Source organism: Lentzea terrae (assembly GCF_003265345.1).
Classification (GTDB): Bacteria; Actinomycetota; Actinomycetes; order Mycobacteriales; family Pseudonocardiaceae; genus Lentzea; species Lentzea terrae.
Map to the genome: position 1 here is coordinate 1 of NZ_QFWW01000003.1, position 56606 is coordinate 56606.

Sequence of the window (56606 nt, forward strand, 5' to 3'; positions counted from 1 at the left end):
ACTCCTGCCCGGCAACCCACGAACAAGCGTGAGCGGGGCCCCGGCCCGCAACCACTCCACATCAAGCGGTCAGGTCATACCGTCTAGGGCTTGAGGTGGGCGAGCGCCGTGATCAGGCGCTCGGCCACGTCGGCCGGTCCCGGCATCTTGCGCACCACCGCACGTTGGTGCGCAAGGCCGTGCAGTCCCAGCCACAACGCGACCGCATCGCCGTAGGGATCGTCGCTGCCGTGCGCGATCCCTTGTGCCACACAGGCTTCGAGCACGTCGGCGAGCAGCGTGAGCGCCTCGGCGCCCAGTGACTCGAGGTCGGCGTCGCTGATCGAGGTGTCGTCCACCGACGGCGTCCACAGGCCGCCGAACATGATCCGGTAGCGCTGCGGGTGTTCCCTGGCGAGGTCCAGGTAGGCGTTGCAGACCGCGAACAGCCTGGTGCGCGCGTCCGTGCCCGCGTTCTGGTCGGCCTCGCGGAGGGCTGTTGCCAGCCGGTCCATCTCCTGCTGGACGACCGCCAGCATGATCGACGGCTGGTCCGCGAAGTGCGCGTAGATCGACGGCGCGGCGATGCCCGCCTTGCGCGCGACCGAGCGCAGCGTGACCGCGCGTTCGTCGCCGCCCTCGTCCAGCAGGGCCACGGCCGCGGCGATGATCTCTTCCCGCAGCTTGCCGCCTTCGCCTCGACGGTTGCGCTTGCGCGGTTCGGTGGTCGTCACGGCCGTAACCATACACCTGAAAGTTTATGGGCGTTAGGTCTTGCACTTGTTTGCTTACAGGCGTTAGCTTACGTCTGTCAGCACAACGATGAGGAGCTTCCGATGACCACCGCCACCGAGATCGTCCTGCCGGGCATCGTCGAGCCGAACGGCCTGCACGTGCAGGTCCGCGACCTGCCGGAGCCGGACACGGGCCAGGCCGTGCTGCGCATGGACGCGACCGGGGTCTCGTTCGCCGAGCAGCAGATGCGCCTGGGCAAGTACTTCGACCAGCCGCCGTTCCCGTTCGTGCCGGGTTACGACGTGGTGGGCACGGTCGTCGCGGTCGGTCCCGGCGTGGATCCGGCGCTGCGGCTGCGCCGGTTCGCCGCGGTCACCAAGGTCGGCGGGTGGGCGAGCCACCTGATCGTCGAGGCCGCCGACCTGGTGCCGGTGCCCGACGGGGTCGAGCCGGCCGCCGCGGAAACCGTGGTGGTCAACGGCGTCACGGCGTGGCAGATGATGTACCGCACCGCGAAGGTCAAACGCGGCGACACGATCGTGGTGCTGGGCGCGAACGGCGGCGTCGGCTCGACGTTGGTGCAGCTTGCTCGCCACGCAGGTATCAGGGTGATCGGCACGGCGTCCGCGCGCCACCACGACGCGGTGCGCGAGCTCGGTGCGATCCCCGTCGACTACCGCGATCCCCAGCTGTACCAACGGATCCGCGAACTCGCGCCCGACGGTGTCGACGCGGTGTTCGACCACGTCGGCGGTGCCGGCCTGCAGGAGTCGTGGCGGCTGCTGCGACGGGGCGGCGCGCTGGTCAACTACGGCTCGGCCGCGACGAAGGACGATCCGGGCAACGCGATGCTGCCGGTGCTGAAGCTGTTCGGGCGGTTGCTGTTGTGGAACTTCCTGCCGAACGGGAAGCGCGCGGGCTTCTACAACTTCTGGGCAGGCAAGCGATTCCGTCCCGCCGCGTTCCGCGCCCGGTTGGCAGAGGACCTCTCCGCAGTGCTGCGTCTGGTTGAGGCCGGTGTGCTCACGCCGCAGATCGCCGCGCGCATCCCGTTGTCCGAAGCCGCTGCCGCGCTGGCACTGGCCGAGTCGCGCACCGTGCTCGGCAAGGTCGTCATCGTCGCGGAGGTCTCGTCATGATCGCCGCCTACCTCGGTTTCGCGTTCGCCTACGTCTTCGGCCACGGCGCCGCGCTGCTGTCCAAGTCCGGCGCGGTGCTCATGCCGGGCTGGCTGCCGATCGGGCTTCTCGGCGGTGGGCTCGTCGTCGGCACGATCCTGGCCATGAACGTGTCACTGCGCATACAGCGCAACGCTTCTGCCGAGCGGCGCCGGGCCGAGAAGCTGGTCGGCACGGCCTGGGTCACCGGGTTCGTGGCGCTGGGGCTGGCGATCACCGGGCTGAGCACGGTGTTCGACAAACCCGAGCTGCAAACCGTGCTGTGGCCGGCGGGGTCGACGATCGTGGTCGGCCTGATCTACATCGCCGAGGGAGCCGTGCGCCACAACGCGTTGCACTACAACCTCGGCACCTGGCTGGCGTTGGTCGCTGCCGCCTCCCTGTTCGTGCCAGGTGCCGGCTTCTTCGGCGTGCTGGCGGTGCTGTGCGGCGGCGCCTACCTGGTGGCCGCGTTCCTGGAGCCCCGCCGCCTGGCTTCCGCTGACCGGTGAGTTCAGCCGGCGGTGGAACAGGTCACGGCCGGGCGGGCGGGTTCGGGACCGGCGGCGACGAACCCGAACGAGGTCGTCGCGCCGTTGGCGATCACGGCGTTGTGACCGGCGTTGGTGACGGTCACCGCGGTCGCGTTCTGGGTCAGGGTGCCGTTCCACAGGTTGCCGATGGTGTGGCCCGCAGCCGGCTGCCACGTCACGGTCCAGCCGGTGAGGCCTTGCGGGCTGGTGTTGCGCACGGTCACCTCGACCTGGTAGCCGCCCGGCCACGAGTTGGTCACCTCGTAACGGGCATCGCAGGCGGACGTGGGCGTGGTGGTTGTCGTGGTGGTGGTGGTGGTGGTGGTGGGGTTGGCCTGGGCACTGCCTGGCCGGTCGCCCTGCACGATGGTGCCGATCACAACGCCGGCGGCGACCAGGACGGCCGCACCGGCGACCATCGCGATCACCCGGCGTGGCACGTGCCGGCGCACGACGAGCAGCCGCGTCCCGCTCTTCGGGGGCGCAGCGGGCAGCGGCAGTCCCTCCGCGACCGCGGCGAGCAGCTTGTGGGCTTCGGCCATCGTCGGGCGTTGAGCCTCGTCCCGGTGCAGGAGGCGCAACAGCACCTCGCCGAGCGGACCACCCAACCGCGGCGGCTCGAACTCCGCGCGAACCACGCGTTGCAGCAGCGCGTAGGGGTTTTCGTCCACGCCGAACGGCGGCGTGCCCTCCAGCGCCGTGTAGAGGGTCGCGCCGAGGGAGAACACGTCCGAGGCGAACGTCGCCGTCTCACCCGCCGCCACCTCCGGTGCCAGGAAGGCCGGCGTGCCGACGATCAAGCGGGCATCGGTCACCGTGCCCTCGCCGACCGCGCGGGCGATGCCGAAGTCGGTGATCTTCGCGATGCCGTCCTCCGCGATCAGGACGTTGAACGTCGAGACGTCCCGGTGCACGATGCCCTCGGCGTGCGCCGCCGCCAGCGCGGCGGCGATCTGCCTGCCCACGTCCGCGACCTCGCCCGGCGGCAGCGCGCCCCGTTCGGCGATCAGCGCCGCGAGACTGCGCGAGGGCAGGTACTCGAGCACCAGACAGGGCTTGCCGTCGTGCTCGACGACCTCGTACACGCTGATCGCGTGCGGGTGACGCAGCCGACCGGCGACCCGGCCCTCGCGCAGCATCTGCGCGACCGCGTCCGGGGACCGGCGGTCCGCGTTGAGCAGCTTGACCGCGACCACGCGGCCGAGGCGCTCGTCGCGTGCCTGCCAGACCACCCCCATGGACCCGTGTCCGATCGACGACACCAGCCGGTACCGCTCGGCGATGATCTCTCCTTGCTCCGGCACCCCCGCGACGCTACTTGGCTGAGCCGACCATCGGCCACCTCCGACTTCGGCCCTGGTTCCTAGAGCCGCACTCGCACTGTCACGCGCCCCTTGTCGTCACGGTGCGATATCGCGTGTCCGGTCTGTTGCTTGCCATCGAGTTCCAAGGTGAGCGGGCCGCCTTCGCCGCTGAAGTTGCGCCACCAGGTCTTGGCGTCCGGGATCATCACCCGGATGTCGACGACGTCGCCTTTGCGCTGGTAGCCAACGGGTGTGGTGAACGTGCGGCCGGATCGCCGTCCCGTGTAGGACACGACGGTGATGCCCTTGCGCACGAACTTTCCGACGAGCGGGGCGTCGCGCAGTCCGACCACCCAGTTGTTGACGCGGCGGACGAACGGTCCCTTCAGGTTCATGTTCACCAACGTAGCCTTGTAAGTGGAGGCCCCCGTCCACTTGGCGTGAAGTGAGAAGAAGTGACCGCTGAACCGTCTCAGATGCGTGCCGACGCGCGGGAAAACCGCGCGCGGGTGCTGGCCGTCGCGCGGGAGTTGTTCGCCGAGCGCGGGCTGGACGTGCCGATGGCTGCGATCGCGCGGCGTGCGGGGGTTGGCGTCGCGACGTTGTACCGGCGCTTCCCCACCAAGGAGTCGCTGGTGCTGGAGGCTTTCACCGAGCAGTTCGCGGTGTGCCAGGCCGTGATCGAGGAGGCGCTGACGGATCCGGACCCGTGGCGCGGGTTCCGCACGGTGCTCGAGAAGGTGTGCCTGCTGCAGGCCACCGACCGCGGGTTCACCGCCGCGTTCGTCGCGTCGTTTCCCGACATGCACTCCGAGGTGCGGGAACGGACGTGGCACGGGTTCGCCGCGCTGGTGCAGCGGGCGAAGGACAGCGGGCAACTGCGGGCCGACTTCTCGCCGCACGACCTGACGCTGGTGCTCCTGGCCAACAGCGGTCTCGCGGGCGTGCCGGTGGAGGTGGCGGTGGCCGCGTCGCAGCGGCTGGTCGCCTACCTGCTGGAGGCGTTCCGGGCGGGCACGGACGCGCTGCCGCCGCCCGTGCCGCTCAGTTTGGACCTGGTGCTGAGGTAGGCCGCGAGCACGAGTACGCCGCCGAGCACGAACCACGGGTTCCAGAGCCAGAGACTCCACCGGGTCTGCCGCTCGCCCACCTGGTGCGGCAGGTCCGTCGTCAGCAACGCGATCTCGACCACGAGTCCGCGGCCGAGCAGGACAGCGCCGCCCAGCAGGGCGAGGAGGCGGCGCCACCGTTGCGTCAGGTCGAGGCAGATCCAGGCGCCGACGAGCAGTACCGCGGCCACGCCCCACAGTCCACCCAGCACGAACCAGGCAGGCCGGTGAGCGGCCAGGTCAGCGCCGGCCGACTCCGCGAGCCCCGCCGAGCCGCCCAGCGCCCAGTAGACGTGCAGTGCGGCGAACAGCGCGCACCACGCTGCCGCCGCGCTCCCCCAGGTCTTCACATCGCCAAGTTAGCCGGGATGGGCGCCGACGGTGTCGCGGATCTGCGCACCGAGGTCAGCCGACGCCGACCGAGCGCAGTGGGCGCAGCAGAAGAACCGGCCCTCCACCTCCACGCCGTGCCCGATCACGCGGCAGTCGCAGTGCTCGCAGCGCGGGGCGAGGCGTTGGATCGCGCACTCGAAGCTGTCGAACGTGTGCACGCCGCCGCCGACAGTGCGCACCTCGAAGGCCATCCAGTACTCGTTGCCACAGACGTCACAGGTCGCCATGGGCGCAAAGCCTGGGCCAGGTCAGTCGGGTCGGCAACTCGAGTGGTCGAGTTGCGCGACCAGGGTCGTCGGGGCAATCACCCGATAGGCGTCCTCGACCAGGTCCGCGATGACGTCCCAGTCGACCTCGACGTCCAGGTACACGCCGAGCCAGCCGCGGTGGCCGACGTAGGGCGGGCGGAAGTAGTTCTCGGGGGCCTGTGCCGTCAGCGTCTGCTGGACGTCCGGGCCCGCCGCGCACCAGAAGGCTCGGCGGTCGTCGTGGTGGTGATCGGCGAACGTCACGAACGTCTTCTTGCCGCGGACGAACCAGGTCGGCTCGCCGTGGCTCAAGCGTTCGGTCACCTCAGGCAGCGCCAGACAGAGGCGGCGCAGGTGTTCGAGTGCGTCCACCCGAACATCCTGCGCCTTTCACCGTGGTTCGTCAGCCGATCCCGGAACGGATCGCGCTGATCAGCTCGCCGTTGGCGGTGTCACCGGAGAGCTCCCAGAAGAACACGCCACCCATGTTCTGGCCGCTCGCCCACGAGATCTTGCTGCGGATCGTGGCCGGGGTGTCGTAGCTCCACCACTGGCTGCCGCACTTGGCGTACGCGGTGCCGGCGACGGTGCCGTTGGCAGGGCAACGGCCCTTGAGCACCTTGTAGTCCTCAATTCCTGCCTCGTAAGTGCCTGGCGCTGCTCCCGTTGCCGTGCCGCCGGGCGCGGACTGGGTGACGCCGGTCCAGCCGCGGCCGTAGAAACCGAGGCCCAGCAACATCTTGCCGGCCGGGATGCCCTTGCTCTTGAGCTTCTGGATCGCCGCGTCGGTGTTGAAGCCCTGCTGCGGGATGCCGGGGTAACTGGTCAGCGGGGAGTGCGGTGCGGTCGGGCCCTGCGCTGCCCAGGCGCCGAAGAAGTCGTACGTCATGGGGTTGTACCAGTTCACGTACTGCGCGGCGCCCGCGTAGTCCGCCTTGTCGATCTTGCCGCCGGTGGACGCGTCCGCGGTGATCGCGGCGGTCACGAGATTGCTGCTGCCGAAGCGGGCGCGCACGGCCTGCATCAGGGTCTTGAAGCTGTTGAAACCGCTGGTGTCACAGGTGAGTCCGCACGCGTTGGGGTACTCCCAGTCGATGTCGATGCCGTCGAACACGTCCGCCCAGCGCGGGTCCTCGACGAGCTTGTAGCAGGAGTCCGCGAACGCCGCCGCCGCGCTCGGGCTGCTCGCCGCCGCCGGGAAACCGCCAGACCAGGTCCAGCCGCCGAACGAGAACAGGATCTTGAGGTTCGGGTGCAGCTTCTTGAGCTTGCGCAGCTGGTTGAAGTTGCCGCGCAACGCACCCGCGTCCCACGTGTCCGACGTACCGTCCACAGAGGACGCAGCGTCGTAGAACTTGTCGTAGTCCGCGTAGGCGTCACCGAGCACGCACCGGCCGCCGCTCACGTTGCCGAACGCGTAGTTGATGTGCGTCAGCTTGCTGGACGAGCCGGACGTGCGGATGTTCTTGACGTGGTAGTTGCGCTGGTAGACGCCCCACTGCACGAAGTAGCCGACGACGCGGTTGGCGATCGCCTGGGCGCCGATCTCCTGGGACGCTTGGGATGCCGGGGCGGCGAGGGTGGCTGCCGTGAGCAGTGCTGTGGCGGCCGCGATGACTCTGCGCCTGAACATAGCGGTCTCCTCGATGGGTGACGGCGCGGCGGCGCTGCCCTCAAACTAAGTGGACTAGACCACTGCCGTCAATGGTGAACCGGGACCACGACCGGTCCGTACGAGGAGGAGGAAAGGCGATAGCTGGGCGGGTGTGCCTCGGGGTGTGGGGTGTCCCCACTGCGACGGCGAGCGACGCGGTTCGCGCTCTCCGCGAACAGGAATCTCCCGAGGGAGCGGGACCGGCCGGATTCGAACCGGCGTTCTCCCTCCGTGCCGGAGGGCGCGTCGACCACTGCGCTACAGGCCCCTTCGCACTGCGAAACCCCCACACTAGTCGGCGAAGTGCGGGCCGTATGCCCTGCGAAAGTGTTGGACCCAATAAGGTTCATGCACCAACCTCGGACTGGACGGTGTCGTGCCAGGGATCGACTACTACGAGTTGCTCGGTGTCAGCCGGGGCGCCAGCGCCTCGGAGATCAAGTCGGCCTACCGCTCTCTCGCCAAGGTCATGCACCCCGACGCGGGCGGGACGTCTGGCGGCTTCCGCCTGCTCCAGGAGGCCTACGAGACGCTGAAGGACCCCGTCCGACGCGCCGACTACGACCGACCAGCCGCTCCCCCGCCTCCCGTCGTGCGCCCGGCAACCCGCCCGCGACCTCGTCGAACGGGCCACACGGGCCGGTTGCGCGACTTCGGCGACGACCCGAACTACATGGCGCCGCGCCCCCGCGTGGACCTCGGCTCGATGGACTGGTGGCACCGCATCGACCTGGGTGCGCGAGTCCGCTACGTCCCCGCCACGGGCCTCGGCCACGCCCCGGCGGCCGCCGCGATCGGCGGTTGGTTCGTCCTGCTCATCCCCCTGACGATGACCCTGTCACCCCTGCTGCTGGCCGTCTGGCTACCTCTCGTGGCAGGCGCCGGTTACGGGGCGTTCCGACTGGTGCGGCGCTACCTGGCCGTCGCACGCGCCGAACGGGCGTTCGCCGGCGAGTACGACGGGAACACCATCTTCGGCCGTCCGGGTGAAAACAGACGCGAACGGCTGACCGCCGGACTGCTCACCGAGTACCTGACGCAGCTACCGGGCGTGCGCATCTTCCACGGCCTCGCCTGGCCCGGCTCCGTCTTCACCGACATCGACCACGCCCTGCTGTGCGGCCGCCGCCTGGTCCTGATCGAGTCGAAGTCGTGGCTGCCCGGCCACTACTACTGCGACGAGGACGGCGAACTCTGGCGCAACGGCCACCCGTTCCGCGGCGGCGGCTCACAACTGCTCGACGGCGTGGAGCGGTTCGCCGAACTCCTGCCGTGGCTGGAGATCCGCGGCGCCCTGATCGTCTACCCGAGCCGCGCCGGCGAGGTCACCTGCGACGACGACCTCGACTTCGACATCCCGCCGATGACCCCGGAGCAGTTCGTGCGCGAGATCGGCGACTGGCTGGCCGACGACCCTGCCACCGTCGACCGCGAGGCGCTGCGCGTGCTGGTGCGCCAGGTGGTCTCCGAAGTCCGGGTCGCCGGCGCCTAGTCGACGGCAGCGCGGCTGTCCAGTTTCCTTTGTTCCCTTTTCCGTAGAACCCTCATCTATTCCGCACCGCGTGGAATATGCAGTTACTCCGATGAGACCTATTGCCAAATCGCAGATTCCAACTAACCTTCTATCCCGAAGAGCACTTGCGAGCTGAGGGGGCTTTGCCGCAAGGCGCTTCGAAACAGGGGGGAAATCCACGCTGACCGCAGGGGGCGTCAGTTCGTGCTGCCATGCGGGCAGTAGTCGGTTCCTTCCTGAGCTCGGGATCAAACCTGAGAACCACTGAGGGAGAAATTCTGTGAAACGAGTGGTAAAGACCGCGATCGCCACCGCAATGATGTCGGTCGCCGTACTGGGGACCGTCGCCGCACCCGCGCAGGCCTGGGTCAACCCCGGCAAGCACACGCAGCACCCGTCCGAGGGTGGCACGTGGGAGTACGGCTTCTGGGACATCAAGCTGCGCTCCTACTACACGGTCAACAAGTGCCACGGCTCGACCGTGATCCGCTACATCGACGGGCGTGAGACCAGCCGTTCGCGCAGCGTCAACACCGCGGCCGGCCGCAAGTCGATCGCCGAGATCAGCACCGTCAACTCGCCCGGACTCGAGGCGAAGTACTACTACCGCACCTGCTGATCGCCCACCGTCAGGTCCTGATCAAACCTGACGGTGCGACGGAACATCGCTCACCCCAGGTGACACGTTGATCACCTGGGGTGAGTACCATCGGAGGTGGGGTCACTGCATCGGCTGGGGAGAGGGCTGTGCACAAACGTGTCGTAATGATTGTCGCAGGAGCGTTGTTCGGACTGCTCGCTCTGGTGGCAACCATTGTTACCGACATCCTCGACCGCGATTTTCCGCGAGCCCTCGGTGCGGAGACCAGAATTGGTGTGGACCTCAACAAGTCGCAGCTGTCCGACAACGAGGTCTTCCAGAAGCTCACCGAACTCGACGCCGGCCTGAATCTCGGCCTGGCCAAAATCGCGCCGGATCTCGCCGGCGACCGCGACCAACGGGTGTTCGCCACCCTCAACGACCGGAATCTGCCCGCCTCGTTCGGCTGGTTCAGCGGTGACGCCGCGGGCAAGGTGGTCGGCAGGGACCGCCTGGCCAACTCCCCACCCGACGGCACCTATCTCGTCACCGGCGACGACGGCCGGCTCGGCGAGCTCGAGGACGCGCTGGGGCAGGTGGGCGTGCGGGTGACCCGCACAGAGGCGTCGGTCGCCAGCAGCCTCGAGTTCGTCATGAAGGAAGGCAGCTTCGGCGCCGCGATCCTCGCCGCGTTCGCGCTGATCGCCGCGCTGGCGTTGTTCTGGCTGTCGATGAAGGCGCGCAGCCGGGCGCTGCGCGTGCTCGGCGGCTGCCCGACCACACGAATCCAGGCCCAGGACCTCGGCGGCTTCGCGGGCGGACTGCTGATCTCGGCGTCGGTGGTCACCGCGGTCGCGGCGGTCTACGTGGGCACCTCGCGCGGCTGGATGTACGTCAGCCCGTACCTCAAGTCGCTCATCGGTCTCGAGCTCGCGGTCATCGCCGTGTCGCTGCTCGCGGCGCTCGCGATGTCCGCCTCCGCGTGGCCCAGCGCGACCATGCTCGCCACCCGGCAGCCAGCGGTGAAGAGCCTGCGCACCGCAGCCGTCGTCGTGCAGGCGCTGACGTTCCTGCTGGTGGTGTCCGCGGCCGGACCCGCGTGGGCGGCGTACCAGAACTCGACTGCGGCGGCCGCCGAGACGGCGCAGTGGAAGCAGCTCGCGGACCAGGTCGCCATCACCTTCGGCATGAGCGACGAGGAGATGACCTCGGTCGAGCCGAAGATCGGCAAGATGGTCCAGGACGCCGAGTCGCGGGGCGAGGCCGCGTTCTCCTACACCTTCTCGGAGTCCACGTTCCAGTCGGACTTCGGCCAGTACTCCGCGGTGGCGTTCGTGAACCAGCGCTGGCTGGACCTGATGACCGGTTCCGCGCCGCCGCAGTCGCTCTCGCCCGTTCCGTCCGATCGCGTGCGGGACATGCTGCGCACCAGCGGTCTGGACGAACAGCTGGCGATCATGGCCCGCCCCGAGGAGTCCGGCGGGAAGCCGTCCTCGACGTTCAAGTACCTGCAGCCCGCCGAGGGGTTCAAGCTGCCGGTGTCCGAGGGCGGCAGCGGCCAGAGCCTCAAGTTCCTGGACGACGTGCTGGTCGCGGTCGTGCCGTCCGCGCACGACGCGTTCAACGACAGCAACCTGACCTCCATGATGTCGACCGCCAACGTCGTGTTCACCGGCACGGCGAAGACGCAGGAGCTGCTCGAGCGCGCAAGCCTTTCCACGCAGGCGTTGCGCGGCGCGGGGTTCAAGGGCGAGCTCGGTGTCGTCTACATCGCCGAGGAGGGAATCCTGCGCGCACAGTTCACCGCGTACGTGGTGTGGCTGATGAACCTCGCGCTGATCGCCCTGTTCGTCGCCTTCGCGGTCGCCGCCGTGGTCAGCGCGCTGATCACCTCGCTGTTGCAGGCGAAGCGCGACTTCCCGCTGCGGCTGTCCGGCCGTTCGTGGGCGGGGATCCTGCAAAGCCGGGTGTCGAGGGAGCTCGTCGCCGGCGTGGTGCTCGTAGCTGCTGTCCTGCTGTTCCAAGGGCTCGGCTCGACCGGCCCGGTGCTGGTGGCCGCGGTGTTCGGCTTCGTCGTCGTCCCGTTGAGCCACCTGAGTACCGCGCGCTGGTGTTTCGCCGGCGTCGGCAAGCGTCGAATCTGATCGGAGTTGGGGAGATGCTGATCGAGGCCGAAGGCCTTTCCGTGGAGATCGGCGGACGGCCGGTGCTCACCAAGGAGTCCGTGCGCTGCGAACCGGGCACGATGACCGCGCTGGTCGGTCCCAGCGGATCGGGCAAGACCACGCTGTTGCACAGCCTGGGCCTGCTGCTCCCGGTCGACCGGGGCCGCGTCCTGATCGACGGCGCCGACGCGACCGCGTACGGCTCGTCGGCCCGGCGGAAGTTCTGGCGCGACCACGCCGCGTTCGTCCTGCAGGACTACGGGATCATGGACGAGGAGTCCGTGGCCTTCAACGTCACGATGGAGTCGAGCGTCCTGCGCAAGCGCGCGACAGGCGACCACCAGCGCCTCGCCCAGGTGCTGGAACAGATGGGCCTGGCCGGGCGCCAGGACGAAGCCGCCAGCCACCTCAGCGGCGGCGAGAAGCAGCGCCTCGCACTGGCCAGGGCCGTGTACAAGCGAGCCACCGTCCTGTTCGTGGACGAGCCCACCGCCTCGCTCGACGCCACCAACCGGCAGATGGTCATCGACCTGCTCGCGGACTTCGCCGCGAAGGGCTGCACGGTCATCGTGTCCACGCACGACCCCGAGATGATCAACGCGTGCGGCCACCGGCACAAGATCGGCTCCAGCGCACCAGCCCCGCGACTCGTAGACCAACCATCGCACTAGAAGGATCACCATGAAGCTGGCTCCCAAGATCGCCATCGGCGTAGTAGTGCTGGCGCTGCTGAGCGTGGGCGCACTGTGGTTCACCGGCGTGCTCGGCGGCGGTGGCGACACACACCCGCCGTGCGACCAACTGCCGACCGAGGCGGAGGCCTCCTCAGGCCTCGCCAAGAACCAGGCACTGGCCGACGAGATCAAGAAGCTCGGCAAGAGCACCGCGGTCAAGGTGGGCAAACCGTGCCCGGCGGGCCAGGACCGCGCCCTGATCGAGGTGACCTACGACTCGAGCTCGGAACGCGACGCGATCAGCAACCTGCTCGGCAACCGCGACGGCTTCGGCGTCCCAGTGCACCTCGTGCAGAGCTGACCCGCTCCCGGCGAGCCCAGTCCGTTCGTGCCACCATTCCTGCCATGACTCGAACCGTGTGCCTGGCGCAGAACCCCGACGCGGACGCGCTGCTCGCCTCCGACCGGTTCGCACTGCTGCTCGGCATGCTGCTCGACCAGCAGATTCCGATGGAGAAGGCGTTCTCCGGCCCCAAGGTGCTCGCCGACCGCATGGGTGGCCTGGACGTGCACCGCATCGCGGAGGCCGACCCGGAGGAGTTCGCCACGATCATGGCCACCCCGCCCGCCGTGCACCGCTTCCCCGGCAGCATGGCCAAGCGGGTGCAGGCGTTGTCGCAGTTCGTCGTCGAGCAGTACGACGGCGACGTCACCAGGATCTGGGCCGACGGGGACGGGGCCGCGGTGTTCAAGCGGCTCAAGGCGTTGCCCGGGTTCGGGGATCAGAAGGCCAAGATCTTCCTGGCCCTTTTGGGCAAACAGTTCGACGTCACGCCGGACGGGTGGCGCGCCGCTGCCGGGCACTACGGGGACGAAGGAAGCCGACGTAGCGTTGCCGACGTGACCGATCAGAAGTCGTTGCTCGAGGTGCGCGACTTCAAGAAGGCCGCCAAGGCAGCGGCGAAGAAGTAGCGCAGCTCGGCCAACGTCTGGTCCACTGGACGTACGCCGCCAGCCCCAGCGAGGTTCTCCTCTCGCCGGAGAAGGGCGGTTGCGTTGCGCATCAAGGCGATTGGCGTGTTCTCGGTGCTCGTGCTCGGGATGACGGCCAGTTCTGCGGAAGCTGCCACGACGTGGCCGGGCAGTTCCACCACCAGGACCGCGGACGGCACGAACGTGTTCGGGACGAACCTCAGCGGGCTGTCCTTCGAGAGCGCGAACGTGTTGTGGGCGGTGAAGAACGGGCCCTCGACGCTCTACCGGCTGGTGCCCAGCGGCAGCAGCTGGAAGGTGGACCAGAAGAGGTCGCTCAACTTCGCGGACGGGCAGGGCGATCCCGACGCCGAGGGTGTCGCCCACACGCCGGACGGGCTTTTCGTCGCCGTTGAGCGGGACAACGACGACAGTGGCGTGAGCAGGCCGATGATTCTCAAGTACGGCGCCGGCAGCAACGCCACCGCGGAGTGGGACCTGCCGGGAATGCCCGAGGTCGACCCCAACGACGGGCCCGAGGCCATCTCGTGGGTGCCCGACTCGTATCTCACGCGGAACGGCTTCAAGGACAGCAGCGGCAGGACGTACAGCCCGGCGGACCATCCCGGTCACGGCAGCGGGTTGTTCTTCGTCGGGCTGGAGGCGACCGGTGAGGTGTACGTGTACGCCTTGCAGGGTCAACAAGCCGTGCTGCTGAACAAGTTCGCGAGCGGGCATCCGCAGGTCATGGACCTGGAGTTCGACGGCAGCAAGCTGTGGGCGATCTGCGACAACAACTGCAGCGGGCGGACTACGACCCTGGCAATCAGCAGCGGGAACTTCAAGGTCACGGCCACGTACAACCGGCCGTCCGGGCTGCCGAACGTGAACCTGGAAGGGTTCGCGATCTCGCCCAGCTGCGTCAGCGGCAAGAAGGTCGTGCTGTGGGCGGACGATGACAACACCGGCAGCCACGCGTTGCGCAGCGGCACCCTGAACTGCACGGGCTAACCAGGGAATTGTCGGGGTGCGGAGCTAGGCTGCCGCGCGTGACCGCACCCCGCATTCCTGGCCTGTCCGACCTGAGACCGTTGGGCGCGGGCGGTTTCGCCACCGTCTACCGCGCCCACCAGGCCCAGCTCGGCCGCGACGTCGCGGTCAAGATCGACAACCGGGTGCTCGTCGACGAGCGCGACAAAAGACGATTTTTGCGAGAAGCGCATGCGGCGGCCCGGTTGTCCGGGCATCCGCACGTGGTCGGGGTGCACGACGCGCACATCACCGCCCAGGGCACGCCGTACATGGTCATGGAGCTGTGCACGGGCGGGTCGCTGGCAGACCAGCTGGACCAGGGCGGGCCGTTACCCCACGAGCAGGTTCGCGACCTCGGGGTCAAGCTCGCGGACGCGTTGGCCGCGGCGCACCAGGAAGGCGTGCTGCACCGGGACATCAAGCCCGGCAACATCCTCGTCGACCGCTACGGCACACCGAAGCTCGCCGACTTCGGGCTCGCGGCGCTGCTCGACGCGCAGGGCGGCAGCACGGTCACGCGGGACGCCCTGAGTCCCAGCTACGCGCCGCCGGAAGCGTTCGCGATGGCCGAACCCACGCCGCAGGCCGACGTCTACTCGCTCGCCGCGACGCTCTACACGTTGCTCGCCGGCAAGCCGCCGCGCCCGGTGCCGTGGCCGATCACGTCGTTCGACCAGCTCGGCGAGATCCTGCGCAGGCCCATCACGGCGGTCAACGGGGTGCCGGCGGGCCTGCACGACACGCTGGCGCGGGCGCTGCACCCCGACGCCAACCTGCGCACGCCGAGCGCCGCGCAATTCCGCGACGAGCTGCTCGACCCGATGCGGCAACCCACCGTGCCGGTCACACCCCCGCCCAAGCGAAAGACATGGCCATTGGTCGCTGCCGCAGCCACGGTCGTCGCGATCGGTGCCGGTGTGCTCGCGTGGAACCTCCTCGACAACAAAAAAGCAGATGCCCAGGGCCCTGGGCCGGCGACGACGCAACAGGGCGGTGCCGAGGACATCCCGCCGTTCCTCAAGAAGTGCGACGCAGGGTTCTGCATCGACAAGTCGACCTGCTACCGCGGGATCAACAGCATCGGCGGCATGGCGTCCACCGCGCGCAAGGTCGGCAGCTGCGCGGACGAGCACTACTGGGAGGCGTTCGGCGGAGGCTGGCTCTCCGGCGACATCCCCGCGGTCGACTCCGACGAACTGCTGGCGTCCGCCGAGGTGAAGGACGTGTGCACGCCCGCGTTGATGAAGGCCAACACACGCGCGACCGTCGACACCACCGGATGGGAGATGACCGCGCTCGGGTTCAAGGACGGCACCCGCAACTACTTCCTCTGCCTCGGCGCCGAACCTGGGGCGGGCGAGGTCGTGACCAGCGCCTTCGGCAGTTGAACAAATCCACTTGCGACGGTCACTAACGTAGACCGACGTGCGTGTCCACGCCGATTTGATCATCTCTGGTTTTCGAAGGTACTCGACCTACCGACAAGCGATGCTGGCCGGAATGACCACGAACGTGGTCTTCGGCCTGTTGCGCCTCGCCATCCTCTCCGCCGCGCTCACGGCGGCGAACGGCGAGATCGCGGACTACGACATCGCTGCCACCAACACGTACGTCTGGATCGGGCAGGGGCTGCTCGGGTTCGTCCTTTTGTGGGGGAACAACGAGCTCGCCGAGCGCGTGCGATCCGGTGACGTCGTCGTAGATCTCTACCGGCCATGGCACCTGCAGGGCGCGTTGCTCGCGCAGGACATCGGCCGTGGCGGCTACGCGTTCCTGACGAGGCTCGCGCCGCCGGCGGTGTTCGGCATGCTGCTGTTCCCGTTCCAGTTCCCGGAGAACCCGGTCCGGTGGCCGCTGTTCCTGCTCAGCGCCACGATCGCGCTGGTGATCAGCTTCGGGGTGCGGTTCCTGGTCGAGATCAGCGCGTTCTGGCTGCTCGACAACCGCGGCCTGTACGGGTTCTGGAACGTCTCCTCCGGGCTGCTGTGCGGGTTGACCGTGCCCATCTCGTTCTTCCCGGAGTGGGCGCGGGACGCGTTGTGGATGTCGCCGTTCCCCGCGTTGCTGCAGGCGCCGATCGACGTGTTCCTCGGCCACGGCAACGTCGGGAAACTCCTGCTGTACCAGGTGTTCTGGGCAGCGGTGATCCTCGCGATCGGCCACTTCGCGCTGCAGCGAGCGGTGCGCAAGGTGGTGGTGCAGGGTGGCTGAGTTCATCTACCCCAAGCTGATCGGCGCGAAGCTGCGCAGCCAGCTGGCCTACCGCACCTCGTTCGCGGTGGACTTCGTCTCGCAGGTGCTGGCGCAGTGTTACGAGCTGATCGTCATCCTGGTGCTGTTCAGCCAGATCAACGCGCTGGGCGGCTTCACCAGGGACGAGGTGCTGCTGATGTACGCGTTCGCCGGTGCGGCGTTCGGCGTCGCGGACCTCTTCGCCGGGCAGCTCGACAACCTGCCGACCTACATTCGCACGGGCAGCTTCGACGTGCTGCTGATGCGGCCGCTCGGCACGTTGCCGCAGATCATGTGCTCCGACATCCGGCTCAGAAGGATCGGGCGCATCACCGGCGCGATCGCCGTGATGATCTACGCGCTGACGCACGTCGCAATCGACTGGACACCGGCGAAGGTCGTGCTGACCGTCCTGACACCGGTGGCGGGAGCGGTCATCTACAGCGCGGTCTGGGTGGTCGCCTGCTCGATCTGCTTCTGGATCGTCGAGGGGCGCGAGTTCGCGAACGCGGTCACCTACGGCAGCAACGCCTTCACGTCGTACCCGATCAACGTCTACTCCCGGCCGCTGCGCTGGGCGATGGCGTACGTCGTGCCGGGTGCGTTCGTCGCGTACTACCCGAGCCTCGCGCTGCTCGGGAAAGCAGATCCGCTCGGCCTGCCTGGCTGGGTCGGCTGGACATCACCGCTCGTCGCCGCACTGGCCGCCACCGCGGCCGGGCTCGTGTGGCGCTTCGCGGTCAGGCACTACCGGGGAACGGGATCATGATCGAGGTCAGGGAGCTCCGCAGGGAGTTCAAGGTCGCCACGTCGAAAGGCTTGCGGCGCAACTACAAGACCGTCACGGCGGTCGACGACGTCACGTTCGCCGTCGCCGCGGGCGAGGCCGTCGGGTACGTCGGGCCGAACGGCGCAGGCAAGTCCACGACGATCAAGATGCTGACCGGCATCCTGGTGCCGACCAGCGGCCACCTGCGGGTCAGCGGCGTGGATCCGTCGAAGCAACGACGTGATCTCGCCAAACGGATCGGCGTGGTGTTCGGCCAGCGCAGTCAGCTCTGGTGGGACCTGCCGCTCGGGGACAGCTTCGACCTGCTGAAGTCGATCTACCGGGTGTCCGCGCAGGACTACAAGGCACGGCTCGACGAGTGCGTCGAGCTCCTCGGCCTGCAGGAGCTGCTGATCACCCCGGTGCGGCAGCTGTCGCTGGGCCAGCGGATGCGCGGCGAGATCACCGCGGCCCTGCTGCACGCCCCGGAACTGCTGGTGCTCGACGAACCGACCATCGGCCTCGACCTCGAGTCGAAGGAACGCCTGCGGGAGTTCCTCGCCGACATCAACACCCGCCGCGGCACGACGCTCCTGCTCACCACGCACGACCTGGACGACATCGAGCGCCTCTGCCCACGGCTGATGGTGATCGACCACGGCAGGGTCCTCGCCGACGGACCGCTCGACGAGCTGCGCGCCGAGGTCACCCCGGAGCGCGAGCTGGTCATCGACCTCAGGGAACCCGGACCGGCGCCGGACGTCCCCGGAGTGACGGCGGTGCGCAGCGAGGCCAACGGATTGCGACACCACCTCACGTTCAGGCGAGCGGAGACGTCGGCAGCACAGTTGATCACCCAGGTGGTGCGGCAGGTGGAGGTCCACGACCTCGCCGTCGTGGAGCCCGAGATCGACGACGTTGTTCGGAAGCTCTACCAACGTCAGGTCCAGCAGGATGCGCATCGGTAGAGTCATAAGTGAAGGTAAACGGACACTTCGGGCAAGAAGGAGAGCAATGCGCCTAGTTGGAACGCTGGCAGCAGCCGTCATCGCGTTGGGTGGCCTGACGGCCTGCGACACGATCCAGGGTGTCAGCCAAACCGCGGACAAGGTGAAGCTGTGCGCTGACGCGATCCAGCTGCTGGGCTTCTCGCCGAGCACGAGCGACCCGCAGAAGGCGCTGGAAGAGACCAAGGCCAAGGCCACCGAGCTGGAGAAGCTCGCGGCCACCTCGCCCGACGAACAGGTGAAGAAGGCACTCGACGAAGCGGCGAAGGGGATGCAGAACGTCAACTCCGCGGCGGACTGGGTGACCCAGAAGGCCGCGCTCGTCGAGAAGGTCTCCACCGCCTGCGGCGGATGAGCACTTGAGCCCTGTTGCGCACCTCCGGTGTCGGCCTAGGCTTTACGGCGTCCACTGCGCCAAGCCTCACGCCGCACACCGGAGGTGTTGCAGCATCATGCAAGCAACAGTTGGTGACAGGCTCCACGTCCACAGCCGCTCCGTAGGACTCGAGGAGCGCCTGGGCGAGATCCTCGAAGTGCGCGGGACCGACGGCCAGCCGCCGTACCTGGTCCGCTTCAACGACGGCCACGAAGGCCTGGTCTTCCCCGGACCCGACTGCATCGTCGAACCGCGCGGGGAGATCTAGCCCAGCACCGTCGCGATCAGCTCCTCGGCCAGCTGAGGGGTCGCTGCCGCCACGCCTGACCACCGGTGGGTCAGGTCGGGTTCGAACGTGAACGGCCGCCCGTGCAGGTCGAGCAGCACGCCACCCGCGGCGGGCACGGTGACCAGCGCCGTCGCGAGGTCCATGATCCGGTGCGTGTCGGAGCCCGGATCGATGAAGGCGTCGACCGTGCCCTCCGCGACCAGCATGGTCTCCAGGCACGTCGTGCACAGCACCCGGATGCGGTCGGCGCTGTTCGCGATGCGCAGCCACGCGTCCTGCGTGCCGGTCTTCGGTCGCATCAGGCACACGGATGCGCCCTTCAAAGTCGTGCGTCCGGTCGTGCGGAACGACGTGGGAACTCCTGCGCGCGCATGCCACGCACGGCCCGTGTCGAACCACGTCGTCAACGCCTCGACAGCCGTGCCGTCTTCGACAACAGCTCCGGCGAAGCACGAGAGAGGGACGCCGAACGCGGCGTTCGCGGACCCATCGACCGGGTCGATGACGAGGGTGATCGAGGAGCCGTTGTCGACGAACCCGGCTTCCTCGGAGAGCAGGTTCACGCGATTGTGGTGGATGGATTCCAGGATCGCGTCTTCGACGATGCGATCGACGCGCATCGTCGGTGTGCCGTCGGCGCCTTGAGCGACTTCTTCGCGAAGTTCGAGGCGCGTGTGCAGAGATCGGGCGCGTCCGTACGCCGCTGACGCCGCGCGGGCGGCGTCAGCGAGCGCAGGATGCACGTCGTCGGAGAGCTGTGGCTGGGGCACGTCCCATGGAATGCGCACGTGCCCAACACTCTCACGAAATCAGATCAGGCCGAGGCCCTTCACCGCGTCGCGCTCCTCGACCAGCTCGGCCACGGAGGCGTCGATGCGGGCGCGGGAGAACTCGTCGATCTCCAGGCCCTGGATGATCTCGTACGAGCCACCCGAGCACTTGACGGGGAACGACGAGATGATGCCCTCGGGCACGCCGTACGAACCGTCCGACGGGATGGCCATCGAGGTCCACTCGGTGCCGTTGACCCAGTCGTAGATGTGGTCGATGGCGGCGTTCGCGGCAGACGCGGCCGAAGACGCGCCGCGGGCCTCGATGATCGCCGCGCCGCGCTTGGCGACGGTCGGGATGAAGTCGTTCTCGAGCCACGCCTGGTCGTTCACGGCCTCGGCGGCGGTCTTGCCACCGACCTTGGCGTGGAACAGGTCCGGGTACTGGGTGGCCGAGTGGTTGCCCCAGATCGTCATGTTCTCGATCTCGGTGACCGCGACGCCCAGCTTCTTGGCGAGCTGCGACAGGGCGCGGTTGTGGTCCAGGCGGGTCATCGCGGTGAAGCGCTCGCGCGGGACGTCCGGCGCGTGCTGCTGGGCGATGAGGGCGTTGGTGTTGGCCGGGTTGCCGACCACGAGCACCTTCACGTCGTCCGCGGCGCCGGCGTTGATCGCCTCGCCCTGCGGCTTGAAGATGCCGCCGTTGGCCTCCAGCAGGTCGCCGCGCTCCATGCCCTTGGTGCGGGGGCGGGCGCCGACGAGCAGGGCCACGTTCACGCCGTCGAACGCGGTCTTCGCGTCGTCGGTGATGGTGATGCCCTTGAGCAGCGGGAAGGCGCAGTCGTCGAGCTCCATCGCGGTGCCCTCGGCGGCCTTCAGCGCCGGGGTGATCTCCAGCAGGCGCAGGTTGACCGGGGTGTCCGGGCCCAGCAGGTGGCCGGAAGCGATGCGGAAGAGCAGTGCGTAGCCGATCTGGCCGGCTGCACCGGTGACAGTGACGTTCACGGGCGTGCGGGTCATGAGCCTTCCCGAATGACGGTCCTCGTTGACGTCGGGCAGGTCGCCCGGCGTCCCGCACGTTACCAACACGTGGACAGTGGCAGAGTGTGAGAGTGGACAACCTGGTCGAAGAGGTGGGCGAGGACTACGCCGACGCAAATCTGCCCAATGAGCGTTGGGAGAAGCGGTCTTTCACCGACTGCGACTTCACCGAAGCCGATCTCCGCGAACTCGTCACGACGGGGTGCACGTTCACCCGATGCGACTTCACCCGGACGGACCTCGGCGAGTCGAAGCACCAGGCGACGGCGTTCCGGCAGTGCACCTTCGACCGCACGGTGCTGACGCGGTCGTCGTTCACCTCGTGCAGCCTCATGGGCTCGAACTTCGTGGACTGCGTGCTGCGGCCGGTCACCTTCACCGAGGTGGACTTCACGCTGGCGTCGTTCGTGAAGGCGCCGCTGTACGACCTGAAACTCCAGGGCCAGCGGTTCCGCGAGACGAACCTCAGCGAGGCCGATCTGCGCAACACCGACCTGTCGGGCGCGGACCTGATGGGGGCGCGGTTGCTCGACGCCAAGCTGGAGGGCGCGGACCTGCGCGGGGCGAAGATCGACGCGAACGGGCTCCGGCAGGCCAAGCTCGCCGGAGCCCTGATCGACGTCGACACCGCGATCGCGTTCGCCGCGGCTTACGGACTAGTGGTGGGCAACTAACCTTCGCCGCGTTCTTTCGCCGGTCAGACGGATGCATCGTGGTGCCGCCCCGCGTCCTCGTATTGGTTGTACGGGGACGCGGGAGCGGTGCCGCGAGGCGCCCTGCTGAGCGCCGAAAGAACGCGGCGGAGATTGTTGCCCACCACTAGTTGTCAGCTGATCCCGTGATCTCCACCAGGACGCCGTCGGCCACCATCTCCTCGATCGCCTTCGGCAGCAGGTAGGCGGTTCCGCCGCCGGGCTGCTCGAACCACGGCACCGCGACGCCCGTCAGCACCTCGAGCGGGCGGCGCAACCGGTACACGCGGTACGGGCGGTTGATCCACGACGGCACGAGGCTGCGTTCCGGGAACGGGGTGCCCGCCACGTAGACGAGGTTGCCGGTCTGGTCGCCGTAGCGGTCGACCTCGGTGCCCGCCGGCAGCTCGAACATCTGCTTGTGGCGGAACAACGTCAGCGGCGGCTCGCCCGCGAGCGGCGTGATCGGGAACTTCCGCTTCGACGGTTCCTCCTGTGCCACGGCGGCGGCGACCGGCGCGGGTGCCGGTGCCGGCGCTGGAGCCGCTACCTGAGGCGGTGGTGGCGGCGGCGCTTGCTGGGCCTGCGGCATCGGCGGGCGCTGCGGCGGCACGGGACGGCGCGGCTCCTCGCGGAAGCCGTTGCTGATCGGCCGCTGCGGTGGTGGCGGGGGCTGGGGTGCCCGCGGGATCGTGCGGAAGTTGCCCAGCACCAGCTTGCCGACCAGGTACGCCGACGCGTCCTCGACCTTGTCGAACCGCACCGGGCTCTTCGGGCCGTGGTCGAACCAGCACACCTCCCAGCTGTCGCCGTCGAGGTGCAGCGTCCACGTGCGGTCGGCCGGCTCGCCGATCCGGAACACGCCGTGCGGCACGTTGAGGTCGTCCAGCGCGCGGCGGGTGCCCGCCAGTTCGCGGTCTTCCTCCGGCGTGACCGTGCGCGGCGGCTTCACCGGCTCGGGCTCTGGTTCCGGCTCCGGCTCCGGTTCGGGCTCGTTGAACAGCGCCGCGTCGAACTGCGTCGTCTCCTCAACGGGAGCGGGCCGCGGCGGCACCGAAACCGGCACGACCGGAGGCGCGACCGGCGAGGGCTCGGCGACGGGCTCCGGCGCGAACGACTGCTCGTCGAAGTGGACGTCGAGCTGGGACTCGAACGGCTGCGACTCGAACGGCTGGGACTCGAACGAGGTGGTGGACTCGATCTCGGTCTCGGCCAGGTCCGGCTCGTCGTCGGCGACCGCGACGACCGGGTGCTCCTCGGTCACCTCGGCCGGGCTCTCCAGCGGCTCGTCGAGGACGGGGCTCCACGCCATCGTGTCCTGCATGGCGTCGCGCGGGCGTTCCTCCGCGACCGGCGCCGACTCCGGGACGAGGCTGTCCGTGCGCTCCTCCTCGCGGTGGTGCGTGAGGAGCTCCGGCTCGTCCGGACCGGCGGTCGGGATCTCTGGTTCGTCGACCGCGTCCACGACGTCGTCTTCGTGGTCGAGGACCGTTTCGTTCGGCTCCTCGGCGACGACTTCCGGCACGGCAGCGACCTCGGGCGCGGCTTCGACGACGGGCTCGCCCGCCTCGACCTCGCTCGGGTGCGGGGCGAACAGGTCCATCCCCGCGCCGTAGGTGTCGCGCAGGCGCCGGTCGTCGACGTGGTCGGGCACGCCGTCGGAGTCGAAGACCACCCGATAGGGCGGTCCGTCGCCCACGGGCGCCGACACCGGAACCGCGACCGTGACGCCGATGTCCTCCGCCTCGGGCTCTGCCGGGACCTGCGGCTGCTCGGTCGTGACCTCGGCCGCCTTGGGCTCGGGGTACAACGGCTCGAAGTCGTACTCCTCCGGCGCTTCGTCATCGTCGAAGGACGGCTTCTGCACGAACTGCGTCGCCTCGTTCTGCGGCGCGGGTGCGGGCTCCGGTTCGGGCTCGGGCGCCGGTTCCGGTTCCGGTTCGAGCAGCTGGGTCCCGGGAGGCGCGGCGGGTGCGCCGAGGTTCGCGGCGGCGGCGAGCCTCGACTCCTCGGAGACCTCCGGCAGGCTGAAACCGGCGGCACGCGCCCGTTCGACCAGCTCCTGCTCCGGCGGCACGCCGTACTTGCGCAGGTAGTACGAGACGCCGGCGGGCCAGATCCAGGCACCGTCGGTCTGGAACCCGGACGGCACGACCTGCGGCGAGTCCGGGTGCAGGACGTCCGCGTCGAAGCCGCGGCCGGCCACGGCGACCGGCGCGTTCGACAGGTACGTCAGCAGCGGCGCGACCTCGGGCTCCGGCACCGGCGGCCGGTTGACCGACGGGCGCCCGCCAGGACCGGCGCCGTCGAACACGCGGACCGTGCGGAACACCGGCGTCGGCGGGTTCAGCCTGCGGCGCAGCCAGTCCGGGATGTTCTCGTCGACGCGCGGGAAGAAGCGCATCTCGTCGAAGTACGCCTGCTGCGGAGGAGGCGTCTGCCAGCTCGGCTCTGCGCGGTCGAAGTCGAGGTTGTAGCTCGACGGGTGATCCAGCTGGTAGCGGGCGTTGGTCCAGCTGCCCCTGCCCTCGCGGTGCATGCCGGCGCGGAGCTTGGCGAACAGCGTGGCCACGTCCTGCGGCACGGCCCACGCGTGTTTGCTGCCGTCCTGCAACCGCAGTTCGGCTTCCAGCTCGAAGTACCGGCCGGTGGCTCGGTACTGCGCGATCACGCTGCGCCAGTCCTCCGGCGCGGCCCGCATGAGAGTGAGGCCGATCTGCTTGACCAGAGCATCCTGCTCGGTGGGGTTCAACGGCTTCGGCTCGGACACGCCAACATCTTCCCCTGCATATCGCCGGATCGCACACGTCCCCCGCTGCTGCGCCGAACGGTGGAGGCCCGACCATAACCTGGGTACGTGTCCGCGTTAAAGCTGATCAAGAACCTCGGAGGCCCCGTGTCGCGATCCGCGCAGGTGACGGGTGGTCTCCTCGCGGCACTGGGCGGCGTGGCGATCGCGGTCCAAGGACGGGTCAACGGCTCGTTGGCGCAGTCGTTGCAGAACGGATTCCTGGCCGCGCTCATCTCATTTGGCGGCGGGTGGCTCGTGCTGATGGTCGCCGTCCTGTCGCGACAGTCCGGCAGGGACGGGCTGGCGCGCTTGCGCGATGCGCTGGTGCACCACCGGATTCGCTGGTGGGAGTGCATCGGCGGGATCTCGGGCGCGTTCCTGGTGGCGTCGCAGGGCATCGCGATCGCGACGATCGGTGTGGCGGTGTTCACGGTCGCCGTGGTCGTCGGGCAGGTCGTGAGCAGCCTGGTCGTGGACCGGCGCGGGCTCGGGCCGGGCGAGCCGAAGCCGTTGAGGATGACGCGCGTGCTCGGAGCGGCCGTCGGCGTGGTCGCGGTGGTGGTCGCCGTGTCGCACCGGTTCACGTCGCCGGACGAGTTGTGGCTCGCGGTGCTGCCGCTGGTCGCCGGACTGCTGATGGGCTGGCAGCAGGCGGTGAACGGGCTGGTGCGCGACGCCGCCGGGCACTCCGTGGCGACGATCTTGGTGAACTTCACCACGGGCACGTTCGTGTTGCTGCTCGTCAACCTGGTCGCGGCGCGCGGGGTGGCTGACTTCCCGGCGCAGTGGTGGCTCTACCTCGGCGGGCTGCTCGGCATCGTCGGCGTGGGCGGCGCGATCGTGTCGGTGCGGTTCATCGGGGTGCTGATGGTCGGGCTGTGCGCGGTGTGCGGGCAGCTCATCGGGGCTGTGCTGCTGGACGGGGTGAGCGGGCACCTGGCGTTGCCGACGGTGATCGGCGTGGTGCTGACGCTGGTGTCGGTGGGCGTCGCCGCGCTGCCCAGTGGGAGGATGGTCAGGTGACTGCGACGCTGCTCAACGGCAACGAAACCCGGAACGCGCTGTTCGAGGACCTCAAGGCGCGGGTCGCCGCACTGCCCGTGCCGGTGGGTCTGGCCACCGTGCTGGTCGGCGACGACCCCGGCTCGCACTCGTACGTCAAGGGCAAGCACCGGGCGTGCGAGAAGGTCGGCATCAAGTCGATCCGGCGCGACCTGCCCGAGTCGATCACGCAGCAGGAGCTCGAGGCCGTCATCGACGAGCTGAACGCGAACCCCGAGGTCACCGCGTACATCGTCCAGCTGCCGCTGCCCAAGCACCTCAACGCGAACGCGATCCTGGAGCGCATCGACCCCGCCAAGGACGGCGACGGCCTGCACCCGGTCAACCTCGGCAAGCTCGTGCTCGGCGAGGAGGCCGCGCTGCCCGCGACGCCGCGCGGCATCGTGGAGCTGCTGCGCCGCTACGACGTGCCGCTCGCGGGCGCGAACGTCACCGTCGTCGGCCGCGGCGTCACCGTGGGCCGCCCGATCGGCCTGCTGCTGACCCGCCGCTCGGAGAACGCCACCGTGACGCTGTGCCACACCGGCACCAAGGACCTCGCGGCCGAGGTGCGCCGCGCGGACATCGTGATCGCCGGTGCCGGCAGCCCCGGTCTGATCACCGCGGACATGGTCAAGCCCGGCGCGGCCGTGGTCGACGTCGGCATCACCCGCACCGAGGCCGGTCTCGTCGGCGACGTGGCCCCCGAGGTGCGCGAGGTGGCCGGCTGGCTCGCCCCGATCCCCGGTGGTGCCGGCCCGATGACCGTCGCGATGCTGCTGACCAACACCGTCGAAGCCGCCGAGCGCGCCCATGCGACGGTCTGACGCAGAGGCGCTCATGCCGGAACAGCGCTGGCGGTCGGGACCGGGCAAGCACCTGCCGTTCGCGCTGGTGCTCGGGGTCGGCGTGCTCGGGCTCGTGCGGATCTTCCAGTACCACTGGCGGCAGGGCGCCGTGCTGCTCGGCGTGTCGCTGCTGGTGGCGGCAGTGCTGCGGATCCTGGTGACCGACGAGCAGGCCGGTCTGATCAAGATCCGCGGCCGTGGCATGGACGCGTTCCTCTACTCCACGCTCGGCATCGTGGTGATCGCCGTCGCTTTGACGATCACCGGCGGCCCGCTGAGTCGTTAGTTCGGGCCGATGGCGCGGTCGACGAGGACCTCGATGAGCTCGTCGAGGTCCATCGGCTCGGTGACATCCGGCAGCGTGAGCCGTTCGTAGATCAACCCCGTCATGCCGAAGTACATGAGCAGGACGGTCATCCGGTCGCCCGGCAGCTTCGAGTCCTCGTTGAACGCGATGTTGAACTCGAGGTTGTCGGCGACCGTCTTGGTGAGCGCGGTGCGCAGGTCCGGCCTGCGCGTGGCTTCGAGCCGCAGCTCCATCATCGCCAGGTAGGAGGCCTTGTCGGCGTCCGCCCGTTTGACGATGTCGTGCATGAACTTGACGCTCAGCGCCTGGTCGCGCGGCATGGCCAGCGACTCCGCGATCGACTCCGCTGAGGGCATGAGCCGCTCGGTGACCCGCTTCGCCACCTCCGACATCAGGTCGTCGCGGCTCGCGAAGTAGTTCGACGCCGTGCCTGCGGGGACTTTTGCCTTGGCGTCGATCGCGCGGTACGTCAGCCCCCGCGCGCCCTCCTCCGCCAGGACGTCGATCGCCGCGTCCAACAGGGCGGTTCGCCTTGCCTCGTTCCGGACCACGATCCCTCCTTGACAACCACTACAGCCATAGTACTACAGTTGTCGTGGTTCAAGACACTGAGGGGAATGATCTGCATGCGAAAGCTCGTCTACTACGTGGCAGTGACGCTGGACGGGTTCATCGCGGCCGAGGACGGAACCTTCGACGGGTTCATCTTCGAAGGCGACCACATGGCCGGCATCAACGCCGTGTACCCGGACACGGTGCCGACCGCGTTCCGGGAGGCGGTGGGTCTTGCCGATGCACCGAACCCGAACTTCGACACGGTGCTGATGGGCCGCAACACCTACCAGGTGCCGGGCGGCCTGCCGTCGCCGTACGCGCACCTGCGGCAGTTCGTGGTGTCGTCGTCGGTGACCGACACCCCGGACGACGTCGAGGTGATTCGCGAGGACGTCGTCGGCCGCGTGCGCGAACTGAAGGAAGAGGACGGCCTGGACATCTGGCTGTGCGGCGGAGGCAAGCTGGCCGCCGAGCTGCTGCCGTTGATCGACAAGCTGCTCTTCAAGATCCACCCGGTCGTGTTCGGCCGCGGGATCCCGGTGTTCGACGGGAAGGTCGACATCACCACGTTCAAGCGCACGGATGCGCAGTTGTTCGAGAGCGGCGTTTCGTTCCTGACTTACGAGCGCGCTTAAAAATGATTGACGGGTGCCGCAGGTGCCCGTAATACTTGGAGCACACCAAGTCGAAGGGGAACGTCATGACTCGCCAGCAGCAGCTCCGACGCTTTAGCGGCGTCAGCTTCGTGCGCGTGTCACGACCGTTCGATCCGCGACCGTTTTCGCAGGTGAGCTCCTTGTAGTGGCTTGACGTAGGCCACCCAGGGAGCCGCCCGTCGGGAAACCGATCAGGGCGGCTCCTTCATTTTCTGCGCATTTATTTCGCCCTTGTAGCTCAATGGAGAGAGCGCGGCACTACGAACGCCGAAGTCCAGGTTCGACTCCTGGCAGGGGTACGAAGCTCACGTGGCCCAGTGGCTAGGGCACCGCATTGTCGATGCGGCGATTCGCGGGTTCGAGTCCCGTCGTGAGCGCTACCGGATGCGAGGGAGACGGCAACCCGCCTCATTTGGGATGAGGACACACCGCGTTCGACTCGCGGGCATCCGACGAAGCGCCTCTTTGGTGAGGCGCGCCAGGCTCTTTAGCTCAACTGGCAGAGCACCGGGGTGAAGATCCGGAGGACGGGGTTCGACTCCCTGAGGAGCCACTCACCGATCACCGCACAGCGCGTGGTCGATCAACGCCGCAGACGCCTTGTACTGCGCGATCGGGACCTGACCCGGTTCCACCGCACTGGCGATCAGCACCGTGACGGCATGGTGGCCGTCCGCCGTGACGGCGTTGTCGGTGATGGCGTTCAGGAACCCACCACCGTGGAACCAGACCACCTCGCCGCAGGACGTGGTGCGCTTCATCAGTCCCAGCCCGTAGCCCGGCTCGTCCCAGACGGGCTTGTACTGCTCGGCGGGCGTGGTCTTCTGCATCTCCGCCAGCTGCGCCGGCTTCAGCAGCCGACCGCCCAGCAGCGCGCGGAAGAAGCGGTTGACGTCACTCGTCGTGCTGATGATGGAGGCGTCACCGTGGCCTGCCACGTAGGTGGAGACGTCGACCTGCGGGCCGCCCGGCTGCAAGCGTTTGTGGGGTGCGAGCCGCGGTGACGGCAGGTAGGCGGACGTGCCGGTGAGGATGGTGTCCTTCAGCCCCAACGGTTCGACGATGCGTTCGTGGACGGCCTGCTGCCACGGTGCGCCCGTGGCCTGCTCGATGATCATCTCGGCGAGGACGTAGTTGGTGTTGGAGTAGGCCCACTTGTCCTCCTCCGGCTGGAACACGGGCGGGTGCTGCAGGGCCATGGCGACGAGCTGCTCGGGGCGGTAGGCGCGGAACCGTTCCCGCCTGAACTCCTCCGGCGTGGTGGCCTTTTCCAGCGGGTGGTCGTCGAGGTAGTCGGGCAGGCCGCTCTTGTGCCCGAGCAGCTGGCGCACAGTGATCTTCTTGCCGTCGTTGCCGTTCGCCGCCACGAGTCCCGGCAGCCACTGGTCCACCTCGTCGTCGAGACCGATCTTGCCTTCGCCGGCCAGTTGCAGGACGACGGTCGCGACGAACGCCTTGGTGGTGCTCGCGATCCGGTGCTTGGCGTCCCACGGGACGGCACCCGCACGTGCCCGCGCGGTTCCGCTGACTTCGGCGAGCACACCGGTGGCGCCGGTGGCGTACAAGGCGTTCACGTCGCGTTGGAGCGTCGAGGTGTTCGTGGCGGCTGCCGTCAAAGGCACGCAGGCCAGCACGACGGTGCTGACGGCCAGCAGTTTTCGCGTAGTTGTCCCCATGCCTCCACGATCACGTGGCCACGGGCTCTGCTCCATGGGGATGTCCACCGGTTCTCCCCTGATGCTGGCCCCAGGGCACAACACCAAGGCTCCTTCTCGAAAATGGGTGGTCGGCGCGCGTAGTCTCGATGCAGGCAGGAGCGCCTGCCGCACTCCGAGCTGTCCGCGGCCCGCGTCCGCGGTGGCTGTGAGGACAAGGGCCGCTGGTTCGCGCTGTCGGTGAGTTTCGGTCAACGCCGAGCCAGGCGATCAGGGCGCGGGGCAGCATCGCCGCGAGGAACATGGCGTGACTGACGACAGCGCGTTCAAGAAGCAGGTCCGGGCCCGGATGGCCGCGACCGGGGAGAAGTACACCGAGGCCCGCCGGATGGTGATCGCCGGGCAGCCGCCCGTCGTGGTGCGGGTGTACCTGAATTCGCATGTGGATCTGGAGCTGACCGCCGAAGCTGGTCGGGCATACGCCGCTGCCGATGAGCAGGGCCGCCGGGAGATGGCAGGCCGACTGCTGGTGGACCAGATCGAGGTGGCCGGGTTGACCGCCGGGTCGGAGCTGGTGACGAACCAGGAGTTGCGCGCCGAGGCAGAAGCCGCGGAGGACGCCGCGATCCGCGGTGCGGTGCAGCGGGGTGTGGACCGGGCGGTCGGGGTGTCGGCGGTGGAGATCGACAGAGGCGCGGATCAGCTGCGGGTCGGCATCCGCGCCACCAGGCCGGTCCTGCTGGCCGGTCGGCGCGGCGAGGAGGCCGACCAGATCCGCGGCGAACTGGAGGAGCTGACCGGAAGGCGGGTGCAGCTGAGCATCTGGGAGGAACGCGCGGACTGAGGATGCCAGCCGGCTCACCTGAAGTCGCGGGACCGAGACGGGATGCGCAGGTCGAGATGCTGCAACCGGTCCGCCATCAGGCTGACCACTCCCTCCGCCGACTCGACCACGCCCCGCACGAGCATCGCCCCGCTGCTGCGTGCCACCCGGCGGTAGCGCGCCCACAACCCTTGCGAGCACACGACGTTCACCATCCCGGTCTCGTCCTCGATGTTGAGGAACGTGACCCCGCCCGCCGTCGCCGGCCGTTGCCGGTGGGTCACCGCACCGCCGATGAGCACCCGAGTTCCAGGCGGAACGGAGGACAGCGCGGCGGCGGGCAGGGCGCCCATCGAGTCCAACTTGGACCGCACGAACTGGGTCGGGAAGCTGTCCGGCGACAGGCCCGTGGCCCAGACGTCCGCCACCGCCAGCTCGACGTCGTCCATGCCCGGCAACGAAGGCGCGTCGACACCGACCGTGGTGCCGGGCAGGCGATCGGGCCGGATGGCGGCGACGGCACCGGCTGCCCACAGCGCTTCCCGGCGTGCCAGACCAAAACAAGAAAAAGCACCGGCGGTGGCCAGGGCTTCCACCTGGGCCGTCGTCAGCTGCACGCGTGAGCCGAAGTCCTCCATGTCATGGAACGGTTGTGCCGCAACGATTCGCTCAGCATCGGCGGTGCCGATCCCGCGCACCGCCTCCAGTCCGATGCGGACGGCGTTGGCGCCCTCGAAGGGTTCCAAGCTCGCGTACGGCAACGACGAGTTCACGCACGGACCGTGCACCGTGACGCCGTGACGGCGGGCGTCGGCCACCAGGGACTGCGGGGAGTAGAAGCCCATCGGCTGGGCGCGGAGCAGGGCCGCGCAGAACGCCGCCGGGTAGTAGAGCTTGAACCAGGCGCTCACGAACACCAGGTGCGCGAAGGACAGGGCGTGCGACTCGGGGAAGCCGAAGTTCGCGAACGCCAGCAGCTTCGCGTAGATGCGGCCGGCCAGCTCCTCGCCGATGCCCTGAGCACGACAGCCCTCGTAGAAGCGGTCGCGCAGACGTTCCATACGGGCCGTCGAACGCTTGGCGCCCATGGCCCTGCGCAGCTCGTCGGCCTCGGCGGCGGTGAAGCCGGCCACGTCGACCGCGATCTGCATCAGCTGTTCCTGGAACAACGGAACGCCGTAGGTCTTCTTCAAAGCGTTCTCCAGCAACGGATGGTCGTAGTCCCACTTCTCGACCTCGTTGCGGCGCCGGATGTACGGGTGCACCGAGCCGCCCTGGATCGGGCCCGGCCTGATCAACGCCACCTCGACCACGAGGTCGTAGAACTCGCGCGGCTTCAGGCGCGGCAACGTCGCCATCTGCGCGCGGCTCTCCACCTGGAAGACGCCAACGGAGTCGGCCTTCTGCAACATCTCGTAGACACGTTGATCTGCCAGGTCGACCCCACCCATGTCGACCTCGACGCCCTCGTGGTCGCGGACGAGGTCGATGGCGTAGTGCAGCGCGGAGAGCATGCCGAGGCCGAGCAGGTCGAACTTCACCAGGCCGATCGAGGCGCAGTCGTCCTTGTCCCACTGGAGCACCGTGCGGTTCGGCATGCGCGCCTTCTCCACCGGGCACACCTCGCTGACCGGGCGGTGGCAGATCACCATGCCGCCGGAGTGGATGCCCAGGTGCCGCGGGAAGTTCTCCAGCTGCGCGGACAGTTCCAGCACGTTGCGCGGGATGTCGCAGTCGTCGGTGGTGGTGCTGAGCGGGCCCCACCTGTCGATCTGCTTGCTCCACGCGTCCTGCTGGCCCGGCGAGTGGCCGAGAGCACGGGCCATGTCGCGCACGGCGGACCGGGCGCGGTAGGTGATGACGTTCGCGACCTGAGCGGCGTGGCGCCGGCCGTACTTCTCGTAGACGTACTGGATCACTTCCTCGCGCCGGTCGGACTCGATGTCGACGTCGATGTCGGGAGGGCCGTCGCGGGCGGGCGCGAGGAAGCGTTCGAAGAGCAGGTCGAAGCGGACCGCGTCGACGTTGGTGATGCCGAGCGCGAAGCACACCGCGGAGTTCGCCGCGGAACCCCGGCCCTGGCAGAGGATGTCGTTGCGCTTGCAGAAGTTCACGATGTCCTGCACGACCAGGAAGTAGCCGGGGAAGCCGAGCTGTTCGATGATCTTCAGCTCGTGCTCGATCTGCTGGAACGCCTTCTCGTTGTGGTCGCCGTACCTGTGCCGCGCGCCCTCGTAGGTGAGCTTGCGCAACCAACTGTTCTCGGTGTGGCCCTGCGGCACGTCGAACGGCGGCAGCTGCGGCGCGACCAGCCTCAGGTCGAACGCCAGCTGCATGCCGAGCAACGCGGCGTTGTGCACAGCGCCGGGGTAACGGCGGAACCGGTGCCACATCTCCTCGCCGCTGCGCAGGAACGCGGCGGGCGACGGCGGCAGCCAGCCCGCCATGTCGTCGAGGCTGCTGCGAGCTCTGACCGCGGCCATCGCGGCAGCCAACCGGCCTCGGCTCGCGGTGGCGTAGTGCACCGCATTCGTCGCCACGACCGGAAGTTTGAGGTCCTGTGCCATCTTGAAGAGAAGGTCGTTGCGCCTGCTGTCCTCCGGCAGGCCGTGGTCGGTCAGCTCGACGTGGACGCGTCCCGTGCCGAACAGGTCGGTGAGCCGGACGATCTCCCGGTACGCCGCCGCTGGCCCCTCCCGCACGAGCGCCCTGCGGACGGTTCCCTTGCGGCAGCCCGTCAGCACCACGACCTCACCGCGAGTGTCCTCGACGAGCTGGTCGAGGTCGTAGACGGGTTTACCCTTCTCCGCGCCGTCGTCGAGATGGCCGGTGGTGAGCGTGCGGCACAACCGGTGGTAGCCCTCCTGTTGGCGTGCAAGGAGAAGCAGGTGATCACCCTCGGGATCGGGTTCACCGTTGGCCGGCTTGCTGAGCCCGATGCTGAGCTCGGCGCCGAACACCGTGTGCATCCCGAGCTCCTTCGCGGCCTCGGCGAACCGCACCACGCCGTACATGCCGTCGTGGTCGGTGATCGCGATGGCGTCGAGCTTGAGCCGTTGCGCCTCCTCGACGAGCTCCTCCGGGTGGCTCGCGCCGTCGAGCCAGCTGAAGTTGGAGTGGCAGTGCAGCTCCGCGTACGGCACGCGCTTGCGGGTGACCGCGGCCTCGTCCACGCGCAGCTCGAAACCCGGCGGCGCGGTGTACCGGTCGCGGTGGCGTGACCACCCCGGACCGTCGCCACCGTCGGGTTTCTGCTCGTACGGCTTGCCGGAAAGAGCGCGTTCCAGCTCCTTCCAGCGGACCGGCGGGTTATTCCAGCCCATCAGCAACCTTTGCGCGGCAACGGGATCAGGCTCTCCAGCAGATCCCAGTACTGGTCGTCGTGCATCAGTCGTACACCCCTTCCAGAAACCACCTCTGGTCCCTGCGGATCAGCAGGAACGCCTGGTCCGGCGTCTGCACCTGGATGCGCGCGGCCCGGTGCGAGTCCGGCGCCCACCACCGCTCGTCGACCGGCCACGGTCCGGCCCACGCCGTCACCTCCTGCGTTCTTCCGTTGACGGCAAGGCTTTTGGGCCGCGCGGTGAGCTCGAGACGACCGGTCACGCCGACCTCGTTGCCGTCCGCGTCTTTCAGCACGGCCGGATCGTCCGCGAGCGTCGCGGGCGCTCTGGTGAGCCGGCCGGGCCACGGGTGGTCGGGGTTGCGCACCGGCACCCGTTCGTCGCCCCACGGCACGAGCCTGACCTGCTCCTTCGGTCCTCTGCCGCCGTCGAGCACCGGGGTGAGCACGCCGTCCGGGCCGAGCAGACCCTGGACGTGCAGGAGGGCACGCACCGCGCGTTCGTCGTCGTGGCCCCACAAACCGAGCTGGAGCGCGGTGCCGTTGACGACCTCGACCGGTTCGAGCGTGAGCGTCCTGATCCCGGAGGTGAGGCGTTCGCGGGTGAGCCAGCCGTCGAGCTGCCAGCGCACGCGGTCCGCGATTCCCCGCGGGGTCAACGGTTCCGCGGCCCGCCACACCCGGTGCAGCTCCTCGTCGTGCTCGGTGCGGGCGTGGATGCCGAGCCTCGTGCACGCGAGGCTGCGGTTCGCGAGGTTCTCGTGCAGCCGTTCCGAGAGGATCTTCGCGGCGAACGCGGCCGAGTCGATCCGGTCGACCGGATCGTCGAAGGTCTCCGTGACGGCCAGCTCCGGAGCGGGCTTGCGCTTGTCGAGCGGACGTTCCGGCAGGCCGCGGGCCAGGCGGTGCTGTCGCGTGGCCGGGCCGCCGAACCGTGACGCCACCGCGTTCTCCGGGACGTCCGCGAACGCGCCCAGCGTCTTCAGGCCGAGCCTGCGCAGCAGGTCGACCAGCTCCGGGGCGTCGAGCTCGTGCACGCCCAGTGGCCGCAGGAACTCCGCGGTCTGGTTCGGCGGGACGATCACGTTGCGGTGCGCGGCTTTCGTGGCGGCGAAGAGGCTGTCGGCCACGCCCACCTGAGCTTCGGTGCCGGTCTGCTGAGCGATGTGGTCGACGATGCGTTCGGCTGCCTGCTCGGCGGAGGAGAAGTAGCCGACCGGACCGCGGGCCGGCACCGCGACCAGGCCCGGTTGCACGACCTCGATGCCGGGTGCCAGCTCCTCTACGGCCTCCGCGACCGGCTCGAAGAACCTGGCGTCGCGCTGCGGGTCGTGGTCGAAGGTGACCAGCTCCGGGCACATCGACTCGGCCATGCGTTTGCGCATGGCTCTGCGGAGGCCCTCGGCGCGTGCGACGGCCGAGGTGGCCACGATCTCGTTGCCGTCGAGGACCGCCACCGGCACGTGCTGGCTGGTGCCGGAGGCGGTGCAGGCGGCGACGACGGGCCAATCAGGGCACCAGACCGCGAGGAGACGGGAGTCCTTCACGCAGGACGACCCCGGGTTGTAGCCCGCCTGGAGGCCAGCTCGTCGGGCAGGTCCGGACCGGCATCAGCCGGCTCGTCGGACCCGGACGGCTCGCCGGCCACCAGCGGGAGCTCGATTTCTTCTTCCCCGAACGTCAACAGCACGTGCTTCGGCTTGCCCGCCGAGCCGCGGCCACCGCTGCGCACGCTGATCTCCTGGCGCCGCAACGTTTCCGCACCGTCGTCGAGCTGGTTCCAGCGCACGGACTCCGCGGTCAGCTCCACGTCGGCCGATGGCCAGGAACCGAAGGCGATCAGCACGGCACGGCGTTGGCGGGCGCGGGCGGTGAGGCGGCGGGCCAGTGACGGAGGCAGTGGACAGGCGACGGCCACCAGGTCGATGCCGTCGAGCAGGGCCGCGATGACCGGGCCGGGATCGGCGCCGGGACGTGGGACGAGTGCCAGCCGCTGCACCGAGACCCCGAGCTCGGCCGCGGCCAGCACGCCCACCTGCGGCAGCCCGACCACGGCGGCCCAGCAGCCGTCCGCGGTCGCGCCGGCGAGCAGGGCGAGCAGCAACGATGTCGATCCGCCCACCGACACCGTGCTGCCTCGCCGCAAGCCGCCCCACGGCAGCAGGCCCGCCAGCTCCCCGCGAACCGGCAGAACCCGCCCCGTGGCGTGGTCGGTGGTGGTACTGGTCAGCTCGCTGGCCGGGTTCACCCCGAGCTCGGCCAACGACGCCGTTGCCGACCTGGACACTCCACCCACCTCCCGTCTCGGACCGTGCGCACCCCTGTGCACGGCCGCCGCGGGAAGTTCGGCGACTTGCTTATTCGAACTCCTGTTCGAACGAACGAGATGATCGTAGCGCGCCTGCGCACCCCCGTGTCAATGCCAGAGCGTCACTCTTTTGGGGGACAGACCCACGGCGGCCCACAAGGTCATCTACGGTGGCCGGATCACCCGGAAAGTCGAGGGGAACGCCGGTGAACCAACCACCCCCGCACGGCTGGCAGCAGCAACCGCTTCCGCCGCAGGGCTGGCAACAGCAGCAACCACCTGGCGGCTGGCAACAGCCCCAACCGGGCTATGGCCACCCGCAGCAGCAGCCGCCGAAGAAGAGCAAGGCACCGATCATCATCGTGATGATCGTCGTCGGCCTGCTGGTGCTCGGCGGCGGCCTCGTCGCGCTGTTCGTCTACCTCGACACCAACGAGGACGGCGGCACCAGCAAGCGCACCGACCAGTTGCCCGCCGTGTGCGGCAACATCTCCGAGGCCGCGCTCGCCAAGGCGCGCACCACGAACCCGAACGGGCGTGGCTCGTCCGAACGCGACGGCTCGAGCGGCAGCCGAACCACCTGCGCGTGGACCCAGACCAAGGGCGTCGACGGCAGCGGCAAGCGCACCACCAACATCACCGTCTCGAGCAACCTGAAGGACGCGCAGAAGGAGTACGACCGGCTCGCGTCGCAGGCCAAGATCAACCTCCGCCAGGACACGGCCCAGGAGCGGCCGTTCGACGGCCTCGGCGACCAGGCCACCGGGGTGCTGAGGGAGACGACGTCGGCGTTCACGGAGATCAAGATCGTCGTGCGCAAGGGCGACAGCGTGGTCGAGGTCGACTACACGGGCTGGGACGCGGGCATCTTCAGCAACAAGAAGCCGGACTTCGCGGAGTTCGAGGCCGCGGCCAAGGGCATGGCCGAAGAGATGGTCGCCAAGCTCTGACCGAAAACGATGAACGGCGCTTTTGTGCACCTGAGGTGGACAAAAGCGCCGTTCATCGTTGTTCAGTGGGCGAAGTGGCGGGTGCCCGTGAGGTAGAGGGTGATGCCGTGCTCCTCGGCCTTGGCGATCACCTCGGGGTCGCGCACCGAACCACCGGGCTGCACGACCGCGCGCACACCGGCCTCCAGCAGCACCTCGAGGCCGTCCGGGAACGGGAAGAACGCGTCCGAGGCCGCGACCGCGCCCTTGGCCCGCTCACCCGCGCGCTTCACCGCGAGGTGCGACGAGTCGACGCGGTTGACCTGGCCCATGCCGACACCGACGGTGGCGCCGTTGTCCGCCAGCAGGATCGCGTTCGACTTCACCGCACGGATGGCGCGCCACGCGAACTCCAGGTCCGCCAGCGTCTTCTCGTCCGCGGGCTTGCCGCACGCCAGCGTCCAGTTGGCCGGCGAGTCACCGGCGGCGTCGATGGCGTCGCGCTGCTGCAGCAGCAGGCCACCGGACACGGGGCGCATCTCGGCGCCACCGCGCTGGGGTGCCTCGGCCACGAGGATGCGCACGTTCTTCTTGCGCTGCAACACCTCCACCGCACCGTCCGCATAGGACGGAGCGATGACGACCTCGGTGAAGATCTCCGAGACGAACTCGGCCATCTCCACGGTGACCTCGCGGTTGGCCGCGATGATGCCGCCGAACGCGCTGACCGGGTCGCACTCGTGCGCCTTGCGGTGCGCGTCCGCGATGCTCACCTCGGACACCGCGATGCCGCACGGGTTGGCGTGCTTGATGATCGCGACGCACGGCAGCTCGTGGTCCCACGCGGCGCGCCAGGCGGCGTCGCCGTCGAGGAAGTTGTTGTACGACATCTCCTTGCCGTGCAACTGCTGCGCCGACGCCAGCCCCACGCGGCCGTCGCCCTGGGTGTACAGCGCGGCGTGCTGGTGCGGGTTCTCGCCGTAGCGCAGGACGTTCGACCGGTTCCAGGTCGCGCCGACCCAGCCGGGGAAGCCGCTGCCCTCGTCGTCCGGGGCCAGCACGTTGCCGATCCAGGACGCCACGGCGACGTCGTAGGTGGCGGTGTGCCGGAACGCCTGGGCCGCGAGCTGCTGCCGGTCTGCCAGGGTGAAGCCGCCCTCGCGGACGTTCTCCAGCACCCAGTCGTAGCGCGCCGGGTCGACGACGACCGCGACGTTCGCGTGGTTCTTCGCCGACGCGCGGACCATCGCGGGGCCGCCGATGTCGATCTGCTCGACGCAGTCGTCGGGGGAGGCACCGGACGCGACGGTCTGCGTGAACGGGTACAGGTTCACGACCAGCAGGTCGAACGGCGCGATGTCCATCTCGCGCAGCTGCTGGACGTGCGTCTCCTTGCGCAGGTCGGCCAGCAGACCGGCGTGCACACGCGGGTGCAGCGTCTTGACGCGGCCGTCGAGGCACTCGGGGAACCCGGTGACCTGCTCGACCGGCGTCACCGGGACGCCCGCGTCGGCGAGGACCTTCGCGGTGCCGCCGGTGGACACGATCTCGACTCCGGCCGCGTGCAGGCCGGTGGCCAGTTCCAGCAGGCCGGCCTTGTCGGAGACCCCGATCAGGGCCCGGCGTACCGGTCGCCTCTCGGCAGGAGTGCTCACGGAATGCTCACCTTTCGTCCGTTCACGGTGCAGCCCTCGCGGGCCAGCCTGCCGACCGTCTCGACGAGCAGCCGGCGTTCGACGACCTTGATGCGTTCGTGCAGGGTCTCTTCGGTGTCGCCGGGTTCGACGGCAACTGCCTCCTGCGCGAGGATCGGGCCGGTGTCCACGCCCGCGTCGACCAGGTGCACGGTCGATCCGGTGACGTGCACGCCGTAGTCCAACGCGTCCCGCACGCCGTGCGCGCCGGCGAACGCGGGCAGCAGCGCGGGGTGAGTGTTGATCATCCGGCCGCCGAAGCGCGCCAGGAACCGCTCGCCGATGATCTTCATGAAGCCGGCGGACACCACCAGATCGGGCTCGTACGACGCGACCGCCTCGGTGAGCGCCGCGTCCCAGGCCGCGCGGTCGGCGTGGTCGCGCAGCCTTACGACGAAGTGCGGCACCCCGGCACGTTCGGCGCGCTTGAGGCCCTCGATGTTCGCGCGGTCGGCGCCGACCGCGACCACCTCGATCGGGAGGTCGGCGTCCAGCAACGCCTGCATGAGGGTTCCGGAACCGGAGACGAGTACGACGACGCGCGCCGGTGTGGGAAGCCGAAGTTCGGTGCTCAGCGTCTACTCCTGGGCGTGGCGTGTTGTAGCAGCTCAGGGGCAGTTTAGGCCGTCACCGTTCCGGCTTGCCGTCCAGGTCCTCCTCCGGCTCCATGCCGAGCATCTCGTCGAACTCCGCGTCGAGGTCTTCCTCTTCGTCCTCAACGTCTTCGTCGAGTTCGTCCGCAACGTCTTCTTCTTCGTCGAGCTCGTCGTCGAGCTCTTCTTCGTCGACGAGCTCGTCCTCGTACTCGTCCTCGTCGTAGTAGTCGTCGTCTTCGAGGTCCTCTTCCACCTCGAACTCGTCCTCGTCCACGACCTCGAGCTGTTCGAACTGGTCGGTGAGCTCGTCGTCCTCGAACACGACGTCCTCGTCGACCGGTTCGTCCGCGTCGTCGTCCGGCTCCACGAGCTCGTCGGCCACCGCGACGGGCTTGACCCGCGAGCCGGCGAGCCAGGCCACCAGAGCGCCCGGCACGAGCACCCACAACGCCACCAGCAGCGCGAGCAGACCGGCCGGCACCGTCACCGGGTCGAACGCCCCGGCCGCCAGCCGTCCACCGGCGGTCGCGGCGAGCACCAGGCTGCCCACGGCCGCGGTGACCGCGGCGACCAGCACCGCGCGGAACCGCGAACTCGGCCGGTCGGACACCTTGCGGCAGGTCCAGCCGACGAACGCGCCGATCAGCGCCGCGCCCGCGAGCACGACCGGGCTCCACGCGAACGCCTCCTCCGGCATCGCCGCCAGCAACGGCACCGAGGGCACCTGGCCGGGGACGAACCGCATCGGCGTGACCTCGACCCCGCCCATGGAGAAGCCGGCACCCGCGAGGTAGGAGAAGCCCGCGATGATCGCGTTCGGCAGATAACCGAGGCACAGCAGGAACACGCCGAGCCCGACGCCGACCGACGGACCCGCGCCCGCGAACAGCTCGCTGGTGCGCGGCCACGAGATCGCGAGCCCGGCCGCCACCATCAACGCACCCGCGCTGACCAGTGCGAACAACGCCATGAAGCCCGCGCGCAGACCGTGCAGCGCCACCGGGTCGAGCTTGTCGAACACCATCTCGACGAGACCGCAGCGGCGGGCGACACCGAGCGTGGCGGCAAGACCGGACACGGCAGCGCAACCGAAGAACGCGACGGCGGGCGTGGCGCGCACGACGCCCTCACCCATCAGCAGCGCGATCGAGCCGCCGACGACCGCGTGCGCGCCGGAGATGCTCAGCACGACACCGCGCGCCTGGAGTGGTTCGTAGAGGCCGAGCCGATCGGCCGTGCCCGCGGCGGTACGGCCGACGAGCAGCATCAGCAACGCGGTGGGCAGCAACGGCAGCACGCCGAGCTGACCTGCGTCGAAGCGCAACGGCACGTGGTGCGCGGCCAGCCACGCGGGTGCGGCCGCGGTGAGCACGCCGGCCGTGGAGAAGGAGGCGTACGTGGCCGTCGCGGACACCAGTGCGAGCACCGCGGCGACGGCGGCGTACCCGACGACCACCGACCCGACCGCGGCCGCCACGAGCACGCGCATGCGTTCGGAGCGCGAGAACTCCGGCGGGCGCACGGTGGTCACCTCGCGAGTCACGTCGCGTTGCAGCACGGGCACTTCTCCACTGTGTCAGGCCGGCTGGGCCGTTCGAGTGAGGCACGCCGGGTCATACGACAGGGGTGGTGCCGGAAGCAACCGGCACCACCCCTGAAGTCGAACGGTGTGCGGACCTTACTGCTGCGGTCCGCCGAAGCCACCGGGCGGCGTGCCCGGCGCGCCGAACTGGCCCGGCTGCGGCATGAAGCTGGTCTGCTGCGGCGGCTGACCCGGCTGCTGCGCGGGCTGCTGCGGCTGCTGACCGAACTGCTGCTGCTGGCCGAACTGGCCCTGCTGCGGTGCCTGCTGCGGGGGCGCGCCGTGCTGCTGCGGGTGCTGACCCTGCTGCGGGAACGCACCGGACTGCGGGTTCCAGCCACCGGGCTGGCCCTGCTGGCCCGCGTACGGGTTCGCGGGCTTCGGCTCGAACTTCACGATGCCCTCGGCGAGCAGGAAGGCGAGCACGATGGCCGCCGTCTCCAGCAGCGCCACGATGAGCAGCACGATGTCGAGGCCCGCCACGGCCGGCGACTTGATGATGACCTGCAGCTGCAGGAGCGTCTGCACGGCAGCCAGGATCGCGGCGACCGGCACGAAGCCCTTCGGGATGCTCGGCAGCACCGAGAGACCCGCGAGCGCGCCTGCGGCCAGCAGGTACGTGACGCTGCCGCTGCTCACGTCGTCCGCGAACGCGATGAGGTACGCGATGAGGCCGAGACCTGCCGCGACCAGCGGGAGGATCAGGCCGAGGTTGATGTTGTTGGCGCCGGGAGCGCCAGGAGCGCCGTGGGCCTGAGGCGGTGCCTGGTGCTGTGCCGGACCCGGCGGCTGCTGTTGGGGTGCGCCGTAAGGCACGGACATGTCAGGTCTCCTCCAACCGAGTGATGCTGCAAAAACGCTACTTGACGCACGTGCTCAGACGATGACCGGATCATGCCGGTTCCGCCAGACGAGCGAGGGCCGGACTCCGAAAGTACTCGGAATCCGGCCCTGGAGGTGCTCAAAGTGCTCAGAGACCCTGCATGATCTCGCGCATCAGCGCGGCGGTCTCGGACGGCGTCTTGCCGACCTTGACGCCGGCGGCCTCGAGGGCCTCCTTCTTCGCCTGCGCGGTGCCCGCCGAGCCGGAGACGATGGCGCCGGCGTGGCCCATGGTCTTGCCCTCGGGGGCGGTGAAGCCCGCGACGTAGCCGACGACCGGCTTGGTCACGTTCTCCTTGATGTACGCGGCCGCGCGCTCCTCGGCGTCGCCGCCGATCTCACCGATCATCACGATCGCGACGGTCTCGTCGTCGGCCTGGAAGGCCTCGAGCGCGTCGATGTGCGTGGTGCCGATGATCGGGTCGCCACCGATGCCGATCGCGGTGGAGAAGCCGAAGTCACGCAGCTCGTACATCATCTGGTAGGTCAGCGTGCCGGACTTCGACACCAGACCGATCTTGCCGGGGCCCGCGATGTTCGCGGGGATGATGCCGGCGTTCGACTTGCCGGGGCTGATGATGCCGGGGCAGTTCGGGCCGATGATGCGGGTCTTGTTGCCGGTCGCGACGGCGTGCGCCCAGAAGTAGGCGGTGTCGTGCACCGGGATGCCCTCGGTGATGACGACGGCCAGCTCGATCTCGGCGTCGATCGCCTCGACCACCGCGGCCTTCGAGAAGGCCGGGGGCACGAAGATCACGGTCACGTTCGCGCCGGTGGCCTCCATGGCCTCCTTGACGGTGCCGAAGACCGGGAGGACGGTGCCGTCGAAGTCGACCTTCTCGCCCGCCTTGCGCGGGTTCACGCCACCGACGATGTTCGTGCCGGACGCGAGCATGCGCTTGGTGTGCTTGGTGCCCTCGGCACCGGTCATGCCCTGGACGATGACCTTGCTGTTCTCGTTGAGGAAGATAGCCATCGTTCTCAGACCCCCGCAGCCGCGAGCTCGGCGGCCTTCGCGGCCGCGTTGTCCATCGTGTCGACAACGGTCACCAGCGGGTGGTTGGCGTCGGCGAGAATCCGGCGGCCCTCCTCCACGTTGTTGCCGTCGAGGCGGACGACCAGCGGCTTGGTGGCCTCGTCGCCGAGGATCTCCAGCGCCTTCACGATGCCGTTGGCCACGGCGTCGCACGCGGTGATGCCGCCGAAGACGTTGACGAACACCGAGCGGACGGCCTCGTCGCCGAGGATGACGTCCAGGCCGTTCGCCATGACCTCGGCGGACGCGCCGCCGCCGATGTCGAGGAAGTTCGCGGGCTTCACGCCGTACTGCTCACCGGCGTACGCGACGACGTCCAGAGTGGACATCACGAGACCGGCGCCGTTGCCGATGATGCCGACCTCGCCGTCGAGCTTGACGTAGTTGAGGCCCTTCTCCTTGGCCTTGGCCTCGAGAGGGTTCTCCGCCTGCTTGTCGACCAGCTCGGCGTGGGCCGGGTGGCGGAAGTCGGCGTTCTCGTCCAGCGTGACCTTGCCGTCGAGCGCGACGATCTTGTCCTGCGGGTCGCGGACCAGCGGGTTGACCTCGACGAGCGTGGCGTCCTCCGCGACGAAGGTCTCCCACAGCTTGACGATCACGTCGACGACCTGGTCCTTGACCTCGGCCGGGAAGTTCGCCGCGTCGGCGATCTCCTTGGCCTTGGCCGCGTCGACACCCTTGATGGCGTCGATGTGGATCTTCGCGAGGGCCTCGGGCTTGGTGGCCGCGACCTCCTCGATGTCCATGCCGCCCTCGACACTCGCCATGGCGAGGAAGGTGCGGTTCGCACGGTCGAGGAGGAAGGAGAAGTAGTACTCCTCCGCGATGTCCGAGGCAGGCGTCACCAACACGCGGTGAACGATGTGCCCCTTGATGTCCAGGCCGAGGATGGCGGTCGCCTTCTCCTCGGTCTCCTCGGCGGTGGAAGCGAGCTTCACACCGCCGGCCTTGCCGCGGCCGCCGGTCTTGACCTGGGCCTTGACGACGACCGGCTGGCCGAACTTCGCGGCGATGGCCTTGGCGTCGGCGGGGTTGGTGGCCACATCGCCCGGCAGTACCGGGACGCCGTGGGCGGCGAAGAGGTCCTTCGCCTGGTACTCGTACAGGTCCACTCGGGTCTCCTGCGACGTCGGTGTCGGAACACAACACCGCGCCTGGGTGGTCCTCAAGGGGCCAAGCGAACCCACTTGACGCGGCTGGGCCCAGACACTATCGAGCTGCGGCTACCGCTCGCACGCCACCTTCGGTGAGGTCGGTCTCAACGGCGGTGAGGTCGATCACGCGTGCGCGCGCGATATAGCGAAAAGCATGTTGCAAAGCACGTTTCAGCGGGTCGCGCGAGCACCCATCAAGCCGGCCGCGACCAGCAGTGCGGCCGCTGCCGCCAGCGCGAGCCACGTGCCGGGGCCCGCACTCGCCCCCACGACCTTTTCACCCGTCAGCGGCAACTCCAGCGCGCGCACGCCCATCAACAACACGCCGCCTGCGAGCACGGCGGCACCGCGAGCGGGCCTCGACCGAAGCGCGACCACCAAAGCGATGATCAAGACGAGGAGTGAGGCGATCAGCGATGCCGAGACGACCGGATCGCTGTCCGGCACCAGCGTCGCCGCTGTGTAGTTGTCACTGCGCACGGTCGGCAGCGCGAACGCGCCCACCGCGAAGAGGCCGGCCAGCAGCACCGCACCCAGTTCGGCGACCGGCACCTCCTGCCGCTTGCCGATCTCGGTGTTCTCCCGTTCGACCGCTCCGGCGAGGCCTGCGCAGACCAGCGCCAGCAGGCCGAGCGGGACCTCGGCGACCATCAGCCAGAAGCCGGCGCCCGGCTGCGCGATGCCGGCCTGGCTCGCCGCCAGCACCGGCTCGGTCGCACCGGCAGCGGCGAGCTGCATCGCGAAGTGGCCGAGGACCAGCGCCGGACGCACCGCCGCGGCGGTGGACGGCACGAACAACGCCAGGCCGAGCACGCCGAACGCAAGACCTGCCGGCCAGAGGAGGTTCGCGGAGGCCAGCTCTGGTGCCACCCCACCCGTCGCGAGGACGAGTTGCGGCAGGACCGCGCCGGCGAGCATCGCGACCGCGGAGAGAACCGTGAACGCACCCGCAGCCACGTGCAGGCGGTGGACCGACGGCAGCGCCAGGTCCTTGGTCTCGTCGCGCTTGCCGCGCAGCAGTCGCACCAACCTGGCCAGCAGGGGGAGAACGGGCAGCGTCAGCGCGGCGAGCAACGCGATCACCGGGCCCGCGCTGATGCCGAGACCCGTCGCGACAGTGCCGGCCACCAGCCACGGCAGCACGACACCGGCAAGGGCGAGCGACACGCCGAGCACCCCGCCCTGGCGGGTGTCCGGATCAGGAGAGCTGGCCGCGAGCGCGGTGGCGAGCGGCGCGGCGAGGGCCAGCAGCAGCCCGCCCGTCAACCCGAGCACCGGCAGGTCCCACGGCCCGCGGTCGAGCTGGAAGGGGTCTGCGGAGGAGAACGGCTTGCCCAGCAACCCGACCGTGGCCCAGCAGGCGATGATCACGTGCAGGGCCACGAGGCCCGGCGGCTCCGACTCGTCGGCGGGCATGCCGGCCCGGCCGGCGGCCAGCAGACCGCCCGCGATCACCAGCACGTGCCCGGCGAGCAGCACCCAGAGCCCCGCCGACGGGGTGACCGCGATGAGGGTCGTGGGACGGAACAGCTCCGGCCGCGCCACGGCCATCGGGGCGAACGCGAGCTGGAGGTCGCTGAGAAAGCGCCCGATGGCGAACACCCCGACGGCGGCGATCAGTCCCGCCGCCACGAACGGCCTGCCGCGCATCAGCAGCACACCGGCGACGGCCGGCGGCAGGAGTGCGAGCAGGGCGAGGAGCGGCCACGACGTGTAGGCGGGTTCCGCGCCGTCGACCACGCCCAGCAGCGGGCCGATGGCGAGGAGGAGACCGCCCGCTGCGGCGAGCGCCCACGAGATGCGCAGCCGAGCGGCGGCAGGTGTCTGGTTCTCGAGCTCGGTTCGAGTCATCGCGGGCGAACCTAGCAAGACCGGCGTTGGGTTCTGTGTCACCTGGCGCTGCCTAATGAGACGAAATTCGTTCGCATGTGGAAAACGTCCGCCGGGTACTGCTAGTCAGTGACTCCATCACTTACCGTCGCTCATGTGAGCGATAACAGCCGGTCGTGGATGACGCGTCTGACTGACGCCGTCCTCGATCGTGCCGATTGGGGTGTACACACGGCGCGCGACGTCGCAGAAGAGGTGAAGGTCGCGTTGCGCGCCATGGCCACGCCGGGCGGCGTGCGCGGAGTCGCGATGGAAGCGGCCTGGCTGACGGCCCACGCGGTGCTCTACCCGTGGGGAGCGATCACCGAACAGCTGCGGCCGGACGGCCACTTCCGGCACTACCGCACCGACGGCCTGCCGCCCCGCCAGCGCGGGCTGGTGGTTTCGGCGATGGACGCGGCGGGCACCCCCATCGTGTTGGTGCACGGCATCGGGGACAACCGCTCCGCCTTCGCGGTGCTGTCGGGGGCACTGCGAAGGCGGGGCTTCGGGGTGGTGCACGCCATCAACTACAGCGTGCTGACGGCGTTGACGGGTGATGTCCGCCGCTCGGCCGCCTTGCTCGGTGCGCACATCGAGCGGATCTGCGAGCAGACCGGCGCGGATCAGGTGCATGTCGTCGGCCATTCGCTCGGCGGTCTCATCGCCAGGTATTACGTACAACGGCTGCACGGCGACTCACGCGTTCGCACGCTCGTAACACTCGGAACGCCGCACAACGGCACATTGCTCGCCTATCTGATGCCAACGTCGCTGACTCGTCAGCTCAGGCCCGGCTCCGAACTCCTCCAGGAACTCGCCGAGCCCTGCCGACCGTGCGGCACGCGCTTCGTCGTGGTCTGGTCGGAGATGGATCAGATCATCGTCCCTCAGCGCAACGCCCGGCTGGAGCACTCCTCATTGCTCGTCGAGGAGCACCAGATACGTGATTCAGGTCACCTCTCTTTGCCGGTTGACACGAGGACGCTTCACGTAGTTGTGACGGCCATCACCCGATCGGACGACTCCGTGGGTCACCCCATCGCCGCTGGCGGCGAGGCGTGTCGGCCACCCGAAGTGACCGACGGTCACAGTTGACAGTTGAAACCAGCTGGTTGCCGCCTGTTCGGAGGACATAACGAACTGGGGTTTGCCCTCCGAGGCTCCCCGCCGTTACTGTCCCCCGGTCCGTTGTCACGGTCTGATCACAGAAGGACACCGAGTCAGAACCCCGAATCCTGACTCACCGGGAATCCCCCGCCCGGTCGTCCACCGATCAGGCTCCCCGAAGGCGGAAGGGCAAGCTTTGAGTCACCACCGCTCCCCCGGCGGCCATGAACGCAGTGCTGCGCTTGATGAGGCAGTCGACCGCGCCTCCACGCGCACGATCAGCTCCCACCGGCTCCCCCCGCCACCGTCGGCGCTTCGCGGACGCATCGTCGTCGCCGCCGTCGCAGTAGGCGCTTTCGCCGCAGCAGGCGCAGGCCAGACCCTGCAGGCCGCCGCGGACGACAGCAAGGACGTCCAGCTCGCCAACACCGCAGACGGCGCCGCTTCGTTCACCGGTCAGGGTGGCGACACCGCCTCCGCCCCGCAGATCCTCGCGGTCTCCAAGACCACGTCCCAGGGCTCCGCCGAGGCCGCCAAGCTCCTGCGCAGCCAGCAGCTCACCACCCAGCGCGAGGCCGTCGAGGCCGAGAAGAAGCGCCCGAAGTTCTTCCGCCCCGCCGCCGGCGAGTTCACCTCCGGCTACGGCGGCCGCTGGGGCACCATGCACCTCGGCATCGACATCGCTGGCCCCATCGGCACGCCGATCCTCTCCGCCGCCGACGGCGTCGTGATCGAGGCAGGCCCCGCGTCCGGCTTCGGCCTGTGGGTCCGCGTCCAGCACGAGGACGGCACCATCACCGTCTACGGCCACCTCGACACCTTCAGCGTCCGCGAGGGCCAGCAGGTCAAGGCCGGCCAGCAGATCGCCCGCATGGGCAACCGCGGCTTCTCCACCGGCCCGCACCTGCACTTCGAGGTGTGGAACCCCGCCGGCCAGAAGATCAACCCGCTGCAGTGGTTGAACGCTCGCGGCGTGACGGTCTGATTCGGGTTCCGCTGAACTACGGCTGAGCAGCTTTCTCGCGGCCGTTTCGTCGTTGACCCACCTCCGGGTGTGGGGTGGGTGGCTCAAGGGCCTCACGGGCCTCAGGAGGCTCATTAGCCTCGTCGGCTCAAGCGCCGCTGTAGCGGCGTTCATGGCGGACGAAGTGGTTCGCCGCTGTTCGCCAGACCGAGCACATGTGTTTTCGCCAGCGGGGGCCGCATGCCTTGCAGGAGCCGCTGTCGGTCTGCTCGTGGAGGTTGAGCAGGGCTCGCCAGGCTGCCGTCAGGCGCGTCGTTTCCGGGGTGTGCGGGGATTCCAGCTGGTTGAGGATGGCGAACACGCGTTCGTGCAGTGCGTTGGCCAGTACGTGATCCATTGAGAGCGCTCCCGCGGGGTTGGGTCCACACGCGGTCGATGATGCTCCTGGGGTCTGACAATTTTTGGGCTCAGTGCGGCTGAGCTGGGCTTGAACAGCCAAGACAGGCCTGGAAGACAGTACGGCCGGACCGCTCTCCCGTTCGGTCCGGCCGCACCTCGCCGCGAAGTTCTGGCCCCCGCCTTCCCTTCGCTCCCCTTGTCTGCAGGCTGCTCCCCTTGCCTCGGACCGCCCCGAACGTTCCTCGGCTGTGCTGCTTGCGACACCCACATAGACGTACGAAGTTGGGCTTCGTTGCGCTGGTTCTTGGGATTTTCTTCAGATTTCTCTGCTGGGCGTGAAGTTGCTGCTCAGCAGGGGTTTGCGGGTCCGGTTTGCCCTGGGTTGGGCGGGTTGCTGGAGCGCTGGCTAGAGCTTCGTCATCGGGACGCTGCCGATCAGCATCAGCCGAACCGTGCCGGAGCCGCCGAAGTCGATCGTCGCGGTGGCTCGCAGACCCGCGCCGTCCACGGCCACGACGCGGCCCAGGCCGTATTTGTCGTGGGTCACGCGGTCGCCCACTTCCAGCTTCATGGCCGGGGCGTCCTTCCAGCCCGCCTTGCCGGGGGCCGGGCGGGTCAGGCCGCGGGAGGCGATGCCGCCTGAGGCTGAGCGGCCCCAGGTGGTGGCTGCTGCTGGGGCTGAGCGGGAGGGTTCCACTCGGCGCCAGTCGAGGAGCTCTTGGGGGATTTCGGACAGGAAGCGGGAGGCCGGGTTGGCTGAGGGCTGGCCCCAGGCCGAGCGGACCAGGGCTCGGGAGAGGTAGAGGCGGCGTTGGGCCCTGGTGATGCCCACGTAGGCGAGGCGGCGTTCTTCTGCCAGTTCGGCTGGGTCGCCCAGCGCTCGCATGTGGGGGAAGACTCCGTCTTCCCAGCCCGTGGAGAAGACGACCGGGTATTCGAGGCCCTTGGCCGTGTGGATGGTCATCAGGGTGACGACGCCGTCGGACTCGGCGTCCGGGATCGAGTCGGCGTCGGCCACCAGGGAGACGCGTTCCAGGAAGGCTGGGAGGGACGGGACCGGCTCGGCGCCTTCTGGGAGTTCGAGCTCGGTGAACTCGCGGGCCACCGTGATCAGCTCGTTCAGGTTTTCGATCCGCGTGTGGTCCTGGGGGTCTTCGCTGGCTTCCAGTTCGGCTCGGTAGCCGGTCTTTTCCAGGACTGCTTCGAGGATGTCGGCCACGTCGTCCTCGCGGGCCACCATTTCGCCCAGTTCGTCCATCATCTCGACGAAGCCCGCGATGGCGTTGCGGGAGCGCGGGTTCAGCATCGGGACGTGGTCGAGGTCGCGCAGCGCCGCGGCGAAGCTGATGCGTTCGCGTTCGGCGTGGGCGCTCACGCAGGCTTCTGCCCGGTCGCCGATGCCTCGCTTGGGGACGTTGAGAATCCGGCGGAGCGAGACCGTGTCTTCTGGGTTCGCCAAAGTGCGCAGGTAGGCGAGGGCGTCGCGGACTTCGCGGCGCTCGTAGAAGCGGACGCCGCCCACCACTCGGTACGGGAGGCCCAGGCGGATGAAGATTTCCTCGAAGACGCGCGACTGGTTGTTGGTGCGGTAGAAGACGGCGATCTCGGAGTTGTTGACCTCGCCGCCGTCCACCAGGCGGTCGATCTCGTGCGCTACGAAGGCTGCCTCGTCGTGCTCGTTGTCGGCTACGTAGCCGACGATCTTCTCGCCCTCGCCCAGGTCGCTCCAGAGCCTCTTGTCGCGGCGGTTGGGGTTGCGGGAGATGACCGCGTTGGCCGCGGTGAGGATGTTCTGGGTGGAGCGGTAGTTCTGCTCCAGCAGGATCGTGGTGGCGTCCGGGTAGTCGCGCTCGAACTCCACGATGTTGCGGATGGTGGCGCCGCGGAAGGCGTAGATGGACTGGTCCGCGTCGCCCACCACGCACAGTTCGGCCGGCGGGATCTCGCCGCCGGAGCGACCGACGAGTTCGCGCACGAGGGTGTACTGGGCGTGGTTGGTGTCCTGGTACTCGTCGACCAGGACGTGGCGGAAGCGGCGGCGGTAGTGCTCGGCCACGTCCGGGAAGGTCTGGAGCAGCTCGACCGTCCTCATGATGAGGTCGTCGAAGTCGAGCGAGTTCGACTCGTTCAGGCGGCGCTGGTAGACCGTGTAGACCTCGGCCACGCGGCGTTCCAGGTCGTTGGTGGCCTGGGCGGTGGCGGTCTCCGGGTCGATGAGCTCGTTCTTGAGGTTGGAGATGTGCACGGCGAGGGTGCGGGCCGCGTACTTCTTCGGGTCGAGATCGAGGTCGCGGGCGACGAGCGTGATGAGGCGGCGGGTGTCGTCGGCGTCGTAGATCGAGAAGTTCGACGACATGCCGAGGGTCTTCGCCTCGCGGCGCATGACCCGGACGCACATCGAGTGGAACGTCGACACCCACATCGAGCGGGCGCGGGCGCCCACCATGTCGGCCACGCGCTCCTTCATCTCCGCGGCGGCCTTGTTCGTGAACGTGATGGCCATGATCTGGCCGGGGTGCACGTCGCGTTCCGCGAGCAGGTACGCGATCCGCCTGGTGAGGACGCGCGTCTTGCCGGAGCCGGCGCCCGCCACCACGAGCAGGGGCGAGCCGGCGTGCTCGACGGCACGGCGCTGCGCGGGGTTCAGGTCGTCGAGCAGGTGGCCCGCGCGGGAAACGGGGGGACTTGAGGGCAAGTCGAACAAGGCGCTCATCGTCCATCCACGGTACCGGGCGGCACCGACAAAACCGGTACCGCCCGACCATGTGTTCGATGAAGTGCCGGTTCCCAACCACCGGGCGGGTTTGGCGACCACCGCCGGGTCTGTGCAACACTGAGTTCGTGCGCGCGACGTTCTTCGAGTTTTTCTACGGGATCCGGACTCCGGCTCCCGTGGTCGTCTAGCGCTGAACAAGCCACCACGAAGCCCCGGAGTCCTCGGACCCCGGGGCTTCGTTCGCTTCCGGGCCAAGGACTCGAAGAGTCGAGAGGTCGTCAAACGATGGACACCACCACCGAACCGGACATCAACGAGCTGCGCCAGGAGATCGACCACCTGGACGCCGAGATCCTGCGCCTCGTGCAACGCCGCGTCGAGATCTCCAAGATCATCGGGGCTGCCCGCATGGCAGCCGGCGGCACGAAGATCGTGCACAACCGCGAGATCGACGTCCTCAACCGCTACAAGCCGCTCGGTCCGGAGGGCAAGGACCTCGCGATGATCCTGCTCAAGATGGGCCGCGGCCCGCTCGGCAGGTAGGCAGCAGCCACGGGCCCGGCGTCACAGCACGCCGGGCCAAAAAGGCTTCAGAGCCGCTCTGACGTGCTCGAAGTCCGCGTCGACGAGCTGGGCGTCGTCCGGCACGTAGGCCAGCGGGTCCTCGAGCAGCGGTTCCGGCAGCCGCAGCAGGCCCTCCAGCAGCGCGTGCAGGCACAGCGCCGAGTATCCGCGCAGGTAGCCGCCCTCCTGGGTGAGCACCACCCGCGGTCCGAACGACGCCACCCGCCGGCCGATCTCGCGGTAGCCGGAGGCGGTCAGGTTGTGGCGGCCGTTGGGGTCGAACGCGGAGCCGTCGAACCCGGACGCGCACACCAGCAGGTCCGGTGCGAACTCGCGCAGCAGTGGGAAGGCGATCTCGTCCAATGCGCGCAGGTACGCCGTGTCGCCCGCGCCCAGCGACAGCTCGATGTTCACGTTCCGGCCGTCAGCGCCCACCTCCGACGGCGCGCCGGTCTGCGGGTGGTTCGTGCCCCACGAGCCGTGGCGCATGTGCACCGAGATGGTCAGCACGTCCGGGCGGTCGTAGAACACCTCCTGCGTGCCGTTGCCGTGGTGCACGTCCCAGTCCAGCACGGCGACCCGCATCCCTTGCCGCCGCGCGGTTTCCGCCACCAGCGCCGCGTTGTTCACGAAGCAGTAGCCGTCCGCCAGGCCCGGCTGCGCGTGGTGTCCGGGCGGCCGTACGAGCGCATAGGCCAGTGGCGCACCGGACTCCAGTGCCGCCAACGACGTTCCCGCCGCCGCGCACGCCGCACGCCACGTTTCGGGCCCCACGACGGTGTTCACTTCCAGCGCCACACGCTCAGACACGCGCAACGAGTCGAGGTACTCCGCCGTGTGCACGCGCAGAAGCTCGTCAACGGACGCATGCCGCCCCTCGTGCCACGTCAGGTACGACGCCACCGGACCGTGCGTCAGTGCGTGCCGGAACGTGCGCAGCCGCGCCGCGTTCTCCGGGTGCGGTTCGGTGACGTCGAGCCACGGCCAGGAGCCGGGCAGCTCCCACAGGCCCTCACCGGCGTCGTGCTCGAGGCAGTCGTCGTGCCAGAACATGTCCACCCGAATCGGATATCAGGGCGATCACGGATGGTCCACCGGAAAAATCTGGGGGCACACTGGAGGTATGGGCCTCATCGCCGCACTGATCGCCATCGCCGGCCTGCTCGCCGCCTTGGCGCACGACGCATACCTGGGCTTGCTCGGCTCGGCCGCGAACAAGAAGGGCCTCGCCGGAGCACCGGTCTCGCAGTTCGTCCGCAGCCGCTGGAAGACCGCGATCATCACGACCGCCGGTGCCGTCATCGGTCTGCTGATCACCAACGGCGACTCGCTCGGCGCCGACGTGATCGGTTCGCTGATCGCGGGTGGCAGTGGTCTCGCAGCCCTCAACGGCGTGCAGAAGACGCACAAGCAGTTGAACAGCGGTCAAGCCCAACTGCCGCCTCGCTAGGGCGGCGGCCCCCCTCAGACGGGTGAATCGCGGCGCCGGCCCCGCATCCTCACATCGGGCATATGGGGGTGCGGGGCCGGTGTCGTGAGGCGCCCTGCTGAGGAGCTGAAGAGACGGTGAAGGCCGGTGGCCGCCGCCCTCAAACCACACTTTCGGGTGTCACTCGTCCTGAACACCCCCTTTTGGTTGCTTCGACACCTCTGAACGGCCCTACCCTGATTGCGTCGCAGAGGGGTGTCGGGGATGGACGAACTGCCGGGCAAACATCGTCTCGACGACGGAGTCGCCCAGCCTGAGCAAGCACAGGCGCGTCCCGTCGTCGGTGGCGACCGCATCCCGTTGCCACGCCGCCGCCAGATCGACCCGCTGCAGGACACCGACGGGCTGCGGAAGTTCAACATCGGCCTGGTGCCCGCCTCGGTCACGCCGCCGCGCACCTGGAAGCGCGCGGCCTGGTTCGCCGTCATCTCCTCGGTGCTCGTGCTGGTCGGGCTGAGCGTCGCCGCGGCCAAGCTGGTCGGCGGTGACGGCCCGGTCGAGACGATCGGCCTGCCCGGTTACCCGTCGGACGTGCCGATGATCTCCGCGCTGCCCACCGGCAGCACCAGCCCGTCCGCCACCAGCACCAAGCCGTCCGCCGCGAACACCGGCCGGGGCGCTCCGCTGCCGGGCACGGGGTCGAGCGCGCCGGGCACCAGCGGCCAGGGGTCGGCCACCAACACCAAGCCGTCCGGCACCGCGCCGCCCGTGATCACGACGGTGCCGGTGACCAACGCACCGATCGTCGACGGCTCCACGATCGCCAAGCAGACCGAGCACTTCTACCGCGAGATGGCGACGAACGCGGACACCGCGCTCGCCATGACCACGGACACCGTGCGCTCGAACGCCGAGGCGCTGCTGGAGGGCCGGCTCGCCGACATCTCGCTGATCGAGGTCAAGGAGATCGTCGTCGACCCGAGCAAGGGCCTCACGGTCAGCCTGCTGCAGGTGACGAAGAAGGACGGCTCGATCAGCACCGAGCAGCGCGAGCTGAGCTTCACGCTCGGCGACCTGCCGCTGATCAACGGGGAACGGCTGAAGCTCACCGGGTGACGTGGCTAAAGGTCATGGCCCGAGTTACCGACCGTAGTAAGTAGCACCATCGAGCGAATCCCGAGCACCGCTGAACGCCACGGACGAATGAAGTCCGCCGAGATGCTGGCGTCGTCACGCGTGGCCACGGTACGTCTCTGGTGACCACGGAGAGTACGGAGGACCAGGCCAGTGCAGCGTCCCGCGACGACCGGGCGGAGGCACACCCGCGCCGGCTCGATCAGCGTGGCAGAGCTGATCAAGCAGCAGCCGAGCCCGATGCGCATCCCGTCGAACGAGGAAGCCGCCACCGACGCACTAGTCACATCGCTGCTCGGTCCCACCGAGAACATGACCGCGACCACGGCGGTGATCCCTGTCGTGGCCGGTCGTCGCCGCCGCAACCGCAAGAGCCGCGCCGCCAAGGCCGCCGGCCTGCTGACCGGCGCGGTCGTGCTGGTCTCCGCCGTCGCGGGCGCGGCGATGCTCGCGGGCAAGCGGCCGGCGAACAGCGGCATCCCCGTCTCCGAACGCCCCGTCGCGCTGTCCGGCTCGAGCGCGCTGCGGCCCGACGTCCTGTCGGCCCAGCTGCCGAACGAGAACACGCCGCTGCAGACCGCGGCCGACACGCCGTTGCCGCAGCCGTCCGCGCTGCTGCTGGCGACGTCGGAACCGAGCACGCCCGAGGTCTCGATCGGCCCGCAGCCGCAGGTGGACGTGGTGCGGAGGTTCTACGAGCTGCTCACCACCAAGCCCAACCAGGCTGCCAAGCTGCTGTCGCCGGACCTCGTCGGCGCCAACCCCAAGGAGTTCGTCCAGTCCTGGGGGATCATCAAGACGGTCAACGTCGACCAGACGTCGGTCCGGCCGGACGGCTCGGTGCTCGCGGTCGTCTCGATGCAGGAGCTCGACGGCAGCTGGCTGCGCATCGAACAGCTCTTCTGGCTCACCGACACGACCCAGCCGCGGATCATCGGCACCGAGGTCCTTTCGGCGCAGAGGAGTTAGGCCGCACCCAACTGGTCTCGCCGTTCGCAGTCGAACGGTGACCGCTCGTCGCGAAAACCTAGTTTCCGACGTGAGAATTCCCCCGAAGGGGTTACATCTCGGGTCACGATTCGGTATCCATGTTCCCGCCAGTGCGCAGACGCGAACTTGGAAGGGTGAACGAGCGGTGTCGATTGAGGACCATCGTCGGCGGCTGAACGGTTCGGCTGAGTCGACCGGCCAGCTGTCCGTCGCCGAGCTGATCGCTCGCCGTGAGGCGGAAACCGTGCAGTTCCCGGTGATCACCGACGACATCACCCCCGAGATGTTCGACGAGCCCGACGAGCCGACCGTCAAGTTCAAGGCGGTCAAGGCGCCGGGCAAGCCCAAGAAGCAGCCCATGAAGGAGCTGCACATCACGGAGCTACTGCGCCGTGAGGGCCGCACCGACGACACGCAGCGCGGCGGGTTCACCGTCGGCAAGCTGGCCGTCGCGGCCAGCGGAGGCGTGGTGCTCTGCGGTTCCGTCGCCTTCGCCGCCTCCTCGTGGCTGTCCCCGACCGACGAGCGCCCGCTCGCCGAGGTGCGGTTCGACGAGCGCGCCCAGGCCCGTGGCGCGAGCGCCGGCACCGAGGGCGTCGTGAAGCTGCCGTCGAACAAGACGCAGCAGGAAGACGCCACCGAGGCCCAGTCGGCCGACCCGACGACGGAGCAGACCCGCACGCGCGTCGCCCCGTACGTCCAGACCCAGCAGCCGAAGGCGCCGACGCAGCAGACGCCGACGCAGACCCAGCAGACGACGCAGCAGCCCACGTCCGAGACGACGCAGTCGCCGTCCACGACCACGCCGTCCTCGGAGAGCAGCAAGCCGAGCACGCCGCCGTCGAGCGACTCGCCCGCTCCGCCGCCCAGCTCGTCCGCGAACCCGCCGAGCAGCAGCACCCCGCCGGCCTCGAACCCGCTGCCCACGCCGTCCAACCCGGTCGACGTCAGCGTGGACCTCGGTCTGCTCGACCCGGTGCTCAACACCGTTGGTGACACCGTCGGCGGCTTCGACTTCTTCGCACCGGTGAAGTAGGGCACAACCCGGTAGCTCAGCCGCCGCCCACGACAGGGGTACCCTGTGCGGGCATTCGGGACGACTGACTACCGCACGAGGAGCACGAGCGTGGGATCTGCTGCCGCAGCCGCAGTCGTGCTGTGCCGCACCCCCGAGGTGGTCTTGTGACGACGTCCGACACCTCGGACGGCCGTCTGATCGCCGACCGCTACCGCTTCCTCGACCGCATCGGCTCCGGCGCGATGGGCATCGTCTGGCGCGCCCACGACGAACGCCTCGGCCGCGAAGTCGCGATCAAGCAGCTGCTGCTGGCGCCCGGCCTGGACGAGGCCGAGCAGGACGAGGCCATCCAGCGCGCCATGCGCGAGGGCCGCATCGCCGCCAAGCTGCAGCACCCGAACGCCATTGCCGTGTACGACGTCGTCGAGGAAGACGGCGTCCCGTGCCTGGTCATGGAGTATCTGCCGTCCTACAGCCTCGCCGACGCGCTGGCCGAGGGCGGGCCGATGGACCCGATCGAGGTCGCCAGCATCGGTGCCCAGTGCGCGGCGGCGCTGGCCGCGGCGCACGCGGCGGGCATCGTGCACCGCGACATCAAGCCGGGCAACGTGCTGATCGCCGAGAACGGCGTCGTCAAGATCACCGACTTCGGCATCTCGCGGGCCTCCGACGACATCACGGTCACCAAGACCGGACTGATCGCCGGCACGCCCGCGTACCTCGCGCCGGAGATCGCGCGGGGCCAGGACCCGACGCCGGCCTCCGACGTCTACTCGCTCGGATCGACGCTCTTCGCCGCGATGGAGGGCGAACCGCCCTACGGAGTGAGCGAGAACACTCTAGGTGTTCTGCACGCCGTCGCGGCCGGCCGGATCAACCCGCCGACCGTCGACCACCCGCTCGCCGACACGCTGCTGTACCTGCTGAACTACGAGCCGGTCGACCGGCCGACGATGCCCCAGGCGCGCGAGCTGCTCAACGCGGTCGCG

General features: G+C 69.0%; 56 protein-coding genes and 4 tRNA genes (1 of these 60 running past the window's edge). 34 read left to right on the forward strand and 26 right to left on the reverse strand.

Annotated features, from left to right (window positions below; all coding sequences use genetic code 11):
• Positions 1-83 precede the first annotated feature (83 nt).
• Complete coding sequence (locus tag DI276_RS05640) at positions 84-713, reverse strand: TetR/AcrR family transcriptional regulator (protein WP_198680483.1); 630 nt, start codon at positions 711-713, stop codon at positions 84-86.
• Between the two features lie 102 nt (positions 714-815).
• Here DI276_RS05640 and DI276_RS05645 point away from each other — a divergent pair, with 102 nt between their 5' ends.
• A complete protein-coding gene (locus tag DI276_RS05645) occupies positions 816-1853 on the forward strand; it encodes a medium chain dehydrogenase/reductase family protein (RefSeq protein ID WP_112262236.1) in 1038 nt (345 codons plus the stop codon).
• Positions 1850-2383, forward strand: coding sequence for an ABC transporter permease (locus DI276_RS05650; protein WP_112262237.1), 534 nt, complete (start codon positions 1850-1852; stop codon positions 2381-2383). Before DI276_RS05645 ends, DI276_RS05650 begins: the two co-directional genes overlap by 4 nt.
• A 2-nt stretch (positions 2384-2385) precedes the next feature.
• Here DI276_RS05650 and DI276_RS05655 read toward each other — a convergent pair whose 3' ends face one another.
• Complete coding sequence (locus DI276_RS05655) at positions 2386-3708, reverse strand: protein kinase domain-containing protein (protein WP_112262238.1); 1323 nt, start codon at positions 3706-3708, stop codon at positions 2386-2388.
• Positions 3709-3767: 59 nt separating this feature from the next.
• Positions 3768-4103, reverse strand: a complete 336-nt coding sequence (locus DI276_RS05660; protein ID WP_112262400.1) for a PNPOx family protein — start codon at positions 4101-4103, stop codon at positions 3768-3770.
• A gap of 60 nt (positions 4104-4163) precedes the next feature.
• Between DI276_RS05660 and DI276_RS05665 the strand changes: the two genes are divergently transcribed.
• Positions 4164-4778, forward strand: a complete 615-nt coding sequence (locus DI276_RS05665; protein WP_232836473.1) for a TetR/AcrR family transcriptional regulator — start codon at positions 4164-4166, stop codon at positions 4776-4778.
• Here the strand turns inward: DI276_RS05665 and DI276_RS05670 are convergent.
• The 5 genes from DI276_RS05670 to DI276_RS49740 all read right to left on the reverse strand — a co-directional run bounded on the left by DI276_RS05670 (position 4697) and on the right by DI276_RS49740 (position 7381).
• Positions 4697-5167, reverse strand: a complete 471-nt coding sequence (locus DI276_RS05670; protein WP_112262239.1) for a DUF3995 domain-containing protein — start codon at positions 5165-5167, stop codon at positions 4697-4699. The two genes, DI276_RS05665 and DI276_RS05670, sit on opposite strands and share 82 nt — an antisense overlap.
• A gap of 9 nt (positions 5168-5176) precedes the next feature.
• On the reverse strand, positions 5177-5437 hold the full coding sequence (locus DI276_RS05675) for a Prokaryotic metallothionein (protein WP_109639071.1): 261 nt from the start codon (positions 5435-5437) through the stop codon (positions 5177-5179).
• A 21-nt stretch (positions 5438-5458) separates the two neighbouring features.
• Positions 5459-5830 (reverse strand): MmcQ/YjbR family DNA-binding protein, encoded by a 372-nt coding sequence (locus DI276_RS05680; RefSeq protein ID WP_112262240.1) that lies wholly within the window; start codon positions 5828-5830, stop codon positions 5459-5461.
• 31 nt (positions 5831-5861) lie between these two features.
• Complete coding sequence (locus tag DI276_RS05685) at positions 5862-7091, reverse strand: glycoside hydrolase family 18 protein (RefSeq protein WP_112262241.1); 1230 nt, start codon at positions 7089-7091, stop codon at positions 5862-5864.
• Positions 7092-7307: 216 nt separating this feature from the next.
• Positions 7308-7381 (reverse strand) — tRNA-OTHER (locus DI276_RS49740).
• Positions 7382-7488: 107 nt separating this feature from the next.
• Here DI276_RS49740 and DI276_RS05690 point away from each other — a divergent pair.
• The 13 genes from DI276_RS05690 to DI276_RS05750 all read left to right on the forward strand — a co-directional run bounded on the left by DI276_RS05690 (position 7489) and on the right by DI276_RS05750 (position 18700).
• Positions 7489-8604: a J domain-containing protein gene (locus DI276_RS05690; protein ID WP_112262242.1), complete on the forward strand. Its 1116-nt coding sequence runs from the start codon at positions 7489-7491 to the stop codon at positions 8602-8604.
• A gap of 301 nt (positions 8605-8905) precedes the next feature.
• Complete coding sequence (locus tag DI276_RS05695) at positions 8906-9244, forward strand: lactococcin 972 family bacteriocin (protein ID WP_232836474.1); 339 nt, start codon at positions 8906-8908, stop codon at positions 9242-9244.
• 146 nt (positions 9245-9390) lie between these two features.
• On the forward strand, positions 9391-11349 hold the full coding sequence (locus DI276_RS05700; protein ID WP_198680484.1) for a hypothetical protein: 1959 nt from the start codon (positions 9391-9393) through the stop codon (positions 11347-11349).
• A gap of 14 nt (positions 11350-11363) precedes the next feature.
• Positions 11364-12041, forward strand: a complete 678-nt coding sequence (locus DI276_RS05705) for an ABC transporter ATP-binding protein (RefSeq protein ID WP_112262244.1) — start codon at positions 11364-11366, stop codon at positions 12039-12041.
• A 10-nt stretch (positions 12042-12051) separates the two neighbouring features.
• Positions 12052-12405 carry a hypothetical protein gene (locus DI276_RS05710; protein WP_112262245.1) on the forward strand — a complete coding sequence of 118 codons (354 nt, stop codon included), beginning with the start codon at positions 12052-12054 and terminating at the stop codon, positions 12403-12405.
• Positions 12406-12449: 44 nt separating this feature from the next.
• Positions 12450-13016 (forward strand): HhH-GPD-type base excision DNA repair protein, encoded by a 567-nt coding sequence (locus DI276_RS05715; RefSeq protein WP_112262246.1) that lies wholly within the window; start codon positions 12450-12452, stop codon positions 13014-13016.
• Between the two features lie 105 nt (positions 13017-13121).
• Positions 13122-14027 (forward strand): esterase-like activity of phytase family protein, encoded by a 906-nt coding sequence (locus tag DI276_RS05720; protein ID WP_232836475.1) that lies wholly within the window; start codon positions 13122-13124, stop codon positions 14025-14027.
• Between the two features lie 38 nt (positions 14028-14065).
• Positions 14066-15436 carry a serine/threonine-protein kinase gene (locus DI276_RS05725; protein WP_112262248.1) on the forward strand — a complete coding sequence of 457 codons (1371 nt, stop codon included), beginning with the start codon at positions 14066-14068 and terminating at the stop codon, positions 15434-15436.
• Positions 15437-15548: 112 nt separating this feature from the next.
• Positions 15549-16259, forward strand: a complete 711-nt coding sequence (locus tag DI276_RS05730; RefSeq protein ID WP_232836476.1) for an ABC transporter permease — start codon at positions 15549-15551, stop codon at positions 16257-16259.
• Positions 16252-17049: an ABC transporter permease gene (locus DI276_RS05735; RefSeq protein ID WP_112262250.1), complete on the forward strand. Its 798-nt coding sequence runs from the start codon at positions 16252-16254 to the stop codon at positions 17047-17049. Before DI276_RS05730 ends, DI276_RS05735 begins: the two co-directional genes overlap by 8 nt.
• Positions 17046-18017 (forward strand): ABC transporter ATP-binding protein, encoded by a 972-nt coding sequence (locus DI276_RS05740; protein ID WP_112262251.1) that lies wholly within the window; start codon positions 17046-17048, stop codon positions 18015-18017. The genes DI276_RS05735 and DI276_RS05740 overlap by 4 nt, the downstream gene beginning before the upstream one ends.
• Positions 18018-18063: 46 nt before the next feature.
• Complete coding sequence (locus DI276_RS05745) at positions 18064-18411, forward strand: hypothetical protein (RefSeq protein WP_112262252.1); 348 nt, start codon at positions 18064-18066, stop codon at positions 18409-18411.
• Between the two features lie 97 nt (positions 18412-18508).
• On the forward strand, positions 18509-18700 hold the full coding sequence (locus DI276_RS05750) for a DUF1918 domain-containing protein (protein ID WP_030470815.1): 192 nt from the start codon (positions 18509-18511) through the stop codon (positions 18698-18700).
• Here the strand turns inward: DI276_RS05750 and DI276_RS05755 are convergent.
• Positions 18697-19509 carry an inositol monophosphatase family protein gene (locus tag DI276_RS05755; protein ID WP_232836477.1) on the reverse strand — a complete coding sequence of 271 codons (813 nt, stop codon included), beginning with the start codon at positions 19507-19509 and terminating at the stop codon, positions 18697-18699. The genes DI276_RS05750 and DI276_RS05755 overlap by 4 nt on opposite strands.
• Positions 19510-19530: 21 nt before the next feature.
• Positions 19531-20511 carry a malate dehydrogenase gene (locus DI276_RS05760; protein ID WP_112262254.1) on the reverse strand — a complete coding sequence of 327 codons (981 nt, stop codon included), beginning with the start codon at positions 20509-20511 and terminating at the stop codon, positions 19531-19533.
• Positions 20512-20603: 92 nt separating this feature from the next.
• On the opposite strand from DI276_RS05760, the gene DI276_RS05765 reads away from it, so the two are divergent.
• Positions 20604-21206: a pentapeptide repeat-containing protein gene (locus tag DI276_RS05765; RefSeq protein ID WP_408610499.1), complete on the forward strand. Its 603-nt coding sequence runs from the start codon at positions 20604-20606 to the stop codon at positions 21204-21206.
• 145 nt (positions 21207-21351) lie between these two features.
• Here DI276_RS05765 and DI276_RS50760 read toward each other — a convergent pair whose 3' ends face one another.
• Positions 21352-23994, reverse strand: coding sequence for a TNT domain-containing protein (locus DI276_RS50760; protein ID WP_232836478.1), 2643 nt, complete (start codon positions 23992-23994; stop codon positions 21352-21354).
• A gap of 87 nt (positions 23995-24081) precedes the next feature.
• Here DI276_RS50760 and DI276_RS05775 point away from each other — a divergent pair, with 87 nt between their 5' ends.
• Genes DI276_RS05775 through DI276_RS05785 form a run of 3 tightly spaced genes read left to right on the forward strand, consistent with a single transcriptional unit; the run spans position 24082 to position 26190 of the window.
• Positions 24082-25038, forward strand: coding sequence for a DMT family transporter (locus DI276_RS05775; protein ID WP_232836479.1), 957 nt, complete (start codon positions 24082-24084; stop codon positions 25036-25038).
• Positions 25035-25883, forward strand: a complete 849-nt coding sequence (locus tag DI276_RS05780) for a bifunctional methylenetetrahydrofolate dehydrogenase/methenyltetrahydrofolate cyclohydrolase (RefSeq protein WP_112262255.1) — start codon at positions 25035-25037, stop codon at positions 25881-25883. The genes DI276_RS05775 and DI276_RS05780 overlap by 4 nt, the downstream gene beginning before the upstream one ends.
• Before the next feature lie 13 nt (positions 25884-25896).
• Positions 25897-26190, forward strand: coding sequence for a DUF3017 domain-containing protein (locus DI276_RS05785; protein ID WP_112262406.1), 294 nt, complete (start codon positions 25897-25899; stop codon positions 26188-26190).
• On the opposite strand, the gene DI276_RS05790 is transcribed toward DI276_RS05785, so the two are convergent.
• The gene (locus DI276_RS05790) at positions 26187-26762 is read right to left on the reverse strand and encodes a TetR/AcrR family transcriptional regulator (RefSeq protein ID WP_112262256.1); all 576 of its coding nucleotides are present in this window, start codon (positions 26760-26762) and stop codon (positions 26187-26189) included. The genes DI276_RS05785 and DI276_RS05790 overlap by 4 nt on opposite strands.
• 66 nt (positions 26763-26828) lie before the next feature.
• Here DI276_RS05790 and DI276_RS05795 point away from each other — a divergent pair, with 66 nt between their 5' ends.
• The 4 genes from DI276_RS05795 (at position 26829) to DI276_RS05810 (ending at position 27975) form a co-directional block, all read left to right on the forward strand.
• A complete protein-coding gene (locus DI276_RS05795; protein ID WP_332874614.1) occupies positions 26829-27401 on the forward strand; it encodes a dihydrofolate reductase family protein in 573 nt (190 codons plus the stop codon).
• 248 nt (positions 27402-27649) lie between these two features.
• Positions 27650-27721, forward strand: a tRNA-Arg gene (locus tag DI276_RS05800).
• A 4-nt stretch (positions 27722-27725) separates the two neighbouring features.
• Positions 27726-27799: transfer RNA gene (locus DI276_RS05805), tRNA-Asp, on the forward strand.
• 104 nt (positions 27800-27903) lie between these two features.
• Positions 27904-27975: transfer RNA gene (locus tag DI276_RS05810), tRNA-Phe, on the forward strand.
• Between the two features lies 1 nt (position 27976).
• Here the strand turns inward: DI276_RS05810 and DI276_RS05815 are convergent.
• Positions 27977-29098, reverse strand: coding sequence for a serine hydrolase domain-containing protein (locus DI276_RS05815; protein WP_157984540.1), 1122 nt, complete (start codon positions 29096-29098; stop codon positions 27977-27979).
• A gap of 286 nt (positions 29099-29384) precedes the next feature.
• Here DI276_RS05815 and DI276_RS05820 point away from each other — a divergent pair, with 286 nt between their 5' ends.
• On the forward strand, positions 29385-29921 hold the full coding sequence (locus DI276_RS05820) for a KH domain-containing protein (RefSeq protein WP_112262258.1): 537 nt from the start codon (positions 29385-29387) through the stop codon (positions 29919-29921).
• A 14-nt stretch (positions 29922-29935) separates the two neighbouring features.
• Here the strand turns inward: DI276_RS05820 and DI276_RS05825 are convergent, their stop codons facing one another.
• The 3 genes from DI276_RS05825 to DI276_RS05835 form a co-directional block, all read right to left on the reverse strand.
• On the reverse strand, positions 29936-33223 hold the full coding sequence (locus tag DI276_RS05825) for an error-prone DNA polymerase (protein ID WP_112262259.1): 3288 nt from the start codon (positions 33221-33223) through the stop codon (positions 29936-29938).
• A 64-nt stretch (positions 33224-33287) separates the two neighbouring features.
• On the reverse strand, positions 33288-34790 hold the full coding sequence (locus DI276_RS05830) for a DNA polymerase Y family protein (RefSeq protein ID WP_112262260.1): 1503 nt from the start codon (positions 34788-34790) through the stop codon (positions 33288-33290).
• Positions 34787-35530: a hypothetical protein gene (locus DI276_RS05835; RefSeq protein WP_232836480.1), complete on the reverse strand. Its 744-nt coding sequence runs from the start codon at positions 35528-35530 to the stop codon at positions 34787-34789. The genes DI276_RS05830 and DI276_RS05835 overlap by 4 nt, the downstream gene beginning before the upstream one ends.
• Before the next feature lie 227 nt (positions 35531-35757).
• Here DI276_RS05835 and DI276_RS05840 point away from each other — a divergent pair, with 227 nt between their 5' ends.
• Positions 35758-36501 carry a hypothetical protein gene (locus DI276_RS05840; protein WP_112262261.1) on the forward strand — a complete coding sequence of 248 codons (744 nt, stop codon included), beginning with the start codon at positions 35758-35760 and terminating at the stop codon, positions 36499-36501.
• A 62-nt stretch (positions 36502-36563) separates the two neighbouring features.
• On the opposite strand, the gene purH is transcribed toward DI276_RS05840, so the two are convergent.
• The 7 genes from purH to DI276_RS05875 form a co-directional block, all read right to left on the reverse strand.
• Complete coding sequence (gene purH, locus DI276_RS05845; protein WP_112262262.1) at positions 36564-38135, reverse strand: bifunctional phosphoribosylaminoimidazolecarboxamide formyltransferase/IMP cyclohydrolase; 1572 nt, start codon at positions 38133-38135, stop codon at positions 36564-36566.
• Positions 38132-38749: a phosphoribosylglycinamide formyltransferase gene (purN, locus tag DI276_RS05850; protein WP_112262263.1), complete on the reverse strand. Its 618-nt coding sequence runs from the start codon at positions 38747-38749 to the stop codon at positions 38132-38134. The genes purH and purN overlap by 4 nt, the downstream gene beginning before the upstream one ends.
• A 52-nt stretch (positions 38750-38801) precedes the next feature.
• On the reverse strand, positions 38802-40334 hold the full coding sequence (locus DI276_RS49745; RefSeq protein WP_157984541.1) for a cell division protein PerM: 1533 nt from the start codon (positions 40332-40334) through the stop codon (positions 38802-38804).
• Positions 40335-40448: 114 nt separating this feature from the next.
• A complete protein-coding gene (locus DI276_RS05860) occupies positions 40449-41174 on the reverse strand; it encodes a DUF5336 domain-containing protein (protein WP_112262264.1) in 726 nt (241 codons plus the stop codon).
• Between the two features lie 148 nt (positions 41175-41322).
• Entirely contained in the window at positions 41323-42210 is an 888-nt protein-coding gene (gene sucD, locus DI276_RS05865) for a succinate--CoA ligase subunit alpha (RefSeq protein ID WP_112262265.1), read from the reverse strand.
• 5 nt (positions 42211-42215) lie between these two features.
• Positions 42216-43382, reverse strand: coding sequence for an ADP-forming succinate--CoA ligase subunit beta (gene sucC / locus DI276_RS05870; RefSeq protein WP_112262266.1), 1167 nt, complete (start codon positions 43380-43382; stop codon positions 42216-42218).
• A 213-nt stretch (positions 43383-43595) separates the two neighbouring features.
• On the reverse strand, positions 43596-45275 hold the full coding sequence (locus DI276_RS05875; protein ID WP_112262267.1) for a hypothetical protein: 1680 nt from the start codon (positions 45273-45275) through the stop codon (positions 43596-43598).
• Between the two features lie 159 nt (positions 45276-45434).
• Between DI276_RS05875 and DI276_RS05880 the strand changes: the two genes are divergently transcribed.
• Both DI276_RS05880 and DI276_RS05885 read left to right on the forward strand, forming a co-directional pair.
• Positions 45435-46391: an alpha/beta fold hydrolase gene (locus tag DI276_RS05880; protein WP_112262268.1), complete on the forward strand. Its 957-nt coding sequence runs from the start codon at positions 45435-45437 to the stop codon at positions 46389-46391.
• 208 nt (positions 46392-46599) lie between these two features.
• Positions 46600-47388 (forward strand): M23 family metallopeptidase, encoded by a 789-nt coding sequence (locus DI276_RS05885; RefSeq protein WP_112262269.1) that lies wholly within the window; start codon positions 46600-46602, stop codon positions 47386-47388.
• Between the two features lie 127 nt (positions 47389-47515).
• Here the strand turns inward: DI276_RS05885 and DI276_RS05890 are convergent, their stop codons facing one another.
• Together DI276_RS05890 and pcrA are read right to left on the reverse strand one after the other, a co-directional pair.
• Positions 47516-47764 carry a hypothetical protein gene (locus tag DI276_RS05890; RefSeq protein WP_112262270.1) on the reverse strand — a complete coding sequence of 83 codons (249 nt, stop codon included), beginning with the start codon at positions 47762-47764 and terminating at the stop codon, positions 47516-47518.
• Between the two features lie 408 nt (positions 47765-48172).
• Positions 48173-50479 (reverse strand): DNA helicase PcrA, encoded by a 2307-nt coding sequence (pcrA, locus tag DI276_RS05895; protein ID WP_112262271.1) that lies wholly within the window; start codon positions 50477-50479, stop codon positions 48173-48175.
• Positions 50480-50599: 120 nt separating this feature from the next.
• Between pcrA and DI276_RS52935 the strand changes: the two genes are divergently transcribed.
• Positions 50600-51025, forward strand: a complete 426-nt coding sequence (locus DI276_RS52935) for a chorismate mutase (protein ID WP_269814236.1) — start codon at positions 50600-50602, stop codon at positions 51023-51025.
• Between the two features lie 21 nt (positions 51026-51046).
• Here the strand turns inward: DI276_RS52935 and DI276_RS05905 are convergent, their stop codons facing one another.
• Entirely contained in the window at positions 51047-52099 is a 1053-nt protein-coding gene (locus DI276_RS05905; RefSeq protein ID WP_112262408.1) for an arginase family protein, read from the reverse strand.
• Positions 52100-52169: 70 nt separating this feature from the next.
• Between DI276_RS05905 and DI276_RS05910 the strand changes: the two genes are divergently transcribed.
• The 5 genes from DI276_RS05910 to DI276_RS05930 all read left to right on the forward strand — a co-directional run.
• Positions 52170-52496, forward strand: coding sequence for a hypothetical protein (locus DI276_RS05910; RefSeq protein ID WP_112262273.1), 327 nt, complete (start codon positions 52170-52172; stop codon positions 52494-52496).
• Between the two features lie 243 nt (positions 52497-52739).
• Positions 52740-53591, forward strand: coding sequence for a hypothetical protein (locus DI276_RS05915; protein ID WP_112262274.1), 852 nt, complete (start codon positions 52740-52742; stop codon positions 53589-53591).
• Positions 53592-53762: 171 nt separating this feature from the next.
• The gene (locus DI276_RS05920) at positions 53763-54578 is read left to right on the forward strand and encodes a hypothetical protein (protein WP_112262275.1); all 816 of its coding nucleotides are present in this window, start codon (positions 53763-53765) and stop codon (positions 54576-54578) included.
• 166 nt (positions 54579-54744) lie between these two features.
• Positions 54745-55635 (forward strand): hypothetical protein, encoded by an 891-nt coding sequence (locus DI276_RS05925; protein WP_112262276.1) that lies wholly within the window; start codon positions 54745-54747, stop codon positions 55633-55635.
• A 146-nt stretch (positions 55636-55781) separates the two neighbouring features.
• A protein-coding gene (locus DI276_RS05930) for a serine/threonine-protein kinase (RefSeq protein ID WP_232836481.1) crosses the window boundary here: on the forward strand, positions 55782-56606 show its 5' portion. 498 nt of this gene lie beyond the right edge of the window; only the first 825 of its 1323 coding nucleotides appear in the window; it begins with the start codon at positions 55782-55784; its stop codon lies off the right edge, out of view.

Bases quoted from the DNA above. Each gene is read 5' to 3' on its own strand.
- DI276_RS05645 (WP_112262236.1), top strand. From the start codon at position 816: ATGACCACCGCCACCGAGATCGTCCTGCCGGGCATCGTCGAGCCGAAC.
- DI276_RS05650 (WP_112262237.1), top strand. From the start codon at position 1,850: ATGATCGCCGCCTACCTCGGTTTCGCGTTCGCCTACGTCTTCGGCCAC.
- DI276_RS05660 (WP_112262400.1), bottom strand. From the start codon at position 4,103: ATGAACCTGAAGGGACCGTTCGTCCGCCGCGTCAACAACTGGGTGGTC.
- DI276_RS05675 (WP_109639071.1), bottom strand. From the start codon at position 5,437: ATGGCGACCTGTGACGTCTGTGGCAACGAGTACTGGATGGCCTTCGAG.
- DI276_RS05685 (WP_112262241.1), bottom strand. From the start codon at position 7,091: ATGTTCAGGCGCAGAGTCATCGCGGCCGCCACAGCACTGCTCACGGCA.
- DI276_RS05700 (WP_198680484.1), top strand. From the start codon at position 9,391: ATGATTGTCGCAGGAGCGTTGTTCGGACTGCTCGCTCTGGTGGCAACC.
- DI276_RS05705 (WP_112262244.1), top strand. From the start codon at position 11,364: ATGCTGATCGAGGCCGAAGGCCTTTCCGTGGAGATCGGCGGACGGCCG.
- DI276_RS05710 (WP_112262245.1), top strand. From the start codon at position 12,052: ATGAAGCTGGCTCCCAAGATCGCCATCGGCGTAGTAGTGCTGGCGCTG.
- DI276_RS05715 (WP_112262246.1), top strand. From the start codon at position 12,450: ATGACTCGAACCGTGTGCCTGGCGCAGAACCCCGACGCGGACGCGCTG.
- DI276_RS05730 (WP_232836476.1), top strand. From the start codon at position 15,549: ATGACCACGAACGTGGTCTTCGGCCTGTTGCGCCTCGCCATCCTCTCC.
- DI276_RS05740 (WP_112262251.1), top strand. From the start codon at position 17,046: ATGATCGAGGTCAGGGAGCTCCGCAGGGAGTTCAAGGTCGCCACGTCG.
- DI276_RS05745 (WP_112262252.1), top strand. From the start codon at position 18,064: ATGCGCCTAGTTGGAACGCTGGCAGCAGCCGTCATCGCGTTGGGTGGC.
- DI276_RS05750 (WP_030470815.1), top strand. From the start codon at position 18,509: ATGCAAGCAACAGTTGGTGACAGGCTCCACGTCCACAGCCGCTCCGTA.
- DI276_RS05760 (WP_112262254.1), bottom strand. From the start codon at position 20,511: ATGACCCGCACGCCCGTGAACGTCACTGTCACCGGTGCAGCCGGCCAG.
- DI276_RS05785 (WP_112262406.1), top strand. From the start codon at position 25,897: ATGCCGGAACAGCGCTGGCGGTCGGGACCGGGCAAGCACCTGCCGTTC.
- DI276_RS05795 (WP_332874614.1), top strand. From the start codon at position 26,829: ATGATCTGCATGCGAAAGCTCGTCTACTACGTGGCAGTGACGCTGGAC.
- DI276_RS05815 (WP_157984540.1), bottom strand. From the start codon at position 29,098: ATGGGGACAACTACGCGAAAACTGCTGGCCGTCAGCACCGTCGTGCTG.
- DI276_RS05825 (WP_112262259.1), bottom strand. From the start codon at position 33,223: ATGGGCTGGAATAACCCGCCGGTCCGCTGGAAGGAGCTGGAACGCGCT.
- DI276_RS05860 (WP_112262264.1), bottom strand. From the start codon at position 41,174: ATGTCCGTGCCTTACGGCGCACCCCAACAGCAGCCGCCGGGTCCGGCA.
- sucD (WP_112262265.1), bottom strand. From the start codon at position 42,210: ATGGCTATCTTCCTCAACGAGAACAGCAAGGTCATCGTCCAGGGCATG.
- DI276_RS05875 (WP_112262267.1), bottom strand. From the start codon at position 45,275: ATGACTCGAACCGAGCTCGAGAACCAGACACCTGCCGCCGCTCGGCTG.
- DI276_RS05880 (WP_112262268.1), top strand. From the start codon at position 45,435: ATGACGCGTCTGACTGACGCCGTCCTCGATCGTGCCGATTGGGGTGTA.
- DI276_RS05890 (WP_112262270.1), bottom strand. From the start codon at position 47,764: ATGGATCACGTACTGGCCAACGCACTGCACGAACGCGTGTTCGCCATC.
- pcrA (WP_112262271.1), bottom strand. From the start codon at position 50,479: ATGAGCGCCTTGTTCGACTTGCCCTCAAGTCCCCCCGTTTCCCGCGCG.
- DI276_RS05905 (WP_112262408.1), bottom strand. From the start codon at position 52,099: ATGTTCTGGCACGACGACTGCCTCGAGCACGACGCCGGTGAGGGCCTG.
- DI276_RS05910 (WP_112262273.1), top strand. From the start codon at position 52,170: ATGGGCCTCATCGCCGCACTGATCGCCATCGCCGGCCTGCTCGCCGCC.
- DI276_RS05915 (WP_112262274.1), top strand. From the start codon at position 52,740: ATGGACGAACTGCCGGGCAAACATCGTCTCGACGACGGAGTCGCCCAG.